Genomic DNA, 48,444 nt, shown 5'->3' on the forward strand with positions numbered 1-48,444 from the left:
TTGGGCACGCCGATTGCTTGAAACTTATTGGGATGGCTTACCGATCCGGCGGATAGGCGTTAGTTTGACGCAGCTCACCCCCGACAATGAATATCAACTATCGCTGTTTGATACTGACCGGGAGAGACAGATGGCACTTGAACGGACAACCGACGCGTTAAAACTTAAATATGGTAATGCAATTGTAATTCGAGCAGTCTCAAAAACAGCAGTGGGTCAAGCGCTCGATCGATCAGCTAAGATAGGAGGACACTATAAATGACAACACGCAAAAAGCTGGAGGGTAATGGACTGTGGGAATCTAGTCGCATGATGCTTCCTGAACATAAAGAAACAATCATTCGCAGGCAATTAGAAGAGGGTAGGAGAGAACGGCCCACGCTTGATCCCCAAGAAATGGAGTTAATCGAGAAAGCGTTGGCCGAATCTTTTCATGAGCACCGCACTGTTACAGTAAGGATGTTTGTTGAGTATGAAGAAAGGGAGTTAACCGGTATTGTCGTACTAATCCATACGTTCAGACGAGAGATTAAACTGTCTATCTCTGAGGGTGAATGGAATTGGATAAAAGTAGATGATATTACTTCTGCAAGCACATTTTGAAAAAGGAACACTTGTCGGAATATAACTGATAAACCTTTTTATACTGATTCAAAGTTCCCCGGAATTTTAATCCCCTCCGATATACAGTGTTAAATTCATCATAACGAATTTCACTGTCTACCATGAGGGGATAATACCACTGGTCCTTAGAAACCAAATTTCTTTTTTATACATCATTCTAACCAATCTTCAATTAAATCTAGTTTTCTGTTACAAATATCACAATGAACTTGAATAACCAGTCCGAGACTTGTTGGTGTAAATGTATAAGAAAATTTTGCTCCAGTAACATCAACAGGTGAGCACGAATCCCACTTGGTAATCTTGGATTTCATTTCATCAGTTATTTTAAAAATCATATAAGTCTACTTTTCTCCTTACTACTACAGTTGAACTTTATTAGTTTAGAAACGTATTCTTCGAGAGCACATTAAGCCTTGGCAATACAAAATTTCCCCATGCCCACTAAGTCAACAAGAGTGCTATTAACAATCTTTAGTTTACTCCTCCACATTCCCTGTATCAGCTATCCAACATTCCTAATAATTTTTTCTCAGTTTCTTATTGGTAATGGTGTATAAGATTTTCAAATTCAATTATAAGAAACATAAATGTATGTTGCCTCTATTTTTCAACTCATAAGTTCAGTGATTTCTACTGATAATGTTTTTGAACCACTTAAACCTTTTATATAACGTAAAGGCCCCGTTGATGACCAGTCAATTTGTTTAAGCTTTGATACTGATTTGATTAATACAGAATGATCCACTTTTTTCTTAGACTTGGTAATCTGTTTACTTAAAACATTACATCCAGCAATAGAAAGAGCATCCATACAAACTATATGAGTCAATCGGTGTCCCGAATAATCAAGCCATTCTGAGGGGAATGTTTCTTTGACAGTTGTGTAGTACGTTAATGCAATATTCAACTTTTCTTCTTTTGTTAAAGAAGTTAGATGTGAATCTTTGAATAATAAATGTAATGTACGGTACAAATTTTGCAGAGTAATATGTCTCCCTTTGACTCGTTTTCCAATAATACTGCCAATTAATGCGAAAGGACTTTCTTTTCTCATTAACAATTCTGTAGCGACCCAGCTCAAATCATCAGAATCCCTGCGTAAATATTTACTTAAAGATGGGCCAATTCCTTTAGCTTTTGTATTAATAGTATCGAATAATTTGATTTCCTCGTCATCATCAAGAGAATGGAAAGCCAAGAAAGGAATAGTGATATCCGAGTTTGTTTCACTAACATACTTTTCAATACCACCTAATCTATGTTGCCCATCCATTAAAGATGCTTTTCCCTTGCATATCAATCTTCCATAATTAGGTCTCTGCCTATCATAACAAGAAAACTCCCATCTGCTGCATGCATTCAATAATACAGGAGTAAAAAGTGCATCTTCACCTTTAGATAAATAAACAGCAAAGTCGTGACATCGTTTAGGATCAACAGGGCGTTGATAACCTTTACCATTTGGATCGTTGTATGGTTTAACAAAAGTAAGATTTAATGCTGTCAAAGCCGGTAGGTAACTTTGATAAACAATTTTGCCCCTCATCTTACTTAGCAGAACATTTTCAATAACTTGGTTTATTGATAAATTACTCATTATGTCAACTCCACTGGATTTTATATTTCAAATATAGAACTTATAAGTGTTTTATTCAATGGTATTTATAGTTAGGTGATCTTTCTATATACCAATGGCTTACCTAACCTATAAATTAGGTGGTGGTCAATGTGGCAAACCTGGCAATTTTAGTCGGGGAACGAATCAGACAAATTCGAAAAGATCATAAGATAAGTCAAGAAAAGCTCGGCGAATTGGCTCAGTTACAAAGTTCATATATTGGTGGCGTCGAAAGAGGGGAACGAAATATCTCTCTCGAAACATTAGAAAAAATTATTAAGGCATTTGATATGCATTACACAGAGTTTTTTGATTTTAGGGAAATTGGGGACTCTGCTAAGCTTGGTAAACAAGAGCTTATAGAAGTTTTTGTTGGAGAGCTATTAACAAATGATATTGAACAAATCAAAAAAATATATGAGATCTATAATATAGTTAATAAATAAAACCACCCTTGGGTGGTTTTATTTATTAACTGCAGCCTAACTATGGCAAATTGAAGATATATCCACTTTAGCACGCTTTTCTTCCCCCACATTTCAAATATCCCCATTAAATTGAAATATTTTTCTGATATGATCATCTCTTAAATTGAGAACAGTTCTAAGGATTTATTACTGCGTAAGTGAAGGATAGGTTATCAATTTTTTTTGTTAAATTAAATATGTTTTCCAATGTATTAACTCTGGGATATTTATTCACCTTTAGAATTCTACTTAGATAACTCTGTAGTGTTTCATCCAACAAAGGAAAAGGAACAACTAACATTCCCATAACCTTACCTTATTTAACTTATTTTAATAATAATTATATTAGCTATTTTAGAGTTTCCATACATCAAATTTTAACAAGTACTTAGAACTGATAATCAGAACACTAGTATCTTAGAAACTGATATAATGCTTATAAAAGTATCAAAGGATGGAACAATTACTATGTTTGATCACATTGACACTGTTCGTATAGAAGTTAATAAGCGGTTCCCGTTTCGTTCTGAACTAAGTGATACTATTGCTCAAAAATTTCGAGAAGAATGGACTTATCATACCAATGCGATTGAGGGCAATACTTTTACTTTTCAGGAAACGGCTTACTTTCTTAGAGAAGGTCTGACTATAAAAGGAAAGTCTCTCCGAGAACATCAAGAAATAATTAATCACGCAGATGCCATTGACTACCTTCATGAAGCAGTTAAGGAAGAGGATCTTACTGAGCAATTGGTAAAAGATTTTCACGCGATTCAATTCCAAGGTGTGCGTGGTATCAAATTCAACCCTGGAACCTACAAGAAATATGATAACTATGTATTAACTTTATCCGGAAATAGATATCATTACACTCCAGCCATTAAGGTGCCACTTGAAATGAAGCAGCTCATCGACTGGTACAAATTGAAGAAGACACAAGTACATCCTGTTCGATTAGCCGCAGTTATCCACCACAAGCTTTCCGCAATACATCCATTTACAGATGGGAACGGAAGAGTAAGCCGTTTAATCATGAACTTCATATTAATAAAGAATGGCTTTCCGCCAGCCATCATCAGAAATGAAAATCGAGAGGATTACTACACAGCGCTTGAGCAAGGAGATAAAGGTAAACTTCAACCATTCATTAAATTGATTACTACAGAAGTAATGCGTAGTCTTGAATTTATGATCAAACAAAATGATTAATAAATATCAATCACATTTTCCCAACATACTCTTCATGAAAACAGCTTTCTTGTTTGAGACGACTGAAATTTTAGTACATGCGCATACATCGATTCACAAAGCTAGAATTTTGTATATATGTCACTAACTAGGTTTAATCCCTTTCAGCCATTGGTTTATCATATCACAATTGGCGTGTTTGCCTCGATCAATCAATTTATCACTCTCCTTCTCTTTTAAATAAAAAATAAAAAAAGCCGCTGATAGCGGCTTTTACATTATGGTTAATCTTTAATTTTATCCGTTAAAGCTTTAATTACTGCACAAAGTTCCTGATCTTTTTGAAGCATTTGAACTATTTTTTCGTATGCATGAATAACTGTAGTGTGATCACGGCCTCCGAACTGTTCACCTATTTTTGGTAATGAAATGTCAGTGAGTTCTCTGGATAAGTACATTGCGATCTGACGTGGAAATGCTACTGCTTTTGTTCTTTTTCGTTCTTTAAAATCCTCTATCTTAATTCCGTAAAATTCCCCTACTCGTTGTTGAATCTTTTGTATAGTAATAGTCTTAGGTCCTACAGACGGTAATAAATTTTTAAGAGCTTCTGCGGCCATAGGGACCCCAATATCCTGGTTGGTTAGGGATGAATATGCTACAACGCGAATAAGAGCTCCTTCTAATTCTCGAACATTAGTGAAAAAATGGTTTGCAATATATAGCATGACATCGTTGTGAATATCAAGTTTTTCAGACTTTGCTTTTTTACACAGAATAGCAATCCTTGTTTCAAGATCTGGTGGTTGAATATCTGTAATAAGGCCCCACTCAAAACGGGAGCGCAATCGTTCTTCTAGCGTTGGGATTTCTTTAGGTTGTCTATCACTAGAGATAATGATAGCTTTACCTTCCTCCTGAAGAGCGTTAAATGTATGAAAAAACTCCTCCTGTGTTTGTTCTTTACCTGCTATAAATTGAATGTCATCAATCAATAAAACGTCTATATTTCGATATTTATTTCTAAATAATTCGCCGCGATTATTCATAATTGCATTTATAAATTCATTGGTAAATTTTTCAGAAGATATATATAGTACTTTTGCTTTGGAATTATGATCTAATACATGTTGGGCAATCGCATGCATTAAATGAGTTTTACCGAGTCCAACTCCACCATACAAGAAAAGCGGATTATAAGCTTTGCCCGGTGCCTCAGCTACTGCAAGTGCAGCTGCATGTGCAAAACGGTTCCCTGTGCCTACAACAAAGTTTTCAAAAGTATATTTTCTATTCAATGAAACTTTTGGATCTAGCTTCGTTTCTGTGGATCCAGAGTTCATTTTCAACGACTTACCCTTCTCAGACAAAATCTCTTCATCCTCGATTATTACCTTCACAGTGATATTTCGGTTTAAAGTTTCATTCACTGCCATTCTTATAAGGTTAACGTAACGAGTTTCTAACCAATCTTTCGTGAACTGTGTAGGGGTACTAATAATAAGTTCAGTTTCACTAAAAGTAATAACCTTCGTAGAATTTAGCCAGGTATCAAAACTTGGTTTGCTAATCTTTTTTTCAAGTTCACCCAGTATTCTTTGCCATAGATCTTCTTGGGTATCCTTCTGCACTTATTAAGTACACCTCCACATAATCAGTTCCGTTTAAATATAATTCCAATACTTATCAGGTACTATCGGTGACTTTCTATTTCCGCTTGTTTTTTGATTGAATCAACAGTAAGTGTGAATGCTTCAGCAGCCTTATATGCATCTAATGCATTTTGAAGACGTTTTACTTGTTGATTTAACTCATTCCTATTCTCTTTGACCTTTATTGTTGCACGTGCGACGTCAATAAGCTCTTCTCTTGCTGCTTGTATAGCCCGGTTATGAGCTTTCTCAATTATTTGTACTGCCATATGAGTATAAATCGTTGCAAACTCCTTATCGCCGATCTCTTGCTCACGAGCAGCCAAGTCACTCTCACTGATTACCCAATCTCCGGAGTCGTTTTTCGAAGCGGCCAAACGCCCGTCATTAATCATGTTAAGAATGGTTTTATAATGAACCCCAAGTAACAACGCTGCTTCTTTAGCATTCACTATTATTCAACCCCTTATCTACAGTTATCCATATATTAAGAGATAATAAGAAGAAAGTAAACGAAAAATAATAAGTTCCTGATTTCTTTTCTCAGACTACCAATAATAAAAAGCCGCTTAAGTGAGCGACTTAACTTCGTTCCATTTAAATTTAGTTCGGATAATAATGTTTACAAAACTAACTATGCAATTCTATAAATGAACCTAAGCATCTTCTTGTGTCAGAACCCACGAAAAATACTGTCCAGGATTGGATATTTCAAATCAAATAACATTGAACATTACTCAGTATTTTGTATAACCGATTAAAGCGTTAAAGTACAAAAGAATATTATTCTTAAGTCTCCCATAAAGTTTCCTAGCGTCGTCTACTTTGTACATATTGAGCTCTTGAAGTACTCTTTCATTATCAGGCCACATACACTCGGCTAATAAATTGCTTACTTCAGTTACTTCATGATATTCCTTCAAATTGATCATATTGACCCCCTATACAAAAGATGGATTAAAGGGTTAATGGGTTTTATTGCTCTACAGGAAATTCACATAACGTACCCGCATTCCTGACGTTCAAACGGCTTAAGTGACCAAAGGGAACGGATCTTGAGACTTAGCCGGTTGGATGTGTCGCCTGAGTCTGCTTCATTGATATTCCCCTTGGCGACCAAGGAGTGTTAGCGACGATGCTGTAATGCATTGTTAGACGAGGTTATTGTCTTCTTTGAGTTGCTAACATATCCTTTAGTCCTTCTTGATTAATTCTTCGTTCCGTAGTGAAATTACTACGAATGCCTTCACTAAATATCTGATTTTGCAAAGATAGACCCTAGTTCTCCATTTCTTTTTATATGTAGCCCAAAAAAGAGAAAATGGATTATTTAGAACTTTCTATACTTTTGAAGGGTCTTCTAAGTAAAGGATGTAAATATGAAGTCAATATCATCACTTTAAGTTTTCAGGGTTTAATCCTTTTAAAATATCAGGAATAAACATTCCATCTTTGCGGATTAATATATCATCAAACCATATCTCTCCACCGCCATATTCAGGCCTTTGGATATTAACAATATCCCAGTGAAGCTCGGACCAATTTTCATTTCCAGGTGAACTAACTGGAACACATCCAGGTGTAAAGTGAAAGCTTCCCCATATTTTTTCATCAAATAAAGTATCTTTCATAACATTCTCAATATATGGATTAAGACCAATTCCAAATTCACCAAAATACCTCGATCCTTGATCCGTATTCAGTAATTTATTAATTCTTTCTGAATCATTTCCGCTAGCATGTATAATTTTGCCGTCCTTAATTTCAAAACGAATGTTCTCGTAAGTGAAGCCCTCTTTTAAAGAAGGTGTATTATACGAGATAACTCCGTTGACTGAATCCTTAACTGGCATCGTATAAACTTCACCATCTGGAAGGTTCATAATTCCTGCATCTTTAATACAAGGCATGCCTTTAATCGAAAATGTAAGTTCAGTTCCTTCTCCTTTAATTTTAACTTTGTCTGTTTGCTCCATTAACTCAATTAGATTATCCATAGCTCTATCCATTTTTGAATAGTCCAGATTGCACACATTAAAATATAAATCCTCGAAATCCTCCGTTGACATGTTCGCCTGCTGTGCCATGGCATAATTCGGGTAACGAAGAATACACCACTTTGTATTGTTGTATCGTCTGCCATTGATCGGTTGAGAGTAATACTTCCTGTACAACGCCATTTTTTCAGGAGATACACCACTTAATTCACTCATATTCTCCCCAGCTCTAATAAGTATATAGGCTTGCATATCGTTTACTCGATTTAGGTCGTAAGATGCCATTGCTATTAATTGTTCCTCAGTACAGCCGATTAATATCTCTCTTAATATCTCATGATTATTTATTAATAGAAATGGAACTCCACCGACGAGATAAGCTCGTCTTACCAATTCTTTGGCCAAGGGAATTTCCAAACCATCAACCTCAATTAATATTTTTTCCCCTCGTTGTAGCTTCACCGAATATTGAATAAGATTTTTAGCGAGTTGTTCAATTCTAGGATCTTTCATTGTTTGTCTCCTTCATAACTTCATTATATTTATTGTTCATATTATTGCTGATAGTATTTGGATACATGTAGATGTTTATCATACAATAATTTCGTCTAACGTTATGGCATTCACGAACCCTCACTGGCTTAAGCAGCCGGTCGATCGAGCGCAACGATCGGCCTACCGGGTCGAAGACTTAGCCAGTGCAGTGTTGTCCCCTGAGTATGCTCCCCTGCTTCCACCTCGGGGGGGCCGATACGTGAATTCGTTGTTATCAGATGTACTTACCATCTTCGAAATTGCTGAGAGCACTTTAGTATTTAACAAATCAGATTCGTTTAATAAATCCACGCTTAGTGCCCTCATATCCAATTGATTCATAAAATCTATGGGCTTGTTCACGATTATTACTAGAAGCTAAGATTATATAAGAGCATAGTTTTTCCAAAGCAAAATCCTCGAGTGCATTCATGAGTTTCTTACCAATTCCACTTCCCTGGTACACAGATGAAACAACTACATTTTCTACAAGCAAGTATGGCTGACACTCACCTACAATATCTGGACAAACAATGCCCATGGCTGTTCCAACTACCTTTTCCTCTAAACATGCTACTGCAACATAGTAGTTTGGTTGCTTATGTAATAGGTCTAACTGATATTGGATCTTTTCAATGTTAGAACTCGTTCCAATAAACTCAACGAACAATTCAGACAACTCAAATGCGTCATCTTTTTTTGCCATTCTGACTTTTATGTCCACGCCTTCAGCTCCTATGGTTTATAATCTTGCAAGGATTTCCGATAACGTCTTATCTACGAACTTCGTAAATAATTCCATATGTAGAGTATTCGTGAGTTTATTAAACTATCCTGCCCCTTAGCTTAATGAGATTGCAAGGAAACATAGTTAGATACTTATCTAATCGGTAATCGGCTCATGGTCTTGTCCTTTTCGGCAATCGGTACAAGTTCTTGTCCCAAGCCAAGGACAAGAACTTGTACCGATAAAAATAAAAAAGCCGCTAAATTAGCGACTTTCTTTGGGACCATGTTCTTGTCCCTCGACATGTGTCACAAACGAATGATTTATTTAGCTCTACTCTTTTATCATTTCAAATAATAAAACTGAACCCACTGATTTATTTCTAATTTAATCAGTGGGTTTTTAGATTTATTTTCGACGCTGAAAATCTCAGTTTGTTAGCTCAATCCGCCAACGGGTCTCGGACGTAGAATTTTTCTTTTATTTGAGCGATACAGTTTTCCACTTCATCTATAGAGCCAAGATTTCTGTACTCCATTGCATAGTCCATAGCTGTATGTGAACTACCGTAAACAATCAGTTCTCTGTTAATCTTCGACATCATCTCGTTTATATAGTCCTGATTACGTCTCTCTAACCTATTCAAAGTGTCTCTGTGCTTTGTATAAACATACACCGCTAAGGCTATCTTATCCTTGTACTTTGACGACAGGTACTCCCGCAAGGTCATATCTCCTTGTTCCTTCAAAAACCCAACTAGTCGCATATCAGCAAGATAAGCATACTTGGTTAATACTCGCAACGAGATGTCATCACTGGCTTTAAAGACTCTGTAATCCTCCCTATTGGAAACGGATGCTTCGACGATTCTCTTGTACTTGGAGAAAAATTGTTCAATGTTGAGATTGATCACATCTTCCCGCATTAACTCTAGCTCTTTATCGTATGAGTCATCATCTGGAGAAACTAATGTTTGGTAGTAATTAAGCTCACCGTTCGAGTCTGCGATAATATCTTTGAAACGATCTGTGAACTTATCGCCGTAAGTAGTTCTAGCATGGTTACCTTTTTCTAATAGCCTCTCCAAGTAGACTGCTTCCTTTTTCTCCATAGCCTTTCGCTCGAGAATTCGAAGAACATAGCGTAGCCTGTCCTCCATGTAAAACTCTAAACTATCTGTTACTAGCACGAAATAATCATACGTTCTGCACTTTCTTACTCTAACACTGGATATTGGGATAGAGTTTTCTCTTGGTTCATGATAAGTGAAGTTTTGCGTCCTATTATACCCACCCACAATGGTGGTTCTTGATGTTTTAATGTAATTAAATTCAATAGATAACTCGGACTTCTCCAAATCAAGAAAGTACAAAAGACCTGTTTTATCGTAAATATGTTCATCGAATTTAACTGTTCTTCTGGCATCCGTGAAATCCCTAGCTGACGAGAACTTCATAAACTTAGCCTTGTCAAAAATCCAGAAATCCTGTATGTCAACAGACTCATATAAGTTGTGGCGCTCTTCCCACTGGGCAATGGTCATTTGACTGTGTTGAAACTCGAAAGCCCACTTTACTCCAGCATACACACCATCTTTATGCTCTACATAAACATCTGCTATTTGTCCAGTGGCGGGTATATGCATTTCATATTGCACGAATGCAGTAGGAAACATACCCTTTAGCCATTCGTACAGAATGGCCTTTCCCTTTATATGGCTTTTTGTTTCAGGCTCGTGACCAACATATTTACATTCTGCCACACGATGTGCAAAATGGGGTGTGTTAACGGTACCATTCTTGAATATTACATCTCCCCCACAGTTAGGGCAAAATATTTGATGTGCCTTTACCAATTTAGCGATAGCTTCCGCATTACAGTTTGTTGAAATCAAGGTCTCTTTACGAGCTGTTATACATCTTAACAAATTAACTCCCCCATATCTTTATTCCCATCGAAAGCACTTATTCCTCGTCGATGTACTATATAGGTATGTATCATTAGTTCCAGCTCACGGCATTTCGCTTAGCCCCAATGCAACACTTTGGTTTTCTTAATTACATTTATAACATAATAAACCTGTAGATTAAATCTGCTACACTTAGATTTATATTCTGTCAAAAAGATAAGTTTTGCTATCAAGTTCTTCCGTAGTGTATTCTTCCTTATGCTAATAATAAAAAAGCCGCTCGAGCGAGCGACTTAACCTTGATTACTTATAAGTACGAATACGTAACTACAATCCTTGGAGATTGTTTTCTTTAGAGTTTCTGAGGTTCTTCCCATGTATAAGATTTATTTGAATGATTCAAACTGTGTTTTATCCATATCTTATTCTGTTCAGCTATATACTGTTCTGCTTGAATAAGTAATTCTACTAGTTCCAGTTTTGACATCTTCATATATCTTCCCTTTACTCTTTGAACATCACGATCAATTTTGATAAGTTTACTACAACATTTATAACCCAGAGTTTACTATCGCAATTGAGTATGACGATGATGAGGCCACGGAACTGATACCGGAGTTCTATGCGTATGCAATGACTAACTCATCAGTCATGTATCAAATATTTCGGAACACACCTTTATGGTAAACAGGTAGTTATTCTCGATGGAGGTCGGTATTCAACGCCTACACCTGAATGGGAGTACCTGTATTGAGGAGAATACAGAATAAACGCTGATTATGCTCTCAAGTATTTTACAAAAGATAGTCCGGCCTTCAAGCTAAACGAGTTTTATATGATGAAAGCGATCACAAATAAGCCGCATAGAATGCGACTTACAAATTTTTTATGTTCTTGTCGTCCGACAACTGTCAAATGACACAAATCAGTCCCATTAGTTGAACATTAATTTTGCCAAATAGATCATTTCCTCTTTAGTAAAAACTTTGCTGTCAATTTCAATAAAAGTACCATCCTGGACCCAGCGTAGTAATCCTCCTGCTATTTGGTTAGCCCAAGGTTCAAATCGTCCTTCACTTCCATTTATGTTAATTTCGCTCCACGTTCACTAAATTTAAAATCCTCAACAATAGTTCTTCTTGTACTTGTTCGATTTCGAATATCAATGCTAGTGAGATCTCGTTCAATTTTATAGCCAACTGCATTGTGTTCTTCAATTGCAAACAAATATGTTTGTCCAGATTCATCAAAGAAATGAAGTCTAACTTCTGAAACGGGTTTACCGGGAACAAATGGATAGGGTTTCTTAATCTCCAACTTATACTTTTGGTTCGTGAGAGATGGTGAAAGTAGTTTGAAATCGGCAGCATTTTGTATTTTGTTCATTTCAGCATTTAAAGGCAAAAGCTTAGGTGTAGCTGTAGCGATGAGTGGTTCATTGTTGATTCCAACGAGCAAAGTACAGATGAAAATTAAAGTAACAAACCGTTTAAACAAGACATTCCCTCCAGTATTTTTGTGATATTATACCCTTGTTTAATTCAACTATCCTGCCCATTAGCTTAATGAAATTGTATGGAAACCCAGTTAGATACTTATCTAACCGGTAATCGGCTCATGTTCTTGTCCTTTACGGCAATCGGTACAAGTTTTTGTCCTCGACTCGGGACGAGAACTTGTACCGATAAAACAAAAAAGGCGCTAAATTAGCGACTTTCAATGGGAGCATGATCTTGTTTCCCGACAATCCATGTAAAATCAGACCAGCTGCCTTCTCTTCTTTATTCAACTATCGTGTCCCGTTAGCTTATGAATGTTTATTTTTTAATAAATAGAATAATCAATTTCATCCCCATCTGGTGTAACTAATTGAAAAAGAATGGCTTCATCTTCATTATCGAGCTTCATGTTCAATTTATTTATTGTAATTGCTTGTACACCTGTCCGCTGCGGTCTGGCAACGATGACTATTTGATTCCCTTTTGTCACAACTCGTTCTATTTTAGCTTGCATTACAACGGCGACTACCTCATTTACTCGCTCCTCTTGAGTTGCACCTTTTTGCTCAACATTAAGGTCACTTAAACCTAAGTTATGCAAGAAATCATACAAGTTCGACAACCCCACCGCAGACGTTGTAAATAGCCTGTGCTGAGCATAGAACAATCTTAGAGGCATATACGCCCAACGTCCTCCTGAATATGTACTGTGCCATTGCTCTATATATAACGGTCTTTGCCACTGTGAATCATTCAATATAAGCCTATACGGCAGTATAACGCCTCTATGCATCACTTCTTTTGTTGTTTTCATCATCGACGGAAATGGACGCTGAAAAAATGGAGTTTGAATGTCTGTTGGTGTAGGAGGCTCTAACTTTTCTAAGCGTCTCAAAAGTTCCTTATCCTGTTTTAGTGATGGCTGCACTTCAGCAACATCGGCGGTGAGCACTTGCTTTGGCTCATCTCCAATTCCGTGTATATAAGTCACCATGGCAATGATAACCGCGCTAAGAATAAATCTCAAATGAATCCCTCCTTAGCTTTCTTACCTACGGCATCAATATTTCCTAATACAAAAAATAGTATTCATTTACGTAAACTGCCCGTTAGCTTAATGAAATTGGAAAAAAAGAGTTAGATACTTATCTAATCGGTAATCGGAACATGTTTTTGTCCTTTACGGCAATAGGTACAAGTTCTTGTCCTCGACTCGGGACGAGAACTTGTACCTATTAAGCAAATAAGTCGCTAAATTAGCGACTTCTATGGGACTATGTTTTTGTCCCTCGACAGCTACCTCCAATCTTTCAATGGTTTGTCGCGGCAAATATTTACTTATCTAAATTTGGGCCATCCAGCGGTCTGCTGAGTACCGAATCGCATTACTAATCTGGCAAGCGTCCCAAGTCAATATGGGTTTATTGACAACCTGAACTCGATCAGCGAGTTTATTAGTCCGCAGCAGTTTGACTCGCATTTGTCCCCTAGCAAAGACGACATTTTCGACAATATTAACAGATCTCCTGTTGCACTATCCCTGCCCTTTAGCTAAACAGGCTGCCGATGATCTCGGCAGCCTTTTGTCATGGAGCTATCGTTTCCGTTAGCTTAATAATCACTCGGTAGTTATCTATAATTCAAATCTTTGTTTAATGATATTCGCCACTTCCTCTGGACTTAAGGCTGAATTATTTATTTTAATGTAATTCTCCCTTTTGATTTCACCAACATGAGAATTCAACCTATTAGTTGCCATCTTATTTATAAGGTCACGTTCAGAGAAATCGATATTCCTTTTAGTAGGTTTGTGTTTAAGTCTGTGAGGATTTTTGTTACGCTCTAGTCTAATTTCCAAGTCTGCTTCTAGTTCAACAAAACAAACTATCCCGCCCTTTGATTCGAATATCTGACAAACTTCTGACGAAATAATCTTACTAGCCTTTTCCCTGGTGGAGTGCTGTAGCTAAAAAATGGAGCAACCATTTCAATACTCATATGATTATGGAAAAGTTTCAATTCGGAGATTTTCTCAAGTTCCTGACCAACTGTCATTTTACCAACTGCTTGTGGTCCAAATATTAAAACGAATTTCATATTGGCACTTATCACCTCCGAGGATTTCCATTAATGTAATTCCAATTTATAAGATATATAGTCATCGGTCAGATACAAAATACCTACTGTTAAAGGCTTATCTGTTATTACGCTAATCTGCCCGTTAGTTGAACAAGAGCAGCCGATCCAAGTTAATCGGCTGCTTCTTGCTTTTATTGAGCTATCGTTACTCTTTAGTTGAAAATATTGCGTCGTTATGCCATGCCATATACGTTACGAATGATTCTATTTAGGCTGGGAATAACCACGTAGTGACTACAGGCATATACTGCTTGTTTTTACCTTCTGAAGAGCAAAAAGCCATCTAAATATAAATTCCATACACTTATTATACAAGGGGTAAGTTCGATCCCTGTCATAGCTACGATGTTACTTAGAGTACGCTTACCATCTATGAAACTTAGCATACTGTACTCGTTCTGCGAAAGAAATCGGCGACTGGGCCAGACCGGATCTTCCGAGATGACCAGCAATCGAGTTATATCGAACCTGACCGACGAGGTAAAATACGGGATGCTGTTTTCACTAAGGGAATTGATTTGTAGTTCCTCCGCCAATCGTGTGGAGTAAGGCTGCATAAGTTTTTCATATAATTCGTATTGTTCGCCTTCAAACATTGGTGGATACCATTGGGGAGTGTCCGTTGTTGTGCTAGCTGCGTACCACCCGCATGTACGTTTATGGGTTTCGTATTGTTCAGCAAATCGGCTTGGCTTGTAAGCAACGGACTTTAAGGAACCTTTACTCATCGTAGCTAGACTACTTTGTACATCTGTTACTACCTGTACTAAATTTTTTGTTAAAGCAGCTATACTAAAATGTTGACGTGCATAATTGGCGGCTTGTCTTCCGATTTCCACACGTAGAGCCTCTCTTTGCAATAAAGTAATTACGAAAGCTACTCCTTTGGCCCAATCCACACGTATTCCACGTTTTGTTAGTACCGCATCTACAAAATAACCTGTTAAACCATGTTGTACAACATCCTTGAATCCCCCCCATTCAGTACAAACAACCGGCGTACCACAAGCTGCTGCTTCTGCTTGAGAGAGTCCAAAATTTTCACGATGGTAAAACCCAAAATTAGTCACCACATCTGCAGCAGAATACATTTGAGCCAGTTCGTCACCGAAAAGTGGGCCTACAAATCGTACACGTTGTGTTAAACCAAGTTCATCTGCTTTTTGTTGCAGCCACTCCTTATAATTGGTATTCCGGACCTTAAACTCTCCCAGTACAATATCATCTTCTTCACCGATTATACAAAGATGAACATCGGGGATTTCTTCACTTACAGAGCTTAATATTTTTAGTAAAGCGTGGACATTCTTCTGTATGTTTAATCTGCCAACAAATATTAATAGCGGGGAATGAACTGGAATGCCGAACTGATTACGTATATCCATTTGTTCATCGATACTTCGAGGATAAAATATTTGCTCGTCAATGCTAAGCGGTATAACCCATTCCTTTAATTTGCTCCATTCTGTCAATTGGCTCCAAATAACTTGGTCTGCCTTACAACTAAAGAGTATCCCATCATAAGGACGTAGTAGCGGCTGCCAAGGAAACAACATTGCCTCTGCTCCTTTGGGCATGGCTCCTCCAGCAAACAAAATCGCTGGACAAGTTAGGCCTAATTCGTCTCGGAGATTAAGTGCATAAGTGCTGGATGGATATAAATCCGCCCAGAGGATATCTATGCTTTTAAGAAATGAATTCATGTCTTCCCGCTGATTTGATTCACCTTCTGACTGCGTGTACGGGATGACCACCATGTTTTCACGCAATGCATGCGAAACATCTCGGGCTACCCTGCCCATACTCCACAATTTCCCCATTTTCTTTGGAGCCGTAGTCCATGGGTAATCCCCCCATAACATACCTATACGGGTTTGCCGGTTGAATACCAAAAAAAGCACCTCCAGACAATAGTTCACCAATATATATTTACATATTAATATTCAAGGGATACTTTAATTTACCTGTTCACATCATTGTCGCGTTGCCTATTATGTTTATCTGCCCGTTAGCTTAATGAAATTGCATGTAAAACATAGTTAGATAATTATCTAATTGGTAATCGGTACAAGTCTTGTCCTTGATTCGGGACAAGAACTTGTACCGATAAAACAAAAAAGCCGCTAAATTAGCGACTTTCAATGGACCATGATCTTGTCCCCCGACAGTTCTGGATCACTAATTCAAAGTTTTAAACTTCCGCAGCCTCTACACGTTGCAATCATCATAAGATGAGTAAACCGCGAGCCATAGGGAACGCGGTTTACTTTTAGTCAAAAGTTAATTGAATTTACTACTTACTTTTCGGTGCCTGCTAAGAATGTAGCCTCTTCTGTATTTAATTTTAGAGTTCTGTAATACGGAGAACCCTATACTTTGTTTTATCATCCTTATTTAATTCAATTCGTATTCTTTTTATCCCCCGTTCCATATTCAAATTCCCTTCAACCATTAGATTTTCCCCATTAATTTCACAAACTTTTTTAGGCGTGAATACCCAATTGGTCCCGAATTTATCATGGATTGATTTGTTAATTTCTTTATGCAATATCTGTGAAGTGTAGGTTCGAATATCTTCGTATTTTGAATCTTCTGGTGCAGCAAAACAAAAGTTAGCCAAACTCAATGCTAAACATATCACAGACAATATAAAAATAAATTTTAGCTTAATTTTCATATTGATCACCTCTTTTTAATGTTGAAATTATTATTTCCCATATAACAACAAAAATATTAACCAATAATTAATTAGAATATATTTCCTAATTGTGAAATTGACGTTAAGTCTTTATTCTTATATACAGGAAAAATGGTATATTTTATAATAAAAACAAATATAATGTCAAGGAGGTTTGATATTGTGAAAAAGAAGCTTATATATTTACTTATGTTTGTAATTTTTTCCTCGGTTTCTTTTACAACATCTATTGTGTCCGCAGATAATGAATCAAATAAGTCCACCGAAACACCTAGTCAAAATTACGAAATAGCTGGTGTTGAAACATTCACCTATGAATTCTCTAATAGATTTTATATCCCTTTTACTATATATAGAACTCAAGGTTCGAGTATTAGAGTTGAACTAACTAGCCATTCGATGGGTGATGATCCATTCGCGGTGAGATTAGAATATTGTAGTGGTTTTACTGGATCTTGTAATTTTGAAGGTGTCAGGGCAGTAAATGTAAACCGCAATGGTGCTGATTCTGCGTATTTCCCCGATCTTGAGGAAGGTAGATATAGAGTCTATTTGGATGTTATAACATCAGATAGCTCATTAATAAGCGGTTATGGTAAGATTTCTTGGTGAATAAAAAGGACCGGCGCGTGCCGGTTCTTTTTTGTCTAGATAATGCTCTCCCTGCTCGATTTCTGCTAACCCGTCGCTTACATGTACACTACCAGTTATATAGCCTACAATTTCCGAGTTGATTTATCCCCGATATTGTTCCTCAACAACTCTTCGGTATTAGCCCCCAAACCGTATGTGATACATTCTGAGACCCATATTTCAGATAGGTTAGCCACATCCGAAAGGTCCGTTTCATTTGCTTTTCTAACAGTAAACATTTATATCACCTCCATTTATTATTTTTTATAATTAGTTCAATTGTTAATAGTCAAAATCCTTGTCAAAGATTACTGCCTGTTAAGGTATTGAAGGACAATTGTTATTCGATAGCTGATGCCGTTGTGCTTACTTGCCCGTTAGCTGAATAGGCTCCCGATAATGCCGGGAGCTTCTTTTCGTGTGCTGTTAAACTAAAGTCTCCGTTAATTCAATAAACACATACTTTATTCAGAAAAGGTAACAATATAATTAATTTATTGGATGAAGTCGTTAAGAGGTGTATTGAAAAATGAAAAGGATCCTAATCACTTTTATGCTATCCCTTGTTTGTATTAATAGCTTTCAAACAACAACCTTTTCTTCAGATAAACCAACTCATGACTCTGAAGAGCTTAGGTTACAGGATATGCTTATGAACTTACTTTCTCCTTTTATTGAGAAAGATTTACATAACTATTATTATCCGAAAATTTTTAATGATTTCTCACCTGTTATCGCTCCATGGAAAATTGAAGTGATTGAAACAAGAAGAGTAAATCATTTCCGTGGCTTTATATTGGAAATTACATTTGAAATCGAACCTACCGATGGTGGACACTGGATCCCAATAGGGAAGGACCGAATGACCTATGAAATTTCTTCTGGACCTAGGGTTAAATTGATTAATCATACTCACCTAGCTACATATAAATATCCTCCAGAATAATTACAAAATTATATTTAGCGTATTATATTATTCTGCCCGTTAGCTTAATGAAATTGGAAAAACAGTTAGATATTTATCTAATCGGTAATCGGAACATGTTTTTGTCCTTTACGGCAATCGGTACAAGTTCTTGTCCTCGGCTCGGGACAAGAACTTGTACCGATAAAACAAAAAAGCCGCTATAATAGCGACTTTCAATGGTGCTATGTTCTTGTCCCTCGACAAGAAAAGCAACATTGATATTCATTCTTGTTGCATCTCTGTTAGACGAAGTTATTACTTCTAAGGATTATCATATAGTTTTTTATTCGATTTGTCATAAGCACGAATCCCAAAAATCTCACCGCTATTATTCTTAATATGAACATACCATAACTTCTTACCCTTGATTTTTTTACCTTCGAAATAAAAATCTAAAGGTATTAATCTTGCCTGAATGTTATTAACTTCAATCTTGTCAACTTGTTCAGTTGCTAATCCAAATACGAGATCACCATTTCCAGTATATCCATTGATTGGTTCAGAAATCTTATCGTTAATATTTAATCCACTACCAGTACTAAAGGAATCAAATCTCCAACCAAACAATCCTTTAGATAATTGAACAGCCACAATATTATCCGACTTAGTTATATAAAAATAATCCGCATGATTATTTACTTTTGAACTGGCAAATACTTCTTTAACAGCAATCCATTCCTTATCTTCCGTTTCATGATAAATAGCTTCTAATGGAGTCGGAAAAGATCTTTGATTATCTCCATATAAATAAATAATACCTACCAAAGCAATAAGAACTGCTATTCCGATTATTCTGCTTCTCATGATCTCTCCCTCAGTTAAATAGGATTTGCAAAAATTTCGTATAACGTCTTATCTACCAACTTCGTAAATAATTCCATATGTAGAGTATTCGTAAAGTATAGAACTACCCTGCCCGTTAGTTTAACATTGGGCATACTTTATTATTATTTTCCTCCAACATGAAATACACCAATTACGGTTGCACCTTCAACATCATACAGAGGGATAGCGCGACCACCTGGTGATCTACTGTTCTGTATCGCAATGGCATCCTGAGGTGACTTTGGTTTTTCACCGTCTAAATCTTTTTTCAACACATATCCTACAGTGCCATCTACACCTATTGCGCTGATTAATTCAGGGTCTGTTTCTGGAGAAGCAGCATCTGCGGAAGAACCGTATGTCTGTCCGCTTTTATTTTTAGGATAGTTCATATTCTTAGCTCCAATATGAAGAGAACCAATTATGTTTACTCCATCAACATCATACAGTGGAACATTACGACTAAGTTCACCGAGATAATCTTTTTTCAGCACATATCCCGCAATGTCATTTATACTTCCCATATGAATTAAGTCAGGTAGCAATTCAACGGAAGTGGCTTCTTTAACAGAACCGTATGTCTGCCCATTTTCATTTTCAGGATAGTTAGGAGAATTTGCGGGGCTTTGATTACTCGTGCTTTTAGCAAATGTGCTTTGGTACCCCAGTACACCTCCCACTATACAAACGATAATAACCAGATCAATCAATTTTCTGATGCCTTTAGAATACACCCTCACATTTTTTACTCCTTTCTCACTCTTCACTCTGTAATCGTTCGTCCCGTCCTTTTCACTTGCTCGGAATAAGAACTTGTACCGATAAAACAAAATCTTTTCACTTTCTAGTCCTTTATCTTTGAATGTTAGACCGGAGAAAAGCGTATACGATGAAATTATTTTAATTTTTTTTCGTAAAAATAACCCTTCACTATTACCTGGTTTGTATCTTCGGTCACTTGCTCATCAATATCTAGGTTAGCTCCTTCATCTCTTGAAAATTGTTTAGGAAAAGGAGCATAATAAAAATCTCCATATTCAGTTACTACCCTTTCTGCTGGTTCCGTTCGTGCTTTTCTGTCGTATTCAATTTGCCAATCTGATAATGCTTTTTTTGGTGGAGTGGTATCATTAATATTCGAGTCTACAACTTGCTTATTATCTATAAGTTCTCTGATTATAAAAAATGCGCTCATTAATACAAGACAACTTGTTGCAATGATTGTAGCTCTTCTTAAATACTTCTTATTTTTCATGATCACTCACCCCTTCTAAGATGCTATTTGTTATTATAGTATAGTTTAGAATAAAACCTCGAACATCCATTACTGTTTACTCTCGTACTGCTTTTTTACTTGTTACATATCCTATAAAGGAACCAATCAAACTGACAGCATACACTATTATTACACAGATGTATCCGAATGTTTCATATGAAACCGAGGGTAGGAAATACCTTAACCCATATACTGGTCCTAAAATAATTATTCCTACTGGTATTGAAAAAAGTATTGAATCTATAAGATACATTATTAAAACACATGCAATCGAGACAAGACAGTAAATGGAGCTGAACTTAAGAAAATGAATGCTCAGTCTGTCCTTATAATTATTGTAACCTCCCCATGACATCCACAAAATTAAAAAGATAATAGTACTCACTAAGTTCATAGTTGAAGGTGTGTTACCTTTTAGGTATGCACTGAAATTTATAATCGCAAACGGTATACTAAGAAGTAAAGCAAAGAATAATTTCAAAGTCATGGCTTATTGAGGATTATAGCCGTGCTCAAAGTTATGGTTTTTATAAATTTAGACATCTTCCACTTCTCCTTCGTTTTTTTATTTTTGTAATATAACCATGTGTACGTTCACTTCTCCATATGATTTATGCTCCCCTTTCTTGCATGGAGGTTATTTCCTTAAACTTAGTAAACACCAATAAAGCAAAAAAAGTTACATAAAAAAATTGAATCAGATGAAATAGTACTTTTAGGTATATTTGTACCAAATAATTGCTCGGAAATACTGATTCTTTCTGAAACAAGCATTAAATTTAAATTAATAACTTTTGTTGAGTAAATTAGATTAACAGATAAGCATAACATAGCTTTTACGCATCGGGTTAGCTTCAACGTATATCCTTCCACCTATAGGTGCGATCTCTTCATACTTATCCTACAGAAAGCGGGTTCTAACAAAGATTTAGCCTTAATCATTATGAATGTGTTTGCCTTCTTCTCCATTTACATTTACATGTTGTTAGGTACGATATTCTTGGGAGTTTAGATGTAAGCAAAAGGAAACAAGCCGGTCTAACCGGCTCGCTCGTTTCTTTTTTTTGTCGAATTGACTCATAGCGAACCAATCTGGCGTTACATACATGCAGTCAAATACATTAATAATGTACCGAGGGTCTTGGTTATTTTCCTGCCAGTTGTTACGGAGCAATCCAGACTCTATTCATATAACGGAACTTTAACTGCAGCAAATGGTTTTTCATATAATGCTCAAGGTATTTCTGGTTTTATGGTTAAGACTCGCATGTAACCGGATAAGCACTTACTATAGTCATGCAAAGACCGAATTCTATAATTCCAGTACTGCGAGATATCGAATGGTTGAAGGATTAAAATCACCATATGAAACATTAAGTCTCGCCCCAGCTCTGCCTCTAAAAGTTGAAGTGAAATGAGGAAGGAGAAACTTTTGGATCTACTAGCTCTTAATGGTGAGGAACCAGATTATTTAATTGCAAAGGCGTTGATGGTACTGAGGGTTATGTACGTGCAGCCGATTTGGCTTCAAATATTATATCTCTCGGTGTTTTTTCTTTATAACCGAATGACAAGTACTGTTAATGTAGGTCCATCGTTCACTAGGTTATCAAAAATCTTGCACAAACCAATGTAAGGCAACTTGATTGAATGACCAATAAATCATAACCAAAATGTAGCTTTTTACGTTGTATATATTAGGTACATCATTAAAAACACAGCAAGCTTGGAGATATGTTTATTGATCATTTACAAATAATTGTATTTTCTAAGCAGTTCTCAGTATTGATCTTATTTGATACATTTTTACAAACAGTACCTAGGAGGCTCAAGTAGGATGAATAAGAAAATCAGAATTGTATTAATTTCCGTCATTGCATTTAGCTGCGTTGCTAGTATCCTTTAATTAACCCGTATCAATCCTCCATGTCAGCAAAAGATATTTATCCAGTAAATGAATATGGACTTACTTACGGAGCAGATATATATGAATTATATGGCGTAGAGCCGGACTTAATCGCTGCAATTGGTATAGATGGAACTTGAAGGGTATATCTACACTTCTGAGCTTGAATCTCATGTAAGTAACCCTCGCGAGGCTACTGAATATACCAAAAACAACCCAGGTTCCAGGTCCGTACCACTTTATGATGAAACTGGAAAGAACATTATTGGCGAATTTGTGATAGGTGGAGAATAAAACTACCTAGTATCCATTTTTTTAAATAACAGGCGACTCTAATCAATTCCTCACTTCTCTCACATACTTTTATGGGTAAGTTACCCACATAATTATCTTTTGCTTAATTAGAATCCGTTCTCAGCAATGATTGCTCGATTTTTTTATTGGACTTACAATAAATGATTAAATATATTTTTAAGGTTATGTTCATTTTTTCGCATATTTATTATGTACAACATTTAATGTGGAGGTACATTGATGAAAAAGAAGCTAATTATTTCGTTGTTTGCAATAGTAATTGCTTTAACCGCAACGGTTGGTATGGCTTTTGCAAAGGGAACAATCAAAATCGTCGTAAACGGCAAACAAATTAAAACGGATGTTGCACCACAGATGAGTAACAATCGAGTAATGGTGCCAATAAGCTTCATTTCAAAAGAATTGGGTGCTAACGTTAGTTGGGACCAGAAGAATCAAACAGTTTCAATAAAAAGTAGTAAGTCAGACGTACAGGAAGATGTCTGGAATCAAAACGTTGATATATCTCCTAGTGGCTGGTCACAAGTCAAAAATCTTATCGCGCTTTATATCGCTGGTTTTGATACTCGTGATGATGAGTTAATTAAATCAATTTCTGTTGAGGGATTTGACATGATCCCCATCGGCGGTATGTATCCATCCATTATTGATTATGAGATTGTCGATGCTCAGCAATCCAAGGAAACGTTTAAGGTGAGAGTAAGAGTAATCTTTAATGAAGAAAAGCTCTTTGGAGAAGAATGGGACATTGAAATCTCTCAAGGCAAAATTAAATCAATGACAAAATCGGGAATAATTGAAATTAATGATTATACGGTATTCCTGGGGCTATCCTTTCAAAATAAATAACAAAAACAGCCTCAATTCGCAAAGAATAGAGGCTGTCAGATTGTCAAGAAACCCTGTACTTTGAAAAAAGTACAGGGTTTCTCGACGATCTGAGGACTCAAAACTGAGTCCTTTTGAATATGGCTTCTAAACTTCAAAATGCTACACTCCAACCGATTCCGCATTTAAGACTTTATTTCCCCACTTGTACCATAATAGGAGGGCGGAACCATATCGTTTTTGAGAAGAGGTTGTCCAGTTTTTACCTAACTCTTTTGCGATACTTCCCCCTAGCTCTGTTGGACTGAAATTTGAGTATTTACCTACTATTTCCACTGTAGAGGTTTTCATAATTTTTTCAGCGAGCCATAATACAGTGTTTTCAGGCATTTGTATGAGAGATACATGGTTACCTTCTAGAATTAACCCTCCTATGTTCGTCAGCAAGGAAATAGAATTACGGTAGCCAGATTTATTAAGAACCATGGTATCTGTATTCCCTTTTTTAATTTGTTCAATTAATTCTAAGACTCGTGTTGGAGGAGCCTCCCCAAGAAAATATGAGGTCCTTCTAACTTTTCGGCCAGAACTAATTGGGAATTCATTTTTTGGGGAACTATTTGTACGATCAACAACATTCAATAAATTGTGGAATTTGGTTTCGATCAGCCTAGCTCCACTCATCCAGCCATAAATAATGTTCATATACGTTTTTCTAGTTTTCTCTGAAAACATTGAAGATTCATACGTTTCATTGAAATATTCACCGAACTCTTCCATTGTGATTTGGAAATTAACACCTGAACCTTCAATGATATTTAAATACAAAATATGTTTGTTAAAGAATTCGACAATTTTATTGTAAGCTTCTTCCTCATTATTTTGAAGAAGCTTCAAATCCTCACCCTGCCTATTCGCATTTCCTATCATTACTAAGTCCCTTACAATATTTTCAGCGGCATCTCTACCTACACCTAGTTTTAGTGCGAAATTTGTTAGAGTTAAGTTCTCTTGTTTGAGTAGAACCATAAGAGCATCGCAGTATCTTCGATATTGGGTTTGTGGGATATATGCGACTGGAATATGTGGGACGGTCCCTGTCAAAATATAATCTCTGAAAATATCCCAGTATAGGATTAATCTTTGGCCTTTTCTTAATACTATCCGTTTATTAATTAGAGATTGAACAGTCAAATCCCCATAAATTTCAACCACTTGAAAGAGTTCTATAGGTATTCTTGAGCCACTTTCTTGACGCAAGCAAGTTCAGCTTGAGTTAATTCACTAGTATCTTTTTCGAATAAATCATTTATATTGAGCCCTTTACCAAGTATCACATCCTGATGAATTTCGTTCTTTACTAAAGAGAAAACATGGATGCATAGTTTTTTTAATAACCATGGATAACCTTGACAATGATCTTTCAAATATTTCTTTAAAATTGGATTAAGCGGTTCACCTAACTCTTTTGAGAATATTGATAAAGCTTTATTAATATCTTTGTCAACAAATGGGCTTAATGTAAATTCTCTTCTTCGATCAGCTAATCCATGCCACAGATAATAAGCAGGATGGTCTGTAGGAACAGTCCCATCTGTTTTCCATGCAAAACCTATAATGAAATTTTCTTGTATACTGTCTACAGCAATACTTAACTTACGAATACTCTCAAAGAGTTGGAAAAGCTCCTTTTTTGAAAATATCTCTTCAAACTGATCGAATAATAAAACTATGACTTTATTTTCTGTTTTAAGCTGTTCCATAATTTCGAGAAATGATTGATCAGCTAATGGGTTATTAGTATCCGATATTTTCACTTCTGTGCTTGGTTTCTTAAGAAAATTGGATTTTATTGCTGAATTCAAGCATTCGATAAGTGAAAACTCAGCATATCGATGACTTGTAGCAGCTCGAACATCAACGGCGTATACATAATTCTTTTTTTTGTAGCGTAAGGTTCTGGATTTTTCCACAAGTTTAAGTAGTACTGAGCTTTTTCCCCAGCCAGAAGGGGCTTTTAAAGCTATTAGTCTAGTTGAAATTGAGGAACTTCTTACATTATCAATAAATTTAAAAATATCTTGCAGCAATTCATCTCTCCCTACAAAATCTTGCGGACGTGAAGGTCGGTAATCAGCCCATTGATCACCAGCAGAAACAGTTACTATACTATAAGCCTCTTTCACTAGTTGTTCGTCTATTGCTATGTGATTGTTATCTTCATTATGATGCAACCATTCCAATTCATGAAATGAAGATGGAATTTTTGAAACATGGTCTATTGTCTGCTGACTTTTTATTGACTCTCCTGTTTTAGCATCAAACAGCATTATGGCATGTGGAATCCCCGCAGTAACATGAATTATCGGAACAGCCCAAAATTGACCGTAATCTGTAATCAGTAGAGTTACTGTTTCAGAGAACTTTAGTCCAGATGGGTATTTGATTGATAAGGGATCACAGATCTTTCCTGAGCTAACTATTAAATCAAGCAGTCGGTCGGGGGAGTATATATGTAACATTTTTCGTTGGTCTAGTGGTTTGCTCTCCCATTCTTCAAGAAATCCCTTGGCATCTTTACCGAGAGGGCCTGTAGAAAAAAGCCAGCCTGATGAAACGCCGCGAAACATAACATTACCTAATAACTTTGTAAGAACTTCGGTAGAAATTGTGTTAGTTTCGCGATAAGCTTTACATTCCACATAAATTATCTCAGAAGATATTCGATGCTTTGCTAATAGGTCTACTTCAATTCCAGTCAGCCTTACTTCTTCTACAACATCATATTGCATTGTTTCGAGAACTTCCTTACCCAGACTTTCTAAAAGTCTTCCTTTTTGAGTAGTCGAAGTGTTTTCGCTAACTGCTATTTCAATAGTCGTTCTCAAAAGTGATTAGCACCTCTTTATAGTAGGAATTTACAACTACTTCATCATACAGCTTAAAATTGTAAATGGGAATATCAAGAAAAAACCTTGTCAAGATGAATGCCTTTAAACGGGAGTTAAATCCATCAACAAACTATTATTATAATCAATAACCAGTTATATTATTATATGTTAACCTAATACTATCTTTTCATAATCAATTATCAAATAACTCTGGGTACATTTTTACAATATCAGCATTTAAGGCTCGATCCTCTGTTTTTTTATTTCTTGTGATGGATATAATTTTTTCTAGTCCTTCTTCTTCCTGGAAGGTTTTATAAGTACTTTTAACAGCAACTTCAAGATACTGTTTTCTGAGTAATTTAATTTCGTTCTCAAGCGTTTTAATCTGCTCTTCCTTTAGAGACAAGTTAGCGGCTAAGTCTTGATTTTGCTTAAGGATTGTATCCGACTCCTTCACCTTTTGATGCAAAGCATTTAGCATCTCATTGAAATGAGATAATGCGCTAATTAAGCCCGATTTATTATTCCAGTATGTTTCGACAAGTTCCACAACATTAGGTAAGGGAAGTGAAGTTTCAGTTCTTGCAATTTCCTGATGCACGGGCTCGTTAACCATTGCGATTTGCTCGGACATTCTTCTTTTCCATATAAATCGGTTTACCCCAGTCTCTCTTTCCAAAATGGAAGGGTTAATCTTCTTCCCAGGATTCTTTGATATATATTTAAACAAGATGTCTTTTAATTGCTTATCCGTATATTTCAGTGGCGCACCTTTTTTCATAATTCATCCTCCAGCAAATAAGAATCGACCATCGCCTTTTGATCCATTAATCTTCGTAGTTCATTACTCGCAGAGGATAGCCTTTCCTGGCCAGTTTGTTGATATGTTAACGTTGCAAAATCGTAATTTATGGATTTTGTAACATAACGTATTAGTTCCAATTGTTCCTTTAATCTGCTTTCTAGAGCATCCGAACAATCTTTCAACCAGGCTAATCCCTTTTGTTTATCTTCTGGTGAGAAAAAATAAAATTCACAAAACCGGCAATCTCCGACCTGACAGCGGGATGGATGGTCCGTACAATAGCCATGCTCCACTTTGTATGTCTCTTGAAAATCACTTATTTGGTAGATCCTACTTTTAGCAATTATGCCCTGAGTCGCATTATCCCAATTTATTCTCCATAAGTTCTTGCGTTTCATTCTAAGCACCTGCGCAGCGTGATGGACAAAAGATTGAGCGAAGTGATCCAAATGTTTATGATAATGTAATTGGGTTTCCAACTGGCTATGTCCACCCATGCGAGCAATAGTTAACATATTAAATCCTTGCAGCATCATATTGCAAAAGGCAAAATGCCTGGTATCGCCAGGCTTTATTCTTTCTAAATCGCCGTATTTCCTAGTAACGATCTCATCATAAAATCGATCAATTAGATTAATAAATTGGGTAGCTCCCATCTTTTCTCGTGCTTTTTCCTTTGATTTTATTTTAACGTACTTTCGATAAGCTTTGTACGATATTAAGTAGGGAGAGTCATTTACGTAAGCTGATGTAAGCCTTTTATAGTCCTTAATTAATTCGAACACCTCCTGATTCACTTGGACAGTACCCGTGACTTCTATTTTTCCTAGATGCCTAGATGAATTCTTTCTTCGAGGTAAAACCATCCAATATCTATCCTCAGTATCCTTCATTGTGCAGTCCCTGCTTAATGAGTAAAATTCAACGGGACGCATGGGAATAATACGGGTAATCCTCCACCATAAAAAGATCGGATAATATCGCAATCTATCTTCGTCGGACGTACAGGTTTTAAAATATTCATCCAAAGCTATGTCGAAAAGCAAGATATCATGAAAATTAGGTAATTTACGTACATTCGCAACTTTCGTATTATAATTTGCACACAAATCGCAATATGCATCTGCATTCCGTATAGCCTCTTTTATTTGTCCTATATTGTGGCGAACGGTTTGCGTTTTAATACCGTTATACATTTTTTGGACAGAATAGCATTTCAAAGCTTGATTGATTTCACCATAGATTTCACAGTCAAACTGAAGAAGAAAATTATTGGACTCCCCTTTAGTCGACCACAAGAAGTCTTCAAAATCACCTGTTACAATTAGACCTTTCGCTTCCAATTGTTGAAACATTTCTTTATAAACGTGAAGATCTTCAAGTCTATAGGTGACGGACTCAATACTTTCCAAAATGAATTTATCGCTCAATTCCTCTATGGTTTTTCTTCTATGTAATGCCCCATGAAATTTTTTCATCAGACTTCCTCACTGATTAAATTTTGAATCGCAAGAACCTTTTGCTTTACTTTGTTCAAATCGATAAAAGCTTCAACATAGGTTTTGCCGAATTGCTGTACCGCATGACTTAAAAGATCCAGAATTTGAAATAAAAATTTGCTATCTCTGATACGAACGGCAGGGTACTTGGTATTTTGAATTGATACTACCAAGCGATCAAGTTCATGATGAATAGAAATCAGAATATATATTTTTGGTATTGCGTTTTCGCAATGTAAGCAAGTCATAGCCGTTGGAAAAGTGCAGTTTGGATAAGTCAAGCATTGAACGTGCTGCAGTTTGGCGGGCATCTCACCTTTATAGATTTTATGCAACAAAGTCTTCAGATCTGTTTCAGTAAGATTCGATAATCGCAAAGCCAAAGAATGTTTACTTTGTTGCTGGCGTACTAAAAAATAGCTAAGTTGTTCCAATTGATAAGGAGTGAATTCTTTTCGAAACTGTTCGATAATTTCGGTACTTTGCTCTAACCCTAGCTGCGGCGTTTCTGGCATAGACAGACGAATGAGATGATGATATAACCATCCAAAATGCCCTCGGTTAAACAAATTTAGACTTACTCGATCTATGGAACCGTCTTTGTTTACTGCTTGAATGTATGTTGCAGTCGTATCTATACCGCTATGTCCCCTGACTTGTTGAGACAATTCATATGCAATATTCGCATTTCCTTTCCCTTCTACAACACTATAAAAGAAATATGTCAAGAGTGTTCTATTCATTTTGCGGCTTTGGAAATCAACAAGATCCAGTTGCTTCTCGAAAAATGTCCGGAAATGAGTTTCTTTTTCAAAATTGGCGAATTTCCTTTGGCCAATTCTGAATAGTTGCTGATCTCCCGCAATTCTTCGATGTATTTCTGTGATTACAAGCACGGTAGCAGTTGGAATAATCATATCTTGATTGACAAGGAAATGACCCAGGGCACCGGTCTTGCTAATGTACATTCGCTCTACTCGTTTATATAGCTGGTTAATGACTAATTGCGCTTGTTTCAGGGACAGTTCCGTTTCACGGAGTTGATCAAAGGTGTGTACATTACAAACCTCCAAGGTAATATTCGGAAGCTTAACAATGTCCGACGGTCTCCATGCATCAATGACATGCATTAATACAAATAACCATGTTACAGCGTAATCCCTACTTTGGATGGCCTGATGGATATGAAGGTTAATATCCTTCACATAGTTGTAATACTCTAAAAATCGTTCCGGACTGTACATTTCCCTCTCTTCAAAAGGCAGAGAAGTTACTGCATAATTCTTCGAAAATGAACATAACCCTTTGCCTGTACAAAAATCTAAAAAGTAAATAAAGGTACGCTTATCTCGAATTCCCATTCCAGGATTTTGAAAGATACGTTCCAATTGCTCCACATTCATTAGAAACAATTCAGTCTTTAACAAACGAAATAAGCGCTTTAAAGTAGTGATATACCCTAAGGCCCGGTTGTGGATCGTTTGACTATTACCTTGGCTGCTATTGATTTTTAAGGTAACAAATTCACGATAGAGCTCTACTGTTTTTTGCAACGTATCAGGTACTTTCAATTCAGCCAGCCTGTATTCAAATAGATCAACTGGTCCCGAAAGTTCGGCTAATTCTTGTTTTCTTTTTCTTTCCCTTTCAATAAATCTAATCGACTCATCAGAAGGAACAATCCACTCGTTGTTGTGCTTTATACCTTTTGGAATCACGCCCTCCCTAATCAACTGATTTATCCATGGCTTACCAAGGCCCAAATGCGCGGCAATATCGGCACTCGAAACATGACCACTTGGAAATAATTGTGATTCCTTATACTGGCATATGGACTCAATAGGAATAATCCATCCAGCATGATGATTAGGTATTTTTTGTTTTATTGCACCTGGGAATGCCCCGTCTTGTACTAATGAAGTAATAATTGCTTTACTCAATGACAACTCTTCTGTGGCTTGAGCGATCGAGAGGTATCCTTCAGGAGGTAAAGTGGATTTTAAATATTCCTCTACACACTCTTTTCGAATAAATTGTGTACCATTTATGATTTCCACACCAGTTAGAACGTTTCTTGATACTAATTTTCTAACCCATGAGATACCTATGGATAAGTAATCAGCTGCTTCTTGAAATGAAAAGAACTCTTCTKGAGTAGAGAATGAATTGATATACTCTTCCAAGGAAACGGAGGGGACTATCCAAGAACCTCTATGTTTCTTCGCAGCAGCAAAAGTCCCCCGTTTTATAAGCCTGCCAACCCATCTTTCGGTAAGATTAAGTTGTTCAGCGATCTCGGCTTTGGTGAGATACCCTTCAGGCATAGTACTTAATGATGCCTCATAATCACTCACAGCCGTAAGAGGAATTTGCCACGAACCACGTACTTTCTTTGCACCAATAAACGCACCGCTTTTCAATAATAACAGTAACTTTTTATAACACATTTCTAATTTTGCTGCAGCTTCAATAGGACTTAAATAGGACATGTTTTTTCTACTCCCAAAGTCTATTTTTTTATTAAATTCGGCAAGTAGTCTCTGTACAATTGTTGCATACGGTCCTCAAGTTTTTGTCTCATTCGTTCCGTGTTCCCTTGATAAACAAGAGATGATGCAAGATTGGAATCTCCTCTTGGTAAAGCGATATCATACGGATTATCAGCTTCTTCGGCTAGGAGATTTGTAAATATGCCTCTGCCTAGATGAGTGGACCATTTATATTCTTCTAGTTTGATAGCATAAATCAGATCATCTGGATTAGACGATTTTCTCAGTTGCTTCAAAAATTCTTTCTTTAATTTACTGAAGTAGGCTCTGTAACTTTGTCCTGACATGGCTTTGCCATCCCGATTTACAAATAACGCATCAGATCCATCCATAGGGGAGTAATTTTCCAGGTGATTACGATACAGCATCTGTAACCAATCTTGAATTGGGTATACAATTTGTCTTCTTGGTTTTTTAACACCACTTGAACCAGCACTATCTTTAATATCCATTCGCAAGATTCTTTGTTCTAGGCGAACTACTAAACCGAATTCTCCAAAAGAGCCGACAGAATTTACATCGGATCTTCGAATGTTCACAAGCTCTCCTTGTCTAATTCCTCCGAAACACTGCATATAAATTCCTAAGGCAATGGGATTTGCGGTTTTCACGGCCAGCTCAATCAAAGGTAAAATAAATTGTTCCGGTAGATCATGGGCTATATGGCCTTGCTTATTTCTCGGCATTATCACTCCTTTAAATGGGGAGACAGTATATTTTTGATTCGATTTCCCGTATAGGGCCCTCTTTTTAAAGGAACTTTCGTTAACATGAACCAATAGTTTTTTCTTCGCCAAGAACTCAAAGAATAAGGTCAAGGTTCTTTCCGCTTTTCTAAGAGACATTCTTGATTTGTTTTTTTTCGTTAGTCCGTTTAAATAGTCAGTTCCATGAGAAAAACGAAGTTCTTTTAGTGAAGAAAGCTTGTATTTTGATTGATTATCAATAAGTATGTAATTTAAAAAAGAACAAAGGTAATTAGCATGTAGCCTTTGAGAATTAAAAGCTCTGTATTTCCAGTAGTGAAAAATAAACTCTGTTAGAGGATGGATGCATAGTCTACCATTCATTTTATTTTGTAAAACAATTACAGCATGTCTATTAACGACAGGTTCGTTATCTCGATACCTTTTCCACAACTCAATTCCAACACTCTGTACGCTAAAACGCAACTCATCAATCTTTCTTGAAAAAGACAAGATTGAACTATTCATGCTCATTTAAACACCTCTGGATCTAATTCAGAAAATAATTATGCTCATTCACGAATGCGTATTTTTTAATATGTTACCATATCAATGTTATCGTGTTAAGCAAACATTAATGTTCATAAAGAAATGCTCGTAAATATAGTATAGATCATTGATATCCAAGAGTTTATTTATTTATTTATGCTCATATCTAATTATGCTCATAGTTTTATAGATACTGCTGGAGCTGACGGAGTTGGTTTGCCAGCGATGCCGCGGTCTTGGTTTTATGGGGCATGTGGTGTCGGTCGGTTGTATGGGGGCAGACTTTGACCGCCCTACGGGATTTAGCCGACAGATGAAGATGGAGGATCCATCGAATATTACGAATCAGGTTTACCGCTGGGCATGCCGGCTGCTTGAAACGTATTGGGACGGCCTGCCGATTCGGCGGGTCGGTATTAGCTTGTCACAGTTTTCCCCGGACACGGAATACCAATTGTCATTGTTTGATACCGGACGGGAGCGGTCGATGGCACTTGAACGGGTGACCGATGCCCTGAAAAATAAATACGGGAATTCGATTGTGATCCGAGCCGTATCCAAAACGGACGCAGGCCAAGCGCTGGATCGATCAGCCAAGATAGGAGGACACTATAAATGACAACACGAAAAAAGCTTGAGGGCAATGGGCTGTGGGAATCCAGTCGGATGATGCTGCCGGAACACAAAGAAACCATCATTCGCAGGCAGCTGGAAGAAGGCCGGAAAGGCCGGCCGACGCTGGATCCGCAAGAAATGGAATTAATCGAGGGTGCGCTCGCCGAGTCATTTCATGAACACCGTATGATTACCGTAAGGCTATTCGATGAATATGAGGACACGGAATTGACAGGAATTGTCGTGCTGATCCACACGTTTAGACGGGAGATCAAACTATCCATGGCCGAAGAGGAATCGCGTTGGATTAAAATTGACGAGATCATTTCAGCAGGATCATGATTTATAAAGCTAAACCCAGAGTGAGATGAACACACATTAAATACCTCTGATCTCGATCAGAGGTATTTTGGTATTTATGTTACTGCACATGGGTTTAAATGTGATGCTTGCTCTCCTAAATAAAAATCAGATCGAGAAAAGAATCGAGAAGATGGGTTGGATGATCCAGTCCCTTTTCCGGTTCCGTATGCTGGGCTGAATTCAATTCAACCAAGCCATGGATGAACGCATACATGATGGCGGTTGATTCGGTTGGGGGTTTCCGAATGTTCTCTGCCTTTTCTAAACACGTTTCTACAAGCTTAAATATCTCAAAAGCAGAATGATAAAGATCAGGATACAACTCCTTATCCCATTGCTTTCGGAACATCAAGCGGTAATGCTCCTGATGGTTGATACCAAATTCAAAATACGCACACAAAATAGCATATATAAGTTTTCGCGAATCGTTTATGCTTTCCATTGTTTTTCGAATCGTGCTGGTCAGCATCTCAAAATTTTCAACCGCAACAGCCGCCAGCAGGTCTTCCTTATTTTTGAAATGTCTGTACATGGCACTGCGGGACAAGTTCATTTCTTTACCAAGCTCGCGCATGCTGACAGCATCAATGCCTTGTCGATCGATCATTTGTCTGGTGATATGAATCAGCTTTTGTTTGGTATCGTTCATAATATCCTCTTAAGATATGGATTGTAATTTCATGTCTTAAATTTTACACCAACGCTGTTGACAGTGTCAACTTCTCAGGTATATAATCACCGTACGTTGACACTGTCAACGTATGAAATACCAAAATAGGAGCGTGGTTGGGAATGAGTCCACAGAAACAAACGGTGATCGTAACAGGCGGGAACTCTGGTTTAGGATATGAATGCGCTAAGATATTAGCTAGGCATGAGAAAAGTTATCATGTGGTGATCGCCTGCCGCGACGCTGCTAAAGCCAATCAAGCAGTAGATGCGTTAATTCAAGAAACCAATAATAAAAACATAACCTTTTTGGAGCTCGATCTTTCATCTATGGCATCCATAAGAGGTTTTATAAGCAAGTTCACACAAATGGATTACCCGCCTTTATATGCACTTGTATGCAATGCAGGCGTACAGTTTATCGATAAAACGCATTATACGAAAGATGGGTTTGAAGCTACCTTTGGCGTAAATCATCTTGGACATTTCCTCCTGGCTAATATGCTGCTTGGACAAATAACGCAGTCCGGCAGAATCGTGTTAGTCAGCAGCGGAACCCATGATCCATTGAAAAAGACAGGAATGCCTGCACCTGATTTTGTAGATCCCCAAATATTGGCCTATCCTGACCAGGCGAGCTCGAGCGGAGCTATATCACTCATTGGCAGACGGCGCTACACGACTTCAAAGTTATGTAATTTATATTTCACCTACGAGTTGGCCAATCGAATAAAGCAGCAAACCCAAAAGAATATTACCGTAAATGCTTTCGATCCGGGAATGATGCCAGGCACGGGCCTTGCTCAAAGCTATACGCCGATTATGAGATTTGTTTGGAACTATCTTATGCCTGTTTTAACGCTATTTTACCCTAACGTGAATACGGTGCGTCAGTCCGGGAGAGCTTTGGCTGCTCTAGTAACCGATAGCAAGTTTGACCAAACGACAGGGAAATATTTTGAAGGTACGAAACAAATAAAATCCTCCGAACTTTCTTATAACAATGAAAATAGGAAACAGTTATGGGAGGCTAGTGTAGCGTTGACCAATTTGAATCAAAGGGAGACGATTTTAGAAACAGGGCTTTAAGCCTTATAGAAGGTCTAACTGAATGGAATTTTAAACCACGGAAAAACCTCCTGATTATCGGCTCAGAGGTTTTTTCGTTTTTGAATCTTTCAAATCTAACGTTTGTTGACTATAGTATCAAGTTTGTTATCTGGAAGCATCGAATCTTCCTCTTATACAATAAAACTAACAAGTGCACGACAAGCGAGATAACACCGTAAGGAGTGACAGACATGAGCTCACAAGCCGAACCAAAAAAACGAAAGCGCTTACGAATACGCTGGCACAAGCAGGATACGGAACTAACCCTCTTGGCGCTGCCGACCACGATTTGGTACATCCTGTTTAGTTTCCTACCGATGTTCGGGATCATTATCGCCTTTAAAAATTTCAGGATTAGCGGCGGATTTTTGAGCAATGTGTTTAACAGTCCATGGGTAGGCTTCAAAAACTTCGAATTCTTGTTCAAATCGAATGACGCCTGGATCATTATCCGCAACACCATTGGATACAACATTGTGTTTATCGTCCTAGGGATTGTTCTGCCCGTTCTATTCGCGATTATGATCGGCCTCCTCCACAGCCGCAAAGCGAGCAAAGTCTATCAGACGATGATGTTCCTCCCCTATTTCCTATCCTGGGTGGTCGTATCTGCGGTAGGCTGGGCATTCTTAAGCTTCGACAAAGGAATTGTCAATCAAATGCTCGTCAGTATGGGCAGCGATCCTATTAACTGGTATATGGAGCCGCAATATTGGCCATTCTTCTTGATTCTCTTAAATGTCTGGAAGGGCCTGGGATATGGTATGGTCATTTATTTGGCAACCATCACGAGCATCGACAGCACCTATTATGAAGCAGCTGTTATTGATGGCGCTTCGATTTGGCAGCAGACGAGATTCATTACATTGCCCATGCTCAAGCTGGTGATCGTCATGATGTTCATCCTGGCCGTAGGGCGTATATTTTACACCGATTTCGGTTTGTTCTATCAGGTCACGCGAGATTCCAATTCGCTGTTCAACGTGGCGACCACCATCGATGTCATGGTGTATAAACAATTGAAAACCGCCACCGTAGGGATGGCATCCGCAGCCGCATTCGTACAGTCTGTTCTGGGATGCGCTACGATTCTGATCGCTAACTGGATTGTTCGTCGAATCGATCCGGATAGCGCGATGATGTAAGGAGGCAAGACGATGACACCAAAAACCACTTACGAGACGGGCCTTGAGAAGTTTAACCGTACAAACAAAGCCGTCAACCTGTTCTTCAACCTGGTATTTATTATGCTGGCCCTGCTCTGCGTCATACCTGTAATCGTTGTTCTGTCCATCTCCTTCTCCAGTGAGGAGTCCATCCGTGAGACCGGATATCATCTGCTGCCGGTTGCCTTGTCGGCCGAGGCTTACGTTTACATCATCAAGCAGGGAACGATGATTCTGCGGGCCCTCGGTGTATCCGCCCTCGTTACCGTGGTCGGTACCGTGCTCGGCGTATTGCTTACCGCCTCCATGGGTTACGTTCTCTCTCGCCCCAACTACAAGCTAAGGGGTTTTCTGACCTGGGTGGTATTCATCCCGATGGTATTCAACGGCGGCTTGGTATCCAGCTACTTCATTAACACGAATTTACTGGGACTGAAAGATAGCATCTGGGCGCTTATTCTCCCGCTCGCCGTTTCATCGTTCAACGTCATCATATGTAAAACCTTTTTTAAAAGCACGATTCCCGACGGGCTGATTGAATCAGCCGAAATCGACGGCGCGAGCCAGCTGCGAATTTTCTTCTCGATCATCATGCCGATCTCGCTGCCGGTCATCGCCACCATCGGATTGTTTCTCTGCTTTGCTTACTGGAATGACTGGTTTCAATCGATGCTGTATATCGACAACCAGAACCTGTATTCCCTGCAAGCGCTGCTCAACAGCTTAATGAGCAATGTCGATGCACTCGCCAAGAATGCAGCGAGTATGGGCGTTAGCTACGCCATGCTCGTCGCAACGATGCCGAAGGAATCCGCCCGCATGGCGGTCGCCATTCTCATCGTGCTGCCTGTAGCATTCGCCTACCCTTTCTTCCAGAAGTATTTTATTTCCGGATTGACGGTCGGCGCCGTGAAGGGCTAATGACGAAATAAGCCAAGACAAGCTTGGTTTATGATAAATATCCGCATTACAACATTCAGGTAATTCAACTTCAAAAAGGGGGAAATGAAATGAAAAGAGCATTAAAGTTAATCTCTACGCTGTGCGTGCTGACGCTTATGTTGACCGCTTTGGCAGCCTGCGGCGGCTCAAAGCCTGCTTCCACAACAGACGGATCCCAAGCGACGCCGGACACATCCAAAGACTCCGAAACGACAAGCAAGGATATTCCGACGTTAACCTGGTGGACCATCGGCGGCCAAGTGCCGAACAATTTCAGCAAAGCGGTCGATGCCATGAATGCCTATACGGCCGAGAAGATTGGCGTGAAGGTCGACATCAAGGTAGCCAGCTGGGGCGAATGGGACACCAAAATGAACACCATCGTGAATACCGGCGAGCCCTTCGACATCATGTTCACGAACAGCGGTAAATACAGCAAGCAAGTAGCAATGGGCGCGTTTGCCGATATTACGGATCTGGTTCAGAGCGAAACGCCGGACTTGTACAAATTGATTCCCGAAAAGGTATGGGAAGGCACAAAGATCGGCGGCAAATATTATTCCGTTCCGACGTACAAGGATTCCGCGCTGACGCAGTACTGGGTATTTGATGACAAATATGTGCAAAAGTACAATATCGACATCAACAATATCAAAACATTGCAGGATCTGGATAAGCCGCTTCGTGACATGAAGGCCGGCGAAGGCAAAAGCTTCTATCCGCTGCCAATGACGCAAGGCGAAGGCTTGAACGGTTTCTTTAACGAATATGACGATTTAACGCTAGGCTTCCCTCCCATCGGCGTAAAAGCGGACGATGCATCCCGCACGGTTGTCTCCGTGCTGGAGCAGCCTGATGTCATGGCAAATTTGAAGCTCCTGCATCAGTGGTATCAGGATGGCATTATCAACCCGGATGCTCCGACAAAGACGGAGAACGACAAAGGCAGACCGTTCTTTGCAGCCCAGGCATTCCCGGGAGCCGAGGTCAGCTGGCAAATCAATGACGCCATTGAAAAATATAATATGGTTCAGCATTATGGACCGATCTATACCACCAGCACGATCCAAGGCTCGCTAAACGCGATTTCAGCGAATTCCAAGTATAAGAAGGAAGCATTGAAATACCTTGAATTAGTGAATACCGATCCTAAACTTCGCAATATGCTGGCATTCGGCGAGTTAGGCGTCGACTACAACAATGTCGATGGCGAAAAGGTGATTGAGCGTACATCCGATACCTGGCCGCTGGCTGCCTACACGCAAGGCACATTCTTCAATTTGGCGGTGACCAAGGGCGCCCCTGAAGATCAATGGGAGCAGGTTAAAAAGCTGAACGATGCAGCGACCTCTTCCACCGTCCTGGGCTTTGCGCTTGACATCACCGATCTTCAGACCGAAGTGGCGAACTGCCAAGCCGTATGGGATAAATACAAATATGAGCTGATCACGGGCGCATCCGATCCGGAAACCATGGTGCCGAAGATTACGGCTGAACTAAAGTCAGCCGGCATGGACACGATTATGCAAGCTGCCCAAGAGCAAATCAACAATTACTTCAAGTAAGATTACAATCAGGCGCATCCCTTAATGAGGCTCTCTTAAGGGATGCTTTTTCCATACGATCTATGAAGCTTTGCGTAAATCGTGTTAAATTGAGATATAGCAACATCTGTTTCAACGACCTGCTGCAATCGAGGTGTCGTATGGGCTCTTTTTTGCAAATCAAAATTTATCGTCACAAGTTTATTGCCTATGTCATCTTCGTCGTGGCCATCGGACTTACGCTTGGTACGCTGACCTGTGCCATGCTGCTGAATCAATGGGTTGGCAATGCCCGCATCGAGGCAGCTAATGCCTTCTCGCGTGTAGAGAATGAGCTGCAGTATGATGCCGACCGCATCGAGGCTTACATGCAGCGAATGTATTCCAATCCCGCTCTGATGGATGATGCTCGCAGCTTTTTAAGCAGCAGCGCTGAGGGATACTTAACCCGCAGGCTGCAGAACAGCCAATTCTCGCAGCCGCTGGTTTCTTTTCCGGAGGATGTGAAGACCTATCTGTACAGCTGGGCGCAGGGCGAAATCACGCAGATAAGCACGCATACCGACAAGCATGGCAATGTCGTCCGTTTTAATGATAACGGAATTGCAAGCTTTACCTTCGGGCTTCCGAATACGGATGAAACTTTTCGCGATACCTTGATGAAGGGGTTCGTATATCGCAAGAAACTGTCGGATCCAACGTCAGGTTCCCAGGAATTCGGTGAGCTGCGCTTCTTGGTCAGCAGTGAGCAGATCTTTAAATCCGTTCAAAGCTTCCGATTGGGTAATGCCGCTGCAGTCAGCCCTTCCGGTGAAATATATCTGATCGGTAACGAACAGGACCGGGATCTGGAGGAGTTATCCCGACTAGCCGCGGCGAAAGGACGCAGTCACGGCATTATTTCTAAAGGTGTTTTGAAGCATATCTTTTTTGTCTCCTTTCCATCCACCAAGTTTAATTTCAAATTCGTCAGCATCATCGATTTATCCATGCTCATCCGTCAGCATGCCGGGATGCTGATCACCATCTTTATGATCATATTGACGGCCATGGTCAGCGTGCTTCTGCTCATTGCATACAATATGCGGGATGATGCCCTCTTCCTGCGCCGCATCATTCAATCGATTGGACGTGTGAAGATGGCCAACTTCACGCCTAACCGCCCTGCCCGTTACCGTCGAAATGAATACGGCATGATCGCCCGGGAATTGGACGATATGATTCAGCAGCTGGATAAGCATATCCGCAATGAATATCTGTTAAAGATCAAACAGCAGGAAACTGAAATGAAAGCGCTTCAACATCAAATTAATCCTCATTTTTTATACAATACATTGGAGGTTATCCGCTCCACTGCTCTTGTCAATCAGGACAGGGACACCGCTGATGCCATTGCAACGCTGGGGACGCTCTATCGTGAAATCGTCAAAAAGGAAAATATCATTTCGATTGCGAGCGAACTGGAATTGCTGCAGAAGTACTTGGAGATTATGGAGTTTAAGTATCCCGAACGTTTTTATTATCAAGTGAATGTAGAGCCGGCGCTGCTGCACATCCCTACCGTGAAATTCTGGATGCAGCCTTTGGCTGAGAATTTTTTCATCCATGGCTTTAACGCGAATCATGAGTTTAATTTGTATGTCGTTAACGGCTATGAAGCCGAAGACTGTTACGTACTGGAATTTGTGGACAATGGGCGCGGTATTTCTCCGGAGCGTTTACGTACCGTCCGAAGCACAATGTCTAATCTTGATGAACCTTCTTCCAATAGTATCGGGCTGCGCAACGTATATACGCGCCTTCACTTTTTCTACGGGAGCGGCTTTTCGATCGAGATTGCGAATAATGAGGAAGCTGGAGTCAGCATATCCGTGCGGATTTCAAAAGAGGTGATTGAACATGTACAAACTGATGATTGTGGATGACGAACCTCAGATTTTGGAGGGAATGAAGCGAATCCTGGATTGGAAGCAATACGGATTTGGTCGGATCGAAACCTGCGAATCCACGGAGGAAGCCATGTCCAAGGTGGTCGACCTGCTGCCGGATGTCGCCATATTCGATGTTTGCATTGGCAAGGAGCTTGGATATGAAGCGATCCGCAGGCTGAACGAATTTCAAATTCCTACGAAATATATCATTATGAGCGGCTATAGTGAATTTACATATGCCCAGGAAGCCATTCGGTGTGGCGTCAAAGACTATCTGCTCAAGCCCGTGGAACGCACCAAGCTGCAGCAAGTGATTGAGAAGATCATCGTCGAGGATCTGGGCGGTTCGATAGGTAACAGGAACGTCGAAAGCCTGAACCAGGATCCGGTGCTTGGTGTAAGCTACGACAGCTTATCCAAGCTGGTCAACCGCATCCTGCTGATGATCAGGACAGAGTATGCTCAGAATATCACGTTGAAATCCGTAGCGGAGCGTTTCCAGATGAACAGCACCTATCTTGGACAATTGTTTCTTAAGGAAACCAACATGAAGTTTTCCGAATACCTCATGGCTTACCGAATGCTTCTTGCACAAGAACGAATTCAATCAACAGATGAGAAGATTTCCTACATCGCCTTTTCCGTCGGCTACAACAATCTCAACTATTTCTATACGCATTTTCACAGCTTTTTCCGAAAATCTCCTTCTGAACTGCGGGGAAAAGGGTAACAGCGAACGCGGCGAAAAAAGGAGGATACCGATGATGTTAAAGCATCCAAGGCCCAAACGCATCTTCATGATCATCAGTCTCATAATGCTGCTGACATCCTATACAACCGGCTGCTTCCGGCAGCCCGGATACAACAGCGAAACCTATGACGGGGACACGGTAAATCTGATTTATTATACGATCGGAGAGCCCGACAAGGATCTGCAGCTCGTCAATGATAAAATCAATGAAATCATGGCTCGTAAAATCGGTGTGACGATCACCTATGTCAAGGTAAGCTGGCAGGAGTATGAGGATCGGCTGAACACACTCATATCCGCCGGCAGCCCGTTTGATATCGCCTTTGCACCTGAGTATGCAACTACCGCTATGCGCGGGGCCTGGCTGAAGCTGGATGACTACCTTGCCGGCCTGGGCCAGGAAATGTACGATGCCATTGACCCAACCTTTTGGCAGGGGGTGCGCATGAACGATGGCAGCATTTACGGTGTGCCGACCAATAAAGAGTTAGCCGTGCTTGATCACTGGATGTACCCCGCTTCCATCGTGAATAAATATAATATCGACATTACCAAATACAATACGCTGGAATCGCTTGAGCCGCTGCTTCGGATGATTCATCGGGAAGAGCCGGCCTACATCCCCATGGAATTGGATCGGGATTCCCACAATTTCTTCACTCTCCATGGATACGAATATATTATGAACCATAAATTGCCCTTGATGATCAAATCACTGGACCCGAGCGCTCAGGTGGTGAATATCTTCGAAACCAGGGAAGCGCGGCAGGTGCTGGATACGCTGCGGCGTTACTACAAGGAGGGCTTCATTAATGAGGATGCCGCGCTGCGAGAGCCTGGAGGACTTAAACGCGGGGCCAAAGTGTTCTGGAAATCTTCAGGCGGCGGTCCGCTCTCGGAGACGACTTGGAGTAAGGATCGCGGCTACAAGATTGTAGCCCATCCCGTAACCCCAAGCACCGTCACGACGGAATCCGTTCGGGGAGGCATCATGGCCGTGAATGCCAACACCAAACATCCCGTAGAGTGTATTAAATTTTTGAATTTACTCAATACGGACCCCGAAATACGAAACTTATTCAACTATGGAATTGAAGGCGTGCACTACACGCTGGATGAACAGGGGCAAGTCGTTCCAAATACGGACAAGGACAGCCATGGCGACCCGCTCCCGGATGCGCCTGCAAGCCGCTATTCAGGTGTACAATACACGCAGGGGAATTGGTTTATCCTGAAAACCATGGGCGGCGATAACCCGGATCCCCTCGACAAATGGGATCAATTCCGCAAGTACAACGCTGGCGTCGTCAAGTCCACCGTGCTCGGTTTTACGCCCGATCTATCCAAGCTGACCGCCCAAACCGATAACATCGAGATGGTCTGGCATAAATATTATCCCAGCCTCATGACAGGCTCCGTCGATGTGGATGCGATCCTCCCCAAGTTTAACGCGGAGCTGAAGCAGGCAGGCATAGACGACGTACGGCAGGAAGTGCAGAAGCAGCTGGATGCTTGGCGGGAAATGAGATGAGTGCTGGCAGCAGCCATTGATATTCTGGACTACGGATTTGGAGGTGTGGTTACAGCGGGTTCTCCCTCGCGGCCAAGCCGCCGGCTTGCCGTTTCCCTGCGCCCCGTCGCGGGGACGTGGGCTCCGGCTTTGGCCAAACCGAACCTCGGCATGTTGTTGTACAGGCATTCATGCTGCCCTTCCTGGACAAGATAGGTTTCGTGGAAAATCCCTACGTCCCCTCCCGTTCCAACTTTGCGGTTGAAATCCCGCCATGCCTTCAGGTGATTGGCTCCGTGACGGGCATAATGCTCCAGGTGTTCAAAGCTCCTCCAATATTGAATGAGTGTAAGTCCCCGCCCTGAAAAATGATAGGTACCGTCCATGAACCCGAGCTCCTCCTTGTTCCGGTACAGCTCCTGAAGCATCGGGGACATGGCGTTCATGACAGGCAGCCACTTATGCACCGCCCACCATTTGTTAATCCGAAACCCGATCACGAATACAACGAAGGAACCGTCCATGTGTGCGGTATATCGACCTGGAATCACTTTACCCATGCTTGCTCACTCCCCTTCCTTTACTTTAAGCAGACCCAGATGCGTTTCATAAAAGCGGCCAATATCCGTTGAATTGTACAATTGAGCCGTCAGAAACGCGCCATAAAAAATGGTGAAACAGATCTGCACGGCTTGCTCCAAGGTAAGAGCTTTGTTGAGCCTTCCGACTTGCTCTTCTTCCTTCATGAACTGCTGGAACAACGCATACATGTTAGGCGATTGGCTTCCCGCTTCCTCGTGACGGGGAAAAAGCAGCGATACTTCCGCAGGGCTGAGCTCCGGCATGCAGGGCTGCATGTTCTGCTCCGCAAGAAAGGAGATCAGGCTCGGCATCATGCCCGGTCTTACGTGATGCTCCTGAGCTACTTGGGACAACAGATGCCGAAAAGCCTGAAACCCTTTCTTCCCTTCTGCGTCGATCTCGATAATTCGCTGGGTCAGCCATACCCGCATAAAATAAATCAGCAGATCCTCTTTGCGTTGATAGAATTTAAAAAAAGTAACCTTGGATATTTCTGCGCGCTTGCAGATGTCCTCCACCATGACCTGGCTGAACATCCGGTCCCTCATCAGGGATATTCCCGCTTCATACAATGCGATTTTGTTCTTGGCTTTCTTTAACTCCCTTAATGAGATATCCGGATCCATCGTGATTGCCCCTCCATTAAATTAACTCGTGTAAATAAATTAACACGAGTTAATTAATTTTGTCAATACCGCCAAACAGACAGACAAAACACCCCTATCATCAGCGACACTGATGCAGGGGTGCGGCATACTTTTAAGGCCCGGATAAAAATATCCTGAAGAGACCCTGAAGCTGATAGCTTAGAGTCTCTTCGCCGTTTTTTTCGAATGATCTCTTAAATTGTAACGGGGAGCACATTTGAGGTAATTAGCTACTCCCATTTATCGTAGGCTGCGTGCAAATTGACTTCGGACAGGAGCCCTTTTTGCAGCTGTGGATTCGGAACCATTCGGTTGTACTTTATAATCTTTTGATTAATGGCCTCTAACTCTGTCTCTGGAATCGCAGTCGTCTCCGGACGATCCAAGAGCCGCTTGATGTCGGCAGCGATTTCTTTTCTCAGCTCGACCCATGCTGGCTGGTAATTCGCATTCTTCATAATCCCGGTTAGAACATCCCCGTCTTCGATCTTAATCGGCTTTCCCTTCAACGGCGAATCGTCAAAGCCGCCTTCTCTGGCAAATTTGTCGATGGCCGATTCCAGAAGCCCGCTGCTGGTCGACATGGGGCGTCGTTCCTTTTCTTCACTATGATCTTCTTCAGAAGCAAGAGCTGAATTTTTTGGATCATCATTCCGTTCCATTTTGGTCACCTCCGTCTTACATATCAGGGAGATAAATTCTGTCCTTCGATGAAATGTCGAAGATTTTAAACTCCCCCTTATCATCTTGATGAATATGAAGCTCGTAATCATTCTTTCGGTAAAAGAAAGGCTGTTCCTCCTTTTGAATCTCCTTGTAGAATACTTTATCAGTTATGAGTTCTCTTCCTATCGTCATTTGATCACGGTCGGTTACTACTGGTTTCATCTGCTCGCTGCCGTTGACTTCGGATTTCGAGACCAGCTGTTCCGAATCATTGCATGCCTGTAACACACCCAAGAGCAAGAAAAATCAATCGAAACGAACTTGAACTTCTTATTTTCCATGATGTATTCCACTCCCTACTGCTATGTAAAATTATCCAAAATATAACATACCACATCTAAAATTAACAGTTTCTTTGAGTGTGTATATTGCATCATTTGGACTCACAATTTCGAAGGCACCGACGAAAGTGGTCTTCCTTCACCCGTTTATGACGTAACAGTGAAAGGCCCGACATCGTTTAGAGTCGGGCCTTTCATGCATTTTGATTTTCGCCTTTTTCATCTATGATGTAGTGAATTCATTTTCTAGAAACAAGGTCTTTTACTGCACCTATTAAAGCTGCCGGGAGTAATGTAACGGCAAAAATGGCAGTGAATAAGTTATGTTCTTGGGTTTTATAAGGTGTGAACCATTCCGTGAATAACTTCGATTCAGAGAAATCGGCAAATAATGACCCTTCTTTAACTTTGAATGGGGTCCACGAGGCATTATCAAACGCGATAAACAGTATTTGTAATACAATAAGTCCCCCTGAGAAATACATCCAGCTTTTTATCCGGGAAGAACCAGCTTTATGTTGTGTATCTTTCAATGGATGCGCTCTCCTTTTTTATCATTTATTACTTCATCATGCATCCGCGGGGACTCTTATAAGTCTTTCCTCTTGAATAGGCTTATCGTTAAGAAATAGGAAGCAATGAATACAACGACGATACCGATTAGAATCAGAAGTAATGTTTGATCGTTAATGAGGCCTTTCTCGCTCACCATATTCATCAGCACCGCTGCAGGTTGTGCCAGGATAATTAAGGAGATCATGAATACGGCATTGATAATTCCGGCTCCTTTTTTGCTAAGTGCGTAAAAAAGAGGCATATAGATAGAAATGAGAACAAGCAGCATTCCTACGGAAACCAATAAGGACAATACCGTATAATCTGGCTTGTCAAGCTGTGGGAATGAAAGATCAATGATCCGGTGAATCCCGTAAGAAGCAATGACTCCAAACAGTGTATACACGATGGCTGTTATGTATTTGGCCAGCACAATATGTTTGCGACTAATCGGCAGCGTGACCAGAAATTTATGGTTATGGTTTTTGATATCGATCATCGTAGCTAGAATAATGGAGCTGAAAGCCGTATAGATTCCTACAAAATAGATAGACATTTCACTTTTTGGTATAAAAGCGATGCTGAATACAGCGAGATAGAGAAGAATCGTCCACAGTGAGCTTTTTAAAGCGATGAAATCTTTACGAAGCAAATTAAGCATGAACTCTTCCTCCCTTGGCAGTGAAATACATGATGTCTTCTAAGGATGGTTTTTCTAAAATAGCATTATTGCTAAACAGCTGCGCGGCCTTGCGTCTATTATCTACCAAGCCCTCAAAACCAAGCGTCGTCTCACGAATCCCGATAAATTCCTTTCGAATATCCGAATCAATCAGTTGCATATCGCCCTTCACGATCGCGTATCTCTCAAGCACATCATCTTTCGCTTCATTGAATACAAGTTTTCCGTCATTGACGAAAGTAATGTAGTCAGCAATACGGTCCAAATCCGTCGTAATATGTGTCGAGAAGATAATCGTATTTTTTTCGTCCTGCATCATATCCGCAAGCAGATCGAGCATTTCCCTTCTGAACACAGGATCAAGTCCCGAAGTCGGCTCATCCATGACCAGGAGCTCAGCCTCATGGGATAAGGCAACGGCAAGGGCGAGTTTAATCTTCATTCCCTTAGATAAATCTTCAACCTTCTTCTTAGGGGACAATTCGAATTGTTCGAGGTAGCGGTTAAATTTCTTTTCATTCCAATGGCTGTAAAAAGGTGCGATCATTCTCTTCGTATCACGAATCGTAAGATGCTCATAATAGAAGCAATCATCCGAGACGATGCCGATGCGCTGTTTAATGTCGACTTCATGTTGAGGCATATCCAGGCCGAGTATTTTTACACTGCCGGAATCGGGACGGACCATGCCGAGCATCATCTTGATTAAGGTGCTTTTACCAACACCATTCGGACCAATGAGTCCGGTAATGTAGCCTTGTTTCACATCGAGAGATACATGATCGACTTTGAAAAGAGGGTATGTTTTCGTTAAATTTCGTAATTCGATTGCATTCATGGTGTTTGTTCCTCCTCGAACAGTAAAGTCAGATGATCGATTACATCTTGTTGACTCATGTTTAATTCCTTGCTTTCTCGAATGATATTGATCATTTTCTCTTCTAATCGCTTCATGCGCTGCTCCCTGATAAAATCTTTATTTGCCCCTGATACGAAGCAACCCTTGCCTACGACCGAGTCGATTAGCTTTTCGTTCTCCAATTCTTCATAGGCACGCTTAGTCGTAATAACACTAACCTGCAAATCCTTAGCAAGCTGCCTTATAGAAGGGAGACTGTCGCCTGCGCGCAATTCTCCACTCAGGATACTCTGTCTAATCTGGTTCATAATCTGTATGTAAATCGGATCGTTCGATGCGTTGGATAATATAATTTTTATGCCGTTCACCTCACTGCTGTTAATTAAGTGCATACCGTATATATATAATATATACACTATACCCTCTTGTGTCAATTCATCCATCTGGGCAGTGATTCTCGTCCTCTACGATTGTTAACATAAAAAAAGCCGCGGGTTACGCTACTTCGTATGGGGATATATGCTTATCTCCGACAGGGCCATTATGGGGATATGACTAAAGCAGCCGCCCCTTGTTGAACTGTGACCCCAATTGTGGAGGATTTATAAAAAACAGCCTGGACTTAACTAGCAAGCAGATGGCCTCTGAATTCGTCAGGGGTCATCTTTTTTAATGTCCATTGGTATCGCTCAGCATTGTAGTAACTTATGTAATCAGCAACACG

At 39.6% G+C, this 48,444-nt stretch carries 43 protein-coding genes and 3 pseudogenes; 17 read left to right on the forward strand and 29 right to left on the reverse strand.

Annotated elements, in window-relative coordinates:
* Together polYB (ACPV3A_RS36015) and ACPV3A_RS36020 are read left to right on the forward strand one after the other, a co-directional pair.
* Positions 1-262 (forward strand): annotated as a pseudogene (gene polYB / locus ACPV3A_RS36015) (DNA polymerase IV); the annotation flags it as partial.
* On the forward strand, positions 259-603 hold the full coding sequence (locus ACPV3A_RS36020) for a YolD-like family protein (RefSeq protein WP_426204649.1): 345 nt from the start codon (positions 259-261) through the stop codon (positions 601-603). The pseudogene polYB (ACPV3A_RS36015) and the gene ACPV3A_RS36020, both read left to right, overlap by 4 nt.
* Positions 604-1,234: 631 nt before the next feature.
* On the opposite strand, the gene ACPV3A_RS36025 is transcribed toward ACPV3A_RS36020, so the two are convergent.
* The gene (locus tag ACPV3A_RS36025) at positions 1,235-2,224 is read right to left on the reverse strand and encodes a DGQHR domain-containing protein (RefSeq protein ID WP_426204650.1); all 990 of its coding nucleotides are present in this window, start codon (positions 2,222-2,224) and stop codon (positions 1,235-1,237) included.
* Between the two features lie 131 nt (positions 2,225-2,355).
* Here ACPV3A_RS36025 and ACPV3A_RS36030 point away from each other — a divergent pair, with 131 nt between their 5' ends.
* Together ACPV3A_RS36030 and ACPV3A_RS36035 are read left to right on the forward strand one after the other, a co-directional pair.
* Entirely contained in the window at positions 2,356-2,691 is a 336-nt protein-coding gene (locus ACPV3A_RS36030; RefSeq protein WP_426204652.1) for a helix-turn-helix domain-containing protein, read from the forward strand.
* Between the two features lie 489 nt (positions 2,692-3,180).
* Positions 3,181-3,921 (forward strand): Fic family protein, encoded by a 741-nt coding sequence (locus ACPV3A_RS36035; RefSeq protein ID WP_426204654.1) that lies wholly within the window; start codon positions 3,181-3,183, stop codon positions 3,919-3,921.
* Positions 3,922-4,184: 263 nt separating this feature from the next.
* Here ACPV3A_RS36035 and dnaA read toward each other — a convergent pair whose 3' ends face one another.
* The 10 genes and pseudogenes from dnaA to ACPV3A_RS36085 form a co-directional block, all read right to left on the reverse strand.
* Entirely contained in the window at positions 4,185-5,531 is a 1,347-nt protein-coding gene (gene dnaA, locus ACPV3A_RS36040) for a chromosomal replication initiator protein DnaA (protein ID WP_426204655.1), read from the reverse strand.
* A 62-nt stretch (positions 5,532-5,593) separates the two neighbouring features.
* A complete protein-coding gene (locus tag ACPV3A_RS36045) occupies positions 5,594-6,004 on the reverse strand; it encodes a helix-turn-helix domain-containing protein (RefSeq protein WP_339220128.1) in 411 nt (136 codons plus the stop codon).
* A gap of 942 nt (positions 6,005-6,946) precedes the next feature.
* On the reverse strand, positions 6,947-8,062 hold the full coding sequence (locus tag ACPV3A_RS36050; RefSeq protein WP_426204657.1) for an aminopeptidase: 1,116 nt from the start codon (positions 8,060-8,062) through the stop codon (positions 6,947-6,949).
* 310 nt (positions 8,063-8,372) lie between these two features.
* Positions 8,373-8,807: a GNAT family N-acetyltransferase gene (locus ACPV3A_RS36055; protein WP_426204659.1), complete on the reverse strand. Its 435-nt coding sequence runs from the start codon at positions 8,805-8,807 to the stop codon at positions 8,373-8,375.
* A 445-nt stretch (positions 8,808-9,252) separates the two neighbouring features.
* Positions 9,253-10,737: a competence protein CoiA gene (locus ACPV3A_RS36060; RefSeq protein ID WP_426204661.1), complete on the reverse strand. Its 1,485-nt coding sequence runs from the start codon at positions 10,735-10,737 to the stop codon at positions 9,253-9,255.
* 1,065 nt (positions 10,738-11,802) lie between these two features.
* Positions 11,803-12,216: a hypothetical protein gene (locus tag ACPV3A_RS36065; RefSeq protein WP_426204663.1), complete on the reverse strand. Its 414-nt coding sequence runs from the start codon at positions 12,214-12,216 to the stop codon at positions 11,803-11,805.
* Positions 12,217-12,543: 327 nt separating this feature from the next.
* Positions 12,544-13,245, reverse strand: a complete 702-nt coding sequence (locus ACPV3A_RS36070) for a hypothetical protein (protein WP_426204665.1) — start codon at positions 13,243-13,245, stop codon at positions 12,544-12,546.
* Between the two features lie 606 nt (positions 13,246-13,851).
* Positions 13,852-14,315: pseudogene (locus ACPV3A_RS36075) on the reverse strand (shikimate kinase).
* 299 nt (positions 14,316-14,614) lie between these two features.
* Positions 14,615-16,249: a glycosyltransferase family 4 protein gene (locus ACPV3A_RS36080; protein ID WP_426204667.1), complete on the reverse strand. Its 1,635-nt coding sequence runs from the start codon at positions 16,247-16,249 to the stop codon at positions 14,615-14,617.
* A 452-nt stretch (positions 16,250-16,701) separates the two neighbouring features.
* Positions 16,702-17,034, reverse strand: coding sequence for a hypothetical protein (locus tag ACPV3A_RS36085; RefSeq protein WP_426204669.1), 333 nt, complete (start codon positions 17,032-17,034; stop codon positions 16,702-16,704).
* A gap of 183 nt (positions 17,035-17,217) precedes the next feature.
* On the opposite strand from ACPV3A_RS36085, the gene ACPV3A_RS36090 reads away from it, so the two are divergent.
* Both ACPV3A_RS36090 and ACPV3A_RS36095 read left to right on the forward strand, forming a co-directional pair.
* Positions 17,218-17,667 (forward strand): hypothetical protein, encoded by a 450-nt coding sequence (locus tag ACPV3A_RS36090; protein WP_426204671.1) that lies wholly within the window; start codon positions 17,218-17,220, stop codon positions 17,665-17,667.
* A gap of 550 nt (positions 17,668-18,217) precedes the next feature.
* On the forward strand, positions 18,218-18,634 hold the full coding sequence (locus ACPV3A_RS36095) for a DUF3888 domain-containing protein (protein ID WP_426204673.1): 417 nt from the start codon (positions 18,218-18,220) through the stop codon (positions 18,632-18,634).
* A gap of 282 nt (positions 18,635-18,916) precedes the next feature.
* Here the strand turns inward: ACPV3A_RS36095 and ACPV3A_RS36100 are convergent, their stop codons facing one another.
* The 3 genes from ACPV3A_RS36100 to ACPV3A_RS36110 all read right to left on the reverse strand — a co-directional run bounded on the left by ACPV3A_RS36100 (position 18,917) and on the right by ACPV3A_RS36110 (position 20,735).
* Positions 18,917-19,459 (reverse strand): hypothetical protein, encoded by a 543-nt coding sequence (locus tag ACPV3A_RS36100; protein WP_426204675.1) that lies wholly within the window; start codon positions 19,457-19,459, stop codon positions 18,917-18,919.
* Between the two features lie 143 nt (positions 19,460-19,602).
* Positions 19,603-20,220, reverse strand: coding sequence for a hypothetical protein (locus tag ACPV3A_RS36105; protein WP_426204677.1), 618 nt, complete (start codon positions 20,218-20,220; stop codon positions 19,603-19,605).
* 155 nt (positions 20,221-20,375) lie between these two features.
* Positions 20,376-20,735, reverse strand: coding sequence for a hypothetical protein (locus ACPV3A_RS36110; RefSeq protein WP_426204679.1), 360 nt, complete (start codon positions 20,733-20,735; stop codon positions 20,376-20,378).
* A gap of 2,461 nt (positions 20,736-23,196) precedes the next feature.
* On the opposite strand from ACPV3A_RS36110, the gene ACPV3A_RS36115 reads away from it, so the two are divergent.
* Entirely contained in the window at positions 23,197-23,826 is a 630-nt protein-coding gene (locus ACPV3A_RS36115; RefSeq protein WP_426204680.1) for a copper amine oxidase N-terminal domain-containing protein, read from the forward strand.
* Positions 23,827-23,967: 141 nt separating this feature from the next.
* Here ACPV3A_RS36115 and ACPV3A_RS36120 read toward each other — a convergent pair whose 3' ends face one another.
* From ACPV3A_RS36120 to ACPV3A_RS36145, 6 genes are all read right to left on the reverse strand, one after another.
* Positions 23,968-25,065, reverse strand: coding sequence for a hypothetical protein (locus ACPV3A_RS36120; protein ID WP_426204682.1), 1,098 nt, complete (start codon positions 25,063-25,065; stop codon positions 23,968-23,970).
* The gene (locus ACPV3A_RS36125) at positions 25,032-26,693 is read right to left on the reverse strand and encodes a restriction endonuclease (RefSeq protein ID WP_426204683.1); all 1,662 of its coding nucleotides are present in this window, start codon (positions 26,691-26,693) and stop codon (positions 25,032-25,034) included. The genes ACPV3A_RS36120 and ACPV3A_RS36125 overlap by 34 nt, the downstream gene beginning before the upstream one ends.
* Positions 26,694-26,889: 196 nt before the next feature.
* A complete protein-coding gene (locus ACPV3A_RS36130) occupies positions 26,890-27,480 on the reverse strand; it encodes a hypothetical protein (protein WP_426204684.1) in 591 nt (196 codons plus the stop codon).
* Positions 27,477-28,982, reverse strand: a complete 1,506-nt coding sequence (locus ACPV3A_RS36135; RefSeq protein ID WP_426204686.1) for an integrase — start codon at positions 28,980-28,982, stop codon at positions 27,477-27,479. Before ACPV3A_RS36135 ends, ACPV3A_RS36130 begins: the two co-directional genes overlap by 4 nt.
* Positions 28,982-31,492 (reverse strand): helix-turn-helix domain-containing protein, encoded by a 2,511-nt coding sequence (locus ACPV3A_RS36140; protein ID WP_426204688.1) that lies wholly within the window; start codon positions 31,490-31,492, stop codon positions 28,982-28,984. The genes ACPV3A_RS36135 and ACPV3A_RS36140 overlap by 1 nt, the downstream gene beginning before the upstream one ends.
* 20 nt (positions 31,493-31,512) lie before the next feature.
* Positions 31,513-32,766 carry a hypothetical protein gene (locus ACPV3A_RS36145; protein WP_426204689.1) on the reverse strand — a complete coding sequence of 418 codons (1,254 nt, stop codon included), beginning with the start codon at positions 32,764-32,766 and terminating at the stop codon, positions 31,513-31,515.
* 211 nt (positions 32,767-32,977) lie between these two features.
* On the opposite strand from ACPV3A_RS36145, the pseudogene polYB (ACPV3A_RS36150) reads away from it, so the two are divergent.
* Both polYB (ACPV3A_RS36150) and ACPV3A_RS36155 read left to right on the forward strand, forming a co-directional pair.
* Positions 32,978-33,406, forward strand: a pseudogene (gene polYB, locus ACPV3A_RS36150) (DNA polymerase IV); the annotation flags it as partial.
* On the forward strand, positions 33,403-33,744 hold the full coding sequence (locus tag ACPV3A_RS36155) for a YolD-like family protein (protein WP_127593246.1): 342 nt from the start codon (positions 33,403-33,405) through the stop codon (positions 33,742-33,744). The pseudogene polYB (ACPV3A_RS36150) and the gene ACPV3A_RS36155, both read left to right, overlap by 4 nt.
* A 115-nt stretch (positions 33,745-33,859) precedes the next feature.
* Here ACPV3A_RS36155 and ACPV3A_RS36160 read toward each other — a convergent pair whose 3' ends face one another.
* Entirely contained in the window at positions 33,860-34,414 is a 555-nt protein-coding gene (locus ACPV3A_RS36160; protein ID WP_426204691.1) for a TetR/AcrR family transcriptional regulator, read from the reverse strand.
* A 143-nt stretch (positions 34,415-34,557) separates the two neighbouring features.
* Here ACPV3A_RS36160 and ACPV3A_RS36165 point away from each other — a divergent pair, with 143 nt between their 5' ends.
* From ACPV3A_RS36165 to ACPV3A_RS36195, 7 genes are all read left to right on the forward strand, one after another.
* Complete coding sequence (locus ACPV3A_RS36165) at positions 34,558-35,523, forward strand: SDR family NAD(P)-dependent oxidoreductase (RefSeq protein WP_426204693.1); 966 nt, start codon at positions 34,558-34,560, stop codon at positions 35,521-35,523.
* 212 nt (positions 35,524-35,735) lie between these two features.
* Positions 35,736-36,689 (forward strand): ABC transporter permease, encoded by a 954-nt coding sequence (locus ACPV3A_RS36170; RefSeq protein WP_426204695.1) that lies wholly within the window; start codon positions 35,736-35,738, stop codon positions 36,687-36,689.
* Positions 36,690-36,701: 12 nt separating this feature from the next.
* Positions 36,702-37,631 (forward strand): carbohydrate ABC transporter permease, encoded by a 930-nt coding sequence (locus ACPV3A_RS36175; protein ID WP_426204697.1) that lies wholly within the window; start codon positions 36,702-36,704, stop codon positions 37,629-37,631.
* Between the two features lie 89 nt (positions 37,632-37,720).
* Complete coding sequence (locus ACPV3A_RS36180) at positions 37,721-39,217, forward strand: ABC transporter substrate-binding protein (RefSeq protein ID WP_426204699.1); 1,497 nt, start codon at positions 37,721-37,723, stop codon at positions 39,215-39,217.
* A 140-nt stretch (positions 39,218-39,357) separates the two neighbouring features.
* On the forward strand, positions 39,358-41,121 hold the full coding sequence (locus tag ACPV3A_RS36185) for a sensor histidine kinase (RefSeq protein ID WP_426204700.1): 1,764 nt from the start codon (positions 39,358-39,360) through the stop codon (positions 41,119-41,121).
* Positions 41,096-41,857: a response regulator transcription factor gene (locus ACPV3A_RS36190; RefSeq protein WP_426204702.1), complete on the forward strand. Its 762-nt coding sequence runs from the start codon at positions 41,096-41,098 to the stop codon at positions 41,855-41,857. Before ACPV3A_RS36185 ends, ACPV3A_RS36190 begins: the two co-directional genes overlap by 26 nt.
* Before the next feature lie 31 nt (positions 41,858-41,888).
* Positions 41,889-43,409 (forward strand): ABC transporter substrate-binding protein, encoded by a 1,521-nt coding sequence (locus ACPV3A_RS36195; RefSeq protein WP_426204704.1) that lies wholly within the window; start codon positions 41,889-41,891, stop codon positions 43,407-43,409.
* Positions 43,410-43,438: 29 nt separating this feature from the next.
* Here the strand turns inward: ACPV3A_RS36195 and ACPV3A_RS36200 are convergent, their stop codons facing one another.
* From ACPV3A_RS36200 to ACPV3A_RS36210, 3 genes are all read right to left on the reverse strand, one after another.
* The gene (locus tag ACPV3A_RS36200; RefSeq protein WP_426204706.1) at positions 43,439-43,948 is read right to left on the reverse strand and encodes a DUF4188 domain-containing protein; all 510 of its coding nucleotides are present in this window, start codon (positions 43,946-43,948) and stop codon (positions 43,439-43,441) included.
* A 6-nt stretch (positions 43,949-43,954) separates the two neighbouring features.
* The gene (locus tag ACPV3A_RS36205; protein WP_426204708.1) at positions 43,955-44,596 is read right to left on the reverse strand and encodes a TetR/AcrR family transcriptional regulator; all 642 of its coding nucleotides are present in this window, start codon (positions 44,594-44,596) and stop codon (positions 43,955-43,957) included.
* A 251-nt stretch (positions 44,597-44,847) separates the two neighbouring features.
* The gene (locus ACPV3A_RS36210; RefSeq protein WP_426204710.1) at positions 44,848-45,279 is read right to left on the reverse strand and encodes a DnaJ family domain-containing protein; all 432 of its coding nucleotides are present in this window, start codon (positions 45,277-45,279) and stop codon (positions 44,848-44,850) included.
* A gap of 142 nt (positions 45,280-45,421) precedes the next feature.
* Between ACPV3A_RS36210 and ACPV3A_RS36215 the strand changes: the two genes are divergently transcribed.
* Positions 45,422-45,568 (forward strand): hypothetical protein, encoded by a 147-nt coding sequence (locus ACPV3A_RS36215; protein WP_426204712.1) that lies wholly within the window; start codon positions 45,422-45,424, stop codon positions 45,566-45,568.
* A 295-nt stretch (positions 45,569-45,863) separates the two neighbouring features.
* Here ACPV3A_RS36215 and ACPV3A_RS36220 read toward each other — a convergent pair whose 3' ends face one another.
* The 5 genes from ACPV3A_RS36220 to ACPV3A_RS36240 all read right to left on the reverse strand — a co-directional run bounded on the left by ACPV3A_RS36220 (position 45,864) and on the right by ACPV3A_RS36240 (position 48,429).
* Entirely contained in the window at positions 45,864-46,157 is a 294-nt protein-coding gene (locus ACPV3A_RS36220) for a YfzA family protein (protein WP_426204714.1), read from the reverse strand.
* Positions 46,158-46,213: 56 nt separating this feature from the next.
* The gene (locus ACPV3A_RS36225) at positions 46,214-46,840 is read right to left on the reverse strand and encodes an ABC-2 transporter permease (protein WP_426204715.1); all 627 of its coding nucleotides are present in this window, start codon (positions 46,838-46,840) and stop codon (positions 46,214-46,216) included.
* Positions 46,833-47,699 (reverse strand): ABC transporter ATP-binding protein, encoded by an 867-nt coding sequence (locus tag ACPV3A_RS36230; RefSeq protein ID WP_216530432.1) that lies wholly within the window; start codon positions 47,697-47,699, stop codon positions 46,833-46,835. The genes ACPV3A_RS36225 and ACPV3A_RS36230 overlap by 8 nt, the downstream gene beginning before the upstream one ends.
* Positions 47,696-48,079: a GntR family transcriptional regulator gene (locus ACPV3A_RS36235; RefSeq protein ID WP_426204717.1), complete on the reverse strand. Its 384-nt coding sequence runs from the start codon at positions 48,077-48,079 to the stop codon at positions 47,696-47,698. Before ACPV3A_RS36235 ends, ACPV3A_RS36230 begins: the two co-directional genes overlap by 4 nt.
* Before the next feature lie 263 nt (positions 48,080-48,342).
* Positions 48,343-48,429: an IS3 family transposase gene (locus ACPV3A_RS36240; RefSeq protein ID WP_426201422.1), complete on the reverse strand. Its 87-nt coding sequence runs from the start codon at positions 48,427-48,429 to the stop codon at positions 48,343-48,345.
* Positions 48,430-48,444 lie beyond the last annotated feature (15 nt).

Source organism: Paenibacillus sp. Dod16 (assembly GCF_049893405.1).
Classification (GTDB): Bacteria; Bacillota; Bacilli; order Paenibacillales; family Paenibacillaceae; genus Paenibacillus_AQ.

Coding starts and splice junctions, on each gene's coding strand:
- ACPV3A_RS36020 (WP_426204649.1), top strand. CDS start 259: ATGACAACACGCAAAAAGCTGGAGGGTAATGGACTGTGGGAATCTAGT.
- ACPV3A_RS36025 (WP_426204650.1), bottom strand. CDS start 2,224: ATGAGTAATTTATCAATAAACCAAGTTATTGAAAATGTTCTGCTAAGT.
- ACPV3A_RS36035 (WP_426204654.1), top strand. CDS start 3,181: ATGTTTGATCACATTGACACTGTTCGTATAGAAGTTAATAAGCGGTTC.
- ACPV3A_RS36050 (WP_426204657.1), bottom strand. CDS start 8,062: ATGAAAGATCCTAGAATTGAACAACTCGCTAAAAATCTTATTCAATAT.
- ACPV3A_RS36085 (WP_426204669.1), bottom strand. CDS start 17,034: ATGAAAATTAAGCTAAAATTTATTTTTATATTGTCTGTGATATGTTTA.
- ACPV3A_RS36095 (WP_426204673.1), top strand. CDS start 18,218: ATGAAAAGGATCCTAATCACTTTTATGCTATCCCTTGTTTGTATTAAT.
- ACPV3A_RS36100 (WP_426204675.1), bottom strand. CDS start 19,459: ATGAGAAGCAGAATAATCGGAATAGCAGTTCTTATTGCTTTGGTAGGT.
- ACPV3A_RS36110 (WP_426204679.1), bottom strand. CDS start 20,735: ATGAAAAATAAGAAGTATTTAAGAAGAGCTACAATCATTGCAACAAGT.
- ACPV3A_RS36115 (WP_426204680.1), top strand. CDS start 23,197: ATGAAAAAGAAGCTAATTATTTCGTTGTTTGCAATAGTAATTGCTTTA.
- ACPV3A_RS36130 (WP_426204684.1), bottom strand. CDS start 27,480: ATGAAAAAAGGTGCGCCACTGAAATATACGGATAAGCAATTAAAAGAC.
- ACPV3A_RS36135 (WP_426204686.1), bottom strand. CDS start 28,982: ATGAAAAAATTTCATGGGGCATTACATAGAAGAAAAACCATAGAGGAA.
- ACPV3A_RS36145 (WP_426204689.1), bottom strand. CDS start 32,766: ATGAATAGTTCAATCTTGTCTTTTTCAAGAAAGATTGATGAGTTGCGT.
- ACPV3A_RS36155 (WP_127593246.1), top strand. CDS start 33,403: ATGACAACACGAAAAAAGCTTGAGGGCAATGGGCTGTGGGAATCCAGT.
- ACPV3A_RS36160 (WP_426204691.1), bottom strand. CDS start 34,414: ATGAACGATACCAAACAAAAGCTGATTCATATCACCAGACAAATGATC.
- ACPV3A_RS36165 (WP_426204693.1), top strand. CDS start 34,558: ATGAGTCCACAGAAACAAACGGTGATCGTAACAGGCGGGAACTCTGGT.
- ACPV3A_RS36170 (WP_426204695.1), top strand. CDS start 35,736: ATGAGCTCACAAGCCGAACCAAAAAAACGAAAGCGCTTACGAATACGC.
- ACPV3A_RS36175 (WP_426204697.1), top strand. CDS start 36,702: ATGACACCAAAAACCACTTACGAGACGGGCCTTGAGAAGTTTAACCGT.
- ACPV3A_RS36180 (WP_426204699.1), top strand. CDS start 37,721: ATGAAAAGAGCATTAAAGTTAATCTCTACGCTGTGCGTGCTGACGCTT.
- ACPV3A_RS36185 (WP_426204700.1), top strand. CDS start 39,358: ATGGGCTCTTTTTTGCAAATCAAAATTTATCGTCACAAGTTTATTGCC.
- ACPV3A_RS36190 (WP_426204702.1), top strand. CDS start 41,096: ATGTACAAACTGATGATTGTGGATGACGAACCTCAGATTTTGGAGGGA.
- ACPV3A_RS36195 (WP_426204704.1), top strand. CDS start 41,889: ATGATGTTAAAGCATCCAAGGCCCAAACGCATCTTCATGATCATCAGT.
- ACPV3A_RS36200 (WP_426204706.1), bottom strand. CDS start 43,948: ATGGGTAAAGTGATTCCAGGTCGATATACCGCACACATGGACGGTTCC.
- ACPV3A_RS36205 (WP_426204708.1), bottom strand. CDS start 44,596: ATGGATCCGGATATCTCATTAAGGGAGTTAAAGAAAGCCAAGAACAAA.
- ACPV3A_RS36210 (WP_426204710.1), bottom strand. CDS start 45,279: ATGGAACGGAATGATGATCCAAAAAATTCAGCTCTTGCTTCTGAAGAA.
- ACPV3A_RS36225 (WP_426204715.1), bottom strand. CDS start 46,840: ATGCTTAATTTGCTTCGTAAAGATTTCATCGCTTTAAAAAGCTCACTG.
- ACPV3A_RS36230 (WP_216530432.1), bottom strand. CDS start 47,699: ATGAATGCAATCGAATTACGAAATTTAACGAAAACATACCCTCTTTTC.